We start from the raw sequence: 57,671 nt of genomic DNA on the forward strand, positions 1-57,671 counted from the left end.
TTCTTGCGAGCGGCTTTATTTTTTATTAATTTACTTATTGAAATTTAATTAATACTTCATTCCCATAGCATCTCGCACTTGGGAAAGCGTTTCTTCTGCAATAGCATTTGCACGCTTATTGCCATCATGCAAAATGTCTCGAACAGTATCCATATCTTTTGCAAGTTCTGCACGACGCTCACGGTGAGGTGCCAAGAAATTATTTACATTTTCAATTACGTAAGCTTTCAATGCGCCAGCACCAGCGTTACCAATTTCTTCAGCAATCTCTTTAGGATCCCTACCTGTAACTAAACCTGCAGTAGTAAGAAGTGCAGAAACTTGCGGACGAGTTACTGGATCAAAAGTAATCATCCTCTCAGAATCAGTTGGACTCTTCTTAATTAATTTGGCAGTTTCTTCGGCAGTAGCCCCGAGCATAATCGAGTTACCGTAAGATTTGCTCATCTTTCGTCCGTCCAATCCTGGAATTTCAGGAGCATCAGACAAAATTGCTGCTGGCTCTGGGAACACTGGATTCTTTTTTGCGTATCTCTCATTAAAACGACGCGCAATTGTACGAGTGATTTCAACGTGCGGCAAATTATCTTTACCAATCGGCACAACATTAGCTTTGCAGAACAAAATATCGCAAGCTTGGTGCACTGGGTACGTAAGAAGCAATCCGGTTAAAGCATGTCCAGATGATTCCATTTCCGACTTTACAGTAGGATTCCTGTGTAATTCTGCTTCTGTAACAAGCGAAAGGAAAGGCAACATAAGCTGATTTGCTGCAGGAACTGCGGAATGAGTAAATATCATTGTTTTTTCAGGATCAATTCCGGCAGCCATATAATCCAGCACTAAATTCAAAACATTATCTTCAATATGCTCAGTGGTGTCACGATCAGTAATTACTTGATAATCTGCAATAATAATATTGGTTTTTACTCCGCGCTGCTGCATTGCAACACGCTCACGAATAGATCCAAAATAATGTCCTAAATGCAAACGACCAGTTGGGCGATCTCCAGTAAGCATAGTAAAAGACGAAGGGCTAGCTTGTAACTTTTCAAGCGTTGCATCTGAACGTTTACGCGCTGCAAGGAAGCTTGCGCTCATCTCATTACCAGCAGCTGTAACCTGTGCTTCTTCCGGCATTTTAGGCTCCTTAATTGTGCGTATTTTTACGCTGAAAATATGGCTTTTATGGTAAAAGTTTACACAGACAATATACTCGGTTGCGGTTAAGTGGTACGCTCTTGTGTGATGAACTGATTGTTACTTAATTTTTAGAGGGGGTCAGATGGGCCGCGGACGACAGAAGGCAAAGCAACAGAAAATTGCCCGTAAGCTCAAATACCTGACGACCGATACGGATTATGACGAGCTTGCTAAGGAACTTAATTCCAGCGAACCCGGACAAGGATCCTTCGATCCATTTGCGTCGAGCGAAAGCTATGAGGAAGATACATATCTTCCAGAAGAGAATGACACAGATCAAGAAAATGATGTCGTTGATGCTTCAAACGAAGATGATTTAGACGAGTATGCCAAGTGGGCTGCGGAAGCAGCTGCAAAAGCCGTTAGCAGCGAAAACTCTTCTACAAACTCGGGAGCGCACACGCCAGCGCATCATCATATCCCTATGCCAATTCCAAACTTCATACACAAACACGACAATTAAAAATTAAATTTATTAAAATTATTTTATTTACGTATCCTGGGCATTCGAAATACTGTTTGCCCAGGATATTTGTAAATACACGCTGTAAATACGCAATTAAGCTACAATAAAGTCAACTTACAGCGGCAAAATATCGCTTAAATCATCACGCTCGCCAATTGCACTTATGTTGCCAAAGTCCTGTTCCTGATGCCATTTAGTAACACCACTCGCTAATCTAAGCCATACTTTAGGCTCAAGTTCAATAACATCTGGCGGTGTGAGATTATGCGGATCCGAAGCTGGTCCTTCCAAAATTTTTACTGCACCAAAAGGCGCAACCCTTACTTCTACTGCGCACCCAGGCACTTTATTCTCAAGAAGATATAGCGAATATCTAACCGCTAAAGCTTCGTCGTTTAAAGAGATATTTAAAATATTACTATTTATTTGCATGGCTTCTATGCCATTGCCAAGTGCTTTAATAGCAGATTCACGCCAGAATTGCCAAGCACATTGTCCTCGTTTTATATCTCGTTCAAGTATTACTGACATATTTTTATTATCTTCTAAACAACCTACTTTCAGCAATATATTTGTATTAAGACGTTATATACAAATATTTAAAGGGATTAGGTTGTGGTATTCTTGGGGCTATCGTGTGCATTCACATGCCTCTTGTAGTTATCTTCAAAAGTTATCTGCAAAATGGTGATGGTTTAATTGCCTAAACACAAAGTTTTAGGCTGCACACTTTTAGGAAATATATCAAACGGCACAAGGAGTCAAATATGACTAAACACGTCGCGCCGAAAGCCAAAACTACTGCGACGGCATTTGCCAAAGAACTTCAAGAGCACCTCAAGTACACCCAGGGTGTAACGCCAGAGCAGGCCACTACGGCAGATGTGTATGTTGCCGCTGCTACCGCAGTTCGTCGTCACTTGATGGACTCTTGGATGCAGACTCAGCATGACATGGTTAATGGCAACACCAAGGCTGTGGGCTATTTGAGCGCAGAGTTCTTGATGGGTAAGCAGCTTGAGAACGCTTTGTTGAACGCTGGTCTTACTGACCAATTCAATAAGGCTGTTACTAAGCTTGGCTTCGATCCAAAAGCTGTTATCGATGCCGAGTATGAACCAGGTTTAGGTAACGGCGGTTTGGGTCGTCTCGCAGCCTGCTTCATCGATTCACTCGCCTCTATTGGCGTTCCAGCATTTGGCTACGGCATCCAGTATCGTTACGGCATCTTCAAGCAGCGCTTTGATGAAGAAGGTAAGCAGGTTGAAACCCCTGATTACTGGCTTAGCAACGAAGAGCCATGGGGTCACATTGATTATGGTCGTGACCAGCGCGTCAACTTCGGTGGTGAAGTTGTAGAGGAAAACGGCAAGCGCGTTTGGAAGCCAGCTTGGTCTGTTCGCGCAGTACCAGTTGACTACATGGTTCCAGGTTATAATTCTGGTCGCGTAAATACTCTTCGTTTGTGGACCGCTAAGTCTTACGATGAGTTTGATTTGCTCACCTTCAACAAGTCCGAGTACTTGGATGCTGTAAAGCCACAGGTTGCAGCAGAAAACATTTCTAAGATTCTTTACCCAGAAGATTCCACTCCAGAAGGTAAGGCTTTGCGTCTTGAGCAGCAGTACTTCTTCGTAGCTGCTTCTATTCATGATGCAATCCGCGTATTCTACCCAGGTCAGGATAAGCCGGATCTCACTACCTTCCCAAGCAAGATTAACTTCCAGTTGAACGACACTCACCCAGTTATCGGCATTCCAGAGCTTATGCGCGTTCTTATGGACGAGTACGGCTACGATTGGAACACCGCTTGGGGTATCACCACCAAGACCTTCAACTACACTTGCCACACCTTGCTTCCAGAAGCTTTGGAAGTTTGGCCAGCCAAGCTTATTGGCGAACTGTTGCCACGCCACCTTGAAATCATTCAGGGCATTAGCGAGCAGTTCCGCAACGAGCTTCGCGGTAAGGGCGTTGCTGAGGATCAGGTTGAGCGCATGCGCATCGCTACCGACGCTGACGAAAATGGCGAAGGTGCTGTAGTTCGCATGGCTTACTTGGCTACCTACGGCGGTTCTTACGTTAACGGTGTTGCTGAACTTCACTCTGAGTTGTTGAAGGATGTCACTTTGAAGGACTTCTCCAGCGTTTACCCAGATAAGTTCAAGAACGTTACTAACGGCGTAACTCCTCGTCGTTTCGTGCGCTTGAGCAACCCACGCATGTCTGCTCTTATTACTGAGGGCTTGGGCACAGACGCATGGCAGGGTAATTTGGAGCTTCTCGAAGGCTTGAAGCCATTGGCTGACGACAAGGCGTTCGTTAAGAAGTTTGCTGAAGTTAAGAAGCAGAACAAGCTTGCCTTCGTTGATTTCGCAAAGCAGAAGTATGGCTTTGAGATCAACCCAGACACAATGTTCAACACCATTGTTAAGCGTTTGCACGAGTACAAGCGCCAGTCCATGAAGATCCTCCAGGTTATCTCCACATACGCTGGAATCAAGAATGGCACAATCGACGTAGACAAGATGCTTCCACGCACCGTGTTCTTCGGCGCTAAGTCTGCTCCAGGCTATGCTATGGCAAAGCTTACGATTCAGCTCATCAACAATGTTGCTCGCGTTGTGAACAACGACCCAGCTTGCAAGGGCAAGCTCGCAGTGTTCTTCCCACCAAACTACAACATTGAACTTGCTATGAACTTGATTCCTGCAACCGATTTGGATGAGCAGATTTCTCAAGCTGGTAAGGAAGCTTCTGGCACTGGTAACATGAAGTTCGCTTTGAACGGTGCTTTGACTGTTGGTACTCTCGATGGTGCAAATGTTGAGATTCGCGAGCGCGTTGGTGCTGAGAACTTCTTCCTCTTCGGCATGACCGTTGACGAGGTTGAGAAGCTCTACGCTGAAGGCTATGATCACGGCGGCTCCCGTAAGTACTATGAATCTGATCCTCGCTTGAAGACTGCTGTGGATATGGTTGCTGACGGCACCTTCTCCAACGGCGACAAGAGCGTGTATGAGCCACTCGTTAACGATTGGCTTACCCATGATTACTTCATGGCAATGGCTGACTTCAGCTCTTATATGGATATTCAGGCTCAGATTGAGGAAACTTACCGCGATCCAATGAAGTGGGCTCGCATGGCAGTCTTGAACGTAGCCAACTCTGGTTACTTCTCTTCTGACCGCTCTATCGAAGATTACCTCGATCGCATTTGGCACACTGGTGCTCTTCCAACACCTGTTGCTGAGTAATTGAGTATTCTCCAATAGCAATACATAGAAAATAAAAGGCGGAGGCTGTTAATCAGTTTCCGCCTTTTTGTGTAGATTTTAGTTAAATTGCATGTAAGACAAACGCTTTTGTTTGCAACAATTCTTTAGTAATTACAAATAAAGGCGACTACGAATATACGCAATCGCCTTTATTTTGGACTGTATAAAGCAAATGTCACTTATGCCTCAGCGGCAGGAGTATCGTTAGCTTCTTTCTCTTCTTTTTCTAACCCTAGGTCAATTGGCGAAGAACTGTTCTCCCATGGTTCCTCCCAAGGGTCATAATCAGGATTATGCTGCTTGTACACATACAACGCAGCAATACCTGCGAGCAGTGCTCCGAAGAGCAGTGCAAAGAACTTCCAACCGCCAGAGGATCTGTTCTCCATGATGGCTCCTTTCCGGTTAAGCTGACCTGCTCGTCCAAGTCAACAATCTATACCGCTTTTTGTCGCGTAATAACTATCATAGTTGCTTTTCTTCAGAGTTGCATCTTTTTTAAATAATGTTATTGATTAAATTTGTGAAGTAAAACCGATATCATAAGCATATGCACAACTTTGATATTAAAAATATTTTAAATAATATAAGACTTCGTTTTAACACAACCACAGCCATTTTAGTATATTCATGCATTTTTATTTGGATATTGGAAATGGTACTAAACTTTGCATATCCAAATTATTATTCGACTCTAATAAGCTATACTGCGTTTCTTCCAATTACTGCGTTACAAACACCTTGGACTTGGTTCACATCAATGTTTGTTCACGCACCAAATTTAACCCATATTTTCTTCAATATGCTATGTCTTTGGTCGCTCGGAGTTGAATTAGAACGATTCTTCGGTAAATGGAAGTTTTTTGGATTGTATTTAATATCCGGCTTTGGCGGAAGCGTAGCTGATATCGTATGGTGCAAACTCACTAATAATTGGTTCGTTGCTTCATACGGTGCTTCGGGAGCTATTATGGGGCTTATAGGTGCACTTCTCGTAGCACAATGGCGACTAGGAGAAAACATGCGAGGAACAATTATTTGGATTGCTATTACTCTCGCTATGCCAATTATTGTACCTAATATCGCTTGGCAATCACACGTTGGAGGCTTAATTTCAGGTACTGCAATTGCAGCATTGCTCGGAGTACAAAATCCGCTACTTAAAAAAGCTTCGTTTAATACGCGTTTCTTAGTATATTTTGTATCACTATTTGCTATTCTCACTGCTTGTGCAATGTTTTGTTTGAAGGCATAATTTGTTAAATTACACGTGTGTAGTTTTCCACCAATGTGCACAGGATTGTGTATAAGTTGTGCCTAAATTGGTGACAACTATATAAGTTATCCACATAGTTAATCACAAACGTTGATAACTTGCCTTTTTCAAACCTGTGCACAAGTGTATAAGAGTTATCCACAATTTAAGTTTTTTGTGGACTAAACTATCGACTACATAATTTTAACCTTTACTTGCTCTAAAATTTTCTACACCTCAACAAGGAATGAGATTCATGCCTACACTTCAAGTTCCAAAAACAATCGAACCAGCAAACGCTTCTACACTCACTTTTATTAAAGAAAACGCACAATTGTCACCAAGCAAAGCTGCTCTTAAAGCACCACGCAACGCAAATATCGACATACCTTTTGCAATTAACCAAATAGCAGGTAGACAGATTGCGCAACAAAAACTACCGAAATGGGCTTCCTGCAACGAAGTTATATACCCTGCGCATATTTCTATGGAACAGTGTTCTTCTCAATCAACAGCACAATACAAAGCAAATGTTGCAAAAGAATTACTCAACAAATTAAATTCAGAAAATTTTAGTAGCACACTTGTGGATCTTACTGGCGGCTTTGGCGTTGATTGCGCAATAATGTCTGAAGTTTTCGATTCTGCTATTTGTATTGAACAGCAAAACGAACTTTCTAGCATTGCACATCACAATATGAATGCACTTGGTATTACAAACGTAAAATGCTACAACAACAATAGCCTTGATGCACTCAAAAATATTCCTAAGTCAACGATAATATACGTCGATCCAGCTCGTCGTAACAAACAAGGATCTCGCACATACGCTATTGAAGATTGCACTCCAAACGTATTAGATCTTAAAAATCAATTGCTCACTAAAGCAGAAATAGTGATTATTAAACTTTCTCCAATGCTTGATTGGCACAAAACAGTTAGCGATTTTAGTGGCAATGTAGAAGCCGTACATATAGTCGCACATAGTAACGAGTGCAAGGAACTATTGATAATACTCAGCAACTCTCAGCACACAAAAGTACCAGTATATTGCGCAAACGATGATCAGATAACTGTTGTACAAGCAACTTACAATACTTCAACAAATCAGGTATCAATACAGCCTGAATCAAATGTTTTAAATAATAAAGAAGAAAATAATAAAAAATATGAAAATTTAGATATAAATAACTGGCAAGAATGGTCGCAATACGTTTATGAGCCAAATGCAGCAATCATGAAAGCTGGCTGTTTTTCATTGTTAGAAACTCAATACAATATACAACAAATCAGTGCGAATAGTCATGTTTACGTATCGGAAGAATACTACTCAGAATTTCCAGGAAAAATATGGAAAATTGAAAATATATGCAGCATGAATAAACGCGAAATAAAACAAACTTTTGATGATATCACTCATGCAAATATTGTTACTCGTAACTTTCCAATACCTGTAGAAGCATTACGCAAAAAATTAAACCTACAAGATGGCGGAAATACAAGAATTATTGCAACAACTGATAGCAATAAAAATCATATACTTATTCGAGCAGTAGCAGCACCAAAATAAAAAGTAGCTACGCAACATTTGCATAGCTACTTTTAAAACATATTAAGCAGTTTGTTTTACAGACTAACGCCACCACATTGTCATAATGAATCCAGTCATTACTATTACTAATGCAATAACTAAATTCCATGCACCAATTCCAGGAATTGGAAGCACAGGGTTCAAATAATAAACAACAGCCCAAATTAATCCAACGACCATTAATGTGCAGAACAGCGGCACAAACCATGCAGCATTAGCTTTTGTGCCTTTAATGCTTTCTTCGACACGTCGCCTATTTTCAGCTTGTCTCTGCATCATTTGCTGAATCTGTGGAGAAAGCGCTGCTTTATCCGCAGTAGCATTCAACACTGCTTCAACTTCGTCCATAGGAACGCCATAAGTATTCTCATTTGACGTATCGCTCTTCTTTGCAGCGTCGTCAGCTGCAGTCGTGTGCAATTCTTCATCAGCCATAACTGTAACTCTCCAATCAATCGGCTACACGCTATAATAGTGGTTACACTCGAACGCGTGAAGGATGAAGATAAAATATGGCTAAGAGAACTGGGAAACATCGTGCTCAACACTCGCTGTTAAGCAGTTTTGCTGTTGCCGTTGCAGTATTTCTTACCGGCTATTTATTCGTTCTTAACTTGCGCGTAAACCGCTCTGCTTTTGTGACTTCTAATACGAGTCAAATGGTTGAAAGAAATTCACAGCGCACAAAAAATTTACGAGAAGATATAAAATCTTTAGATTCTAAAATTAATTTACTTAATAAAACGCTTGGTAGCAGCACTAGTGAAGGAAAAGAATCTTCTGATACTGGAAGTAGTACCGTACTTCCAAAACTTGAAGGACCTGGAATTGTTGTAACTCTCAACGACTCTCCTCTATGGAAAGGCGCAGTTAATGGTTCCGGAACATCCGGAACCATTAATGATTACGTAATCCACCAGCAAGATATTGAAGCTGTAGTAAATGCTTTGTGGCGCGGCGGAGCAGAAGCAATAACTATTCAGGATCAGCGAGTATTATTTAACTCCGCAGTTGTTTGTATTGGTAACGTTCTTATGTTGCAAGGTCATCAGTACTCGCCACCGTATAAAATATCTGCTATTGGTCCAATGGATAGCATGGTTGATGCTCTAAACAATTCACCAGCCATACACACCTACAAGGAGTATGTAAGTTCGTTTGGATTAGGATGGAAAGTGGAGAAAAAGAATAATCTGCGATTCCCTGAAGCATCGGCTTTGTTGCAACCATTAAGGTACGCAACAGTTCCTAAAGTGCTAAACAAATAAAATATGTTGCAAAGTCTTCATACATCAATAAAGGAGTAGCACACTATGCAATCTGCTAATATGCAGGAAGGAAAAACGAAGCGTAGCAGCTCGAATTTCTGGTGGCAAGCCGCTGGAATTATTGGCGAACTGTTGATAGCTTTTGCAGTTATTTGCGCATTGTACATTGCATGGCAAATGTGGTGGACTGGAGAGCAGGCTGAGCACACTCAAGTAGAGGCACGTCAAGCAATATCTTGGCAAAACCCAAAAACTGGTGATAAAACGAAGATTGCTTTACCACAGAATACTGACCCACCTGCTTTAAGCAAACCAAAGTCTGAAGACCTTGTAGCTCGTTTATACATACCACGTTTTGGAAATCAGTGGGAACGAAATGTTGTAGAAGGCATTACGCCAGACATCTTAAGCAAGCGTGGTTTAGGTCATTATCCAACCACACAAATGCCTGGTGCAATAGGTAATTTTGCAGTAGCAGGTCACCGAAATGGTTATGGTCAGCCATTGGGAGATGTAGACTTACTGAAGCCTGGCGACGCAATAGTAGTTCGTACAAAGGATTATTGGTTCGTCTATAAGTACACTTCTTACAAGATTGTTACACCAGATCACGGTGAAGTTATTGATGCAAATCCTGATCATCCTGGTGAGAAACCAACAAAACGTATGCTTACTCTTACAACGTGCGAACCTAAGTATACTGCTGCAACTCATCGCTGGATTAGCTACGCAAAATTCGCTTATTGGGCAAAGATTAGCGATGGCATTCCAAAAGAACTTTCTACTATTGATGAGCAAGGAAAAGTGAAGTTTATTAACAATGAGCAACAATCTCTAGTTTCTCGTCTTTCTTCACTAGTGCCAGTTATGGTGGTTGTTTTATTAGTGTATATGATGATTTTCGTAGCAGGAGCAATTGCTTGGCAATGGCCAGAACTTCGCGCTATTCATTCTGGATTAAAGAAAAAGCCTGATGCAAGCATTTTTGGCGGTCTTTTGCGCATACAACCAGGTATTACAGCGATTCGTTGGATTCTTTCGATTCTGATTTATTTCTTCATTGTATTAGCATTATTCCAGTGGATTTTCCCTTGGGGCGCATCTACAATTCCATTCCTTCAGCAGATGTCTAATTACTCAACAACTGTATGATAACGGGTTAAGTAGTAAGTTTTAAATATTCTTACGATTGCTTTAAAACTTACAAAATAAAAACATTTAAGGCGATTGCGTATGAAGCGCAGTCGCCTTTTGTTTATATTAATAAAATAAAAGCCTATAGAAACACATAAAATAACGCATTGCTGTAAAACTATGTCTAAATAAACAAACATATCTTAAACAGCTATTTTTTCGTTTTATCACATACTTTGCAACCTAATATAAGTCTATTTATGCAGATCTATTTTCACGCATCAATTTTTATAAGTAATATACGAATTTTATTAGAGATACAAACATTAGAGATACAAAAATGCTGCTTGTTCTACTTTTCTTGTAGAACAAGCAGCATATACATTATTTTTTACAGACTTAATCTAATACAAATCTAAATCAGTCTGAATCAGATGAAGAACCAAGGCTTGGACGTGTAACTAATGTAATCGCTTTGCCCTTCTCAACCTTGCTTCCTGCTTCCTCAGACATGCTCATGACTATATCGTCATCTTTTGCCATTGAATCAGATACTACTCTCAAACCTTTTGCTTCAAGTATTTTCTTCGCCTGTTTGAAGGTAACAGTACCAAGATCTATACTAGGAACTTCAACTTTTGAAGCACCTTGAGAAACATACACAGTAATAGAGCTGTGTGGTTTAACAGAGGAACCAGACGACGGATTTAGTCGAGTTACAGAACCTTCAGGCACATTATCTGAATCTTCCTTAACTACATCCGTAGTAAAACCAAAATTCTCTAATTGGCTAACCACAATGTCTTTGCTTTGACCAACAAGACCGTCAGGAATTTTAGTTAAACCGGATGCAATATATAAAGTAATTAACGTACCCTTATCAGCAAACGAATCTGCGTCAGGATCTGTGCGAGTTACATGATCTTTCTTAATATCTGCACTATCTTCTACTCGAACATTAGCAATCTTAAACCCAGCACGCTCAAGCATTTTACGAGCAGCTTCTTGCGTTTTACCACTTACATCTGGCACGCGAGTTGATTGTGGTCCAACCGAGAACCATACAGTCACCTTGGATCCAGAAGCAACATGCTCACCTCCACGCGGTGATTGCTTAGTAAAAGTTCCCTCAGGTTGAGAAGAATGATCATCTTCACGAATATCTGGAACCAAACCAAGTGCACGCAACTTTTCACGAGCAGCATCCTGCGTTGTTGTCTCCATAAATGTTGGAACTACAACATCTCCAGTAGCACGACTTCGATTGAGCATAAACAGCACACCCAGAAGAACTAATACTGTTACTAATACTCCAACTATAGATCCGATTACTACTCGTTTACGACGTTGCGCTTGCATTGTTGCTCTTTGTGACGCGCGCGTGCTAGGAGAAAATGCAATATTTGCAGATTCAACTTGACCAGTAATAGGATTGAACGATTGAGTTGCAGCACCATCTGTCATGCCCATAGCCATAGTTGCAGCATCCTGTTCAGCCTGTTTACGCGCCTTCATATTAGCTAAATCAGTCAATGGGTTAAACGCTGCTGCAACAGGCACTCCACCGTTCATAAACGCTAGAATGTCATTCTTAAACTCTGATGCTGTGGCATATCTATTTTGTCTATCTTTTGCCATTGCTTTAGCACAAATCTTGTCCCACATAGCAGGCATGCCTGGAACAAGTGTGCTAAGAGGTGTCGCCACTTCTGAAACATGCTGATATGCGATGGCAACAGCTGAATCTCCAATAAAAGGAGGACGTCCAGTTAGCATTTCATACAGCACACATCCTGCAGAATACAAATCAGAGCGCATATCTACTTGTTCACCACGAGCCTGCTCTGGAGACAAATATTGTGCTGTTCCAACAACACCTTGAGACTGTGTCATAGTTGTTGCAGAATCGTCAAGAGCACGAGCAATGCCGAAGTCCATTACCTTCACCATGCCCTGCTCGGAAATCATAATATTTCCAGGCTTAATATCGCGGTGAATAATACCCATTCTGTGTGAGTACTCTAAAGCATTGAGCACGCCAAGCATAACTTGTTCAGCGTCTCTCTGACTTAAAGCTCCATTCATTTTTAGAATATCGCGTAATGTTTTACCTTTAATGTATTCCATTACAAGATACGGTAAACGCTCTTCTAAGCCATTTTCTGCTATAACAGATTCTTCTCCAGAATCATAAATATTCACAATATTAGGATTGTTCATCTGCGCAATGGCATGCGCTTCCCTGCGGAATCGCGAAAGGAAAATCTCATCGTTCGCTAAATCAGAACGCATGATTTTCACAGCAACTGTACGACCTAAGCGCTTATCAACAGCAACACGCACTTCCGCCATGCCGCCGCGGCCAATAAGCTCCCCTAATTCGTATCGACCATTCGCTAATAAGGTGGGCATTGTGGTATTCATTGCTGCTCCTTGCGATCATTGGTATTAAAAATATTAATAATATTTACTTGGTTTTGCGGCATACTTTTAATACATCTTCGTTGTCGCAAATTTGTAGAAAGTACTCCTGTTGTATTGTTGAAGGCTGTTTCTTGATCTAGCAGTCTGCGCTCAATACGAGATAATACTTTCGACACAACTAATGCATCTTTTGGACGATCTTTTGGATTCTTTGCAAGCATAGACATAATAAACTGTTGTAATTGCAAATCAACATTTTCTGGCAAAGGTGGTACAGGATCATTAACATGTGCAGCAGCAATATCTACCGGCGTTGCTCCAGTAAACGGACGATGTCCGCACAAACCTTCATATGCCACAACACCTAACGAATAAATATCAGATTGTGCAGTAGCTTGTTCACCTTGTGCTTGTTCTGGAGAAATATATTGAGCTGTTCCAACTACCATGCCATCTTGAGTGATCTGTTCTTGGTCACTGGAATATGACACACCAAAATCTGTGATTTTCACATTGCCAGTATCAGAAACCATAATATTTGCAGGTTTTACATCGCGATGAATTACGCCATGAGAATGAGCTACAAAAAGTCCTCGAGCTGTTTGAATAAGAATAGGAAGTAACTTGGTAGGATCAATTATTTTTTCTTTATGATACAAATCTGCCAATGATTTACTTGGCACATATTCCATAATTAGGAATCCAATACCATCGTGCTCATAATAGTCAAATAATGCTGCAATATTAGGATGCGCTAAATTTGCTGAATTATGCGCTTCAGCACGAAGACGACGTAATTTTGCTTCAACGTTTACGGTATCTGTACGTAACGCCTTAATGGCAACAATTCGCCCAAGTTGAATATCAAAGCCTTTCCAAACTTCTCCCATACCGCCTTGAGCAAGGCGGCGATCAAGTCTATAACGATGATGAACTAACTGTCCTTCAACGAGTTTCATTGTTTAAGCGCCTCCTCCATCACTTGTCGCATAATAGGTCCTGCCGCGTAACTACCAAATGTACTTGTGTTATGTACTATAACCGCTATAGCTATTCTAGGATTTTCAGCAGGAGCAAATCCAATAACCCAACCATTAGCAGCTTGATTATACATTCCAATCTGTGCAGTACCTGTTTTAGCCGCAACATGAATATTAGGTAAAGCAAGATTAGGATTTTCTTTTGTAACAACAGCCTGCATCATAGAAGTTAATTTAGATGCACTGTCACTACTCATTACTTGGTTCATAACGGTTGGTCTAGTTTGTGACAATACTGACAAATCGCTAGATCTTACACAATCAACAAGAGTAGGCTTCATCAATGTTCCATTATTTGCAATAGCTGCCGCAATCATAGCGTTTTGCAAAGGTGTAACCTTAGCATCACCTTGACCTATTGATTCCAGAGCTAGTCTATCTGGAGTTGGCTTAATAGAAAAAGTAGATTTCACGGATCGTATTGGGAATCCAGTAGAATCAGAACCATCAATAGGCAGCGAATCGAAGAATCCAAACTTTCTTGCCTGCTTTACAATTACGTCAGATCCTAAAGAATTACCCAATTGAGCAAAAGCAGTATTAGACGAATATGCTAAAGCATCCTCAAAAGATATTTTTCCATCAACGCCATTCGCTTGGTAAGTGACATTTGTAAGAGACGTCTTGGTTCCAGGCAAAACATAGCTCGCACCAGCAGGTATTTTCGTATCAGGCTTGTATTTTCCAGATTCTAATGCTGCTGCTGCAACAACAGTTTTGAACGTAGAGCCAGGAGCATAAAGCTCAGAAACAGCACGATTCAGCATAGGATTTGACACATCTGATGTTATTCTCTCATACGATTTATTTACTTCATTAATATTGTGAAGAGCAAGATCATTCGGATCATAACTTGGAGTGCTTACCATGGCGCGAATTCTTCCGGTTTTTGGCTCAATTGCAACTAAAGCTGCGTCTTTGCCTTTAAGAAGATTGTAAGCAAGATTTTGCAAACGTGAATCAATTGATGTTTCTATAGAAGCTCCGCGATTAGTTGCTCCAGTAAATAATGAACGGAATCTTTGCCAGAACAGAGCATCTGATTCTCCACTTAATAAACTATTACGAGAAGCTTCAATTCCTCTATCTGCACGCTGGCTAATAGAAAAATATCCAGTAACTGGAGCATATACTAATCCGTTAGAATACTGACGTTGATACACAAAAGCATCTTTAGATGGTTCAGATTTCACTATAACTGTGCCATCTGATGTAAGTATTGCTCCACGTGGAGCGCCAAACTCATGGTATAAAGCTCTGCGATTTCGAGGATCAGAATTTAGAGCATTCGCTTTAATAGAAGTAATAATTGTACTTGAAATACCAAGTATTACAAAAAGTACCAATACTGCAGTAAAAAGTTCTCTAAGACTTTTATTCATTGTTATCACCTCTTTCTGAAGAGGAAATAACAGCAGAAGCATCTATATTATTTTCATAATCTGTATTGTTATATTCACTATTATTTGTATTCGTATTAGCTCGCTCTTGCAATTCACGCTCGCGCAACGCTGCTAAGGCAGCGTATTGGAAAGTATCGGAAACAGGAGCAGGTTCAGGTTTATTTGCAGCGTGAGAAATAACAATAAGCAAAGATGCAAGCAAATAATTTGCTACTAAAGAAGAACCTCCAGCTGCCATATACGGCAAAGTTAAACCGGTTAATGGAATAACCAAAGTAATTCCACCAACAACAGTAAACACTTGGAAAGCCATAGTAAAAACAAGCCCTGAAGCTAATAATTTTCCAAAGCCATCTTTAATTTTCATTGCAGTAATCATTCCGGATGCAATAATAATTAAATACAAAACCAATACGGCTAGAAGCCCAGTAAGACCAAGCTCTTCACCAACAGAAGCATAAATAAAATCAGAATTAGCTAGCGGTGTTATAGAAGGATGACCTTGTCCTAAACCTGTTCCGGTTGTTCCTCCAGCAGCCAAACCAAACAATCCAGATACAATTTGCGCTGAGCCACCAGGGAAACGATTATAAACCGCATTATCAAATGGATGAAGCCACGAATCCACACGATATTGCACATGTGCGAATAACTTTACTGCCATCAAGCATCCAGCTACAAAAGCAATACCCCCAACAGCAATCCATCCTCTGCGACCTGTTGCCACATACAACATTGACACAAACATTGCGAAAAACATCAATGACGTTCCAAGATCATGCTGGATAACAAGCACACCCATTGATGCTGCCCATACTAAAGCAATAGGTCCCATGTCTTGTAAGCGAGGAAGGTGAACTCCCAAAACCTTATTTCCACCTACAGCAAGTCGATCACGATGATTAAACAGGTACGCAGCAAAGAAGAATGACAGGAAAAGCTTAGCAAACTCTCCTGGTTGCACTGTGTGATCTCCAAAACCTATCCAAATTCTCGCTCCACCAATTTCTTTACCTAATCCAGGAACCATAGGTGAAAGCAAAAGAATCAAGCCTATAACCATATTCACATAAGAAAAACGCCTTAAAATGCGATAATCTTTCAAAAGAATAACGAAAATAATTGATAATACTAATGCTGCACAAATCCACACCATTTGTTTTATTGCAACATTTGTATTATTTTGCCTATCGATTCTAGCTATAAGAACTGTTCCAATTGCAGTTAAAAGCATAATACAAGGTAAAATAGCTTGACTTGCATATGGCTGTTTAACAAGAAGAACACCCCAAAATACGAAAAACAGTGCCATAACGAGAATCAACATTGCTGCATAATTAGCAGAAATATAACCGTCAATACGGAAAAACATCTGTAAAAATGCCATGCCAGAAAGCAATGTTGCAAAAAGCAACAATGCTATCTGTCTGATACGCGTAGCAATCATATTCATGAGGTTTTACCCCCTTGCTTCGCGTTATCTTTATTTTTATTTATTTTATTTTCTAATTTCTTTTGATTCTGTTCATTAAGTTTTTCTTGTTCTCGCGCACGCATTTCTCGACGAATTAACGAAGCATGACCACGAGCCTCAACTAAGCTGCCAAAACTAATACCTTCTTTTAATTGATCCTGCCAAGATTTATCTAGTTTATTAACAGAGATGTCAGTAGATTCCACTTTGTGAGATAATGCAATACCAAAAATATTTGTTGGCACTCCTTGATAAATAACAACTTTGTTACTGTCTTTTCCAATATAATATTGCGTTTGAGTCCACGCATATACTCCGTAGCCTACTCCAGAAATAACAAATAATACTAGTAATATTCCCAAAGATATGCCTATGCGAGTCCATCTACGCCTCAATGAATGAGCACGATGTGCCTCATCCTGCTCATGTTTAACAGCACGAGCAACATCTGGATCATGAGGATCTGTTGAAACTTTACCATTCTTTTTTTTGACTATAGGGATCTCATTAGTGTCAGGTGTATGTAATTCTCCAACTTCTTCACGAATGTGTGAAGGTTGCACAATTCTTGTAATAGATATTGTTCCTTCATCTGGATTTTTAGAATTATCATCATCTTGAGCTAGCGCAGCTGCTCTTTGAGCTGGTGAATTCTTATCTTCGCGCAATGCCGGTGCTGAAGCTACTGCTTTATTTACGATATCTGCAATTGACTCGAGATCCTTACTTGCAGCTCCTCCAATAAGTGGAGTTTGATGCGGAAGATCAAATGCATCAGCATCAAGTGCAAGCGTTGCATCTGCAATAACGGCTGTAACATTATCTGTACTACCAGCACGAAGTGCCATAGATACTAATTTTTGAGCGCATTCTTCTTGATTAGAAATACTACTCATCACATCTTGAATAGTTGAATCTTCAAGAACTCCACACAATCCATCAGAGCAAAGAAGCCAACGATCAGAAGGATGAGCTGAACGCAAAGCAATATCAGGACGAGGATCTATATCAAAATCACCTAGTACTCGCATAACAACATTTCGTTGAGGATGATTTCGCGCTTCTTCAGGCGTAATATGACCTGTATCAATCAAATGCTGAACATAACTATGATCAGTAGTCATGCGCATAAGATGATTATCTCTTAGTAGATACGCTCTAGAATCACCTAAATGAGCCAGAACCCAGTATCCTCTTACAAGAGTTACTGCAGTAACTGTCGTTCCCATTCCAGCAAGACGGCGCTCACGCTTAGCTTTACCAACAATCGCATCATGAGCAGCCATAATCGATGTTTCCATCATTGAAGAAACAGTTTTAACATCATGCGGTCTTGAATCTTGTTCAATATGTGCAAGAGAACGAATCGCTATAGTAGAAGCTGTATCTCCTCCAGCATGACCACCCATTCCGTCGCAAATTGCAGCTAAATGTTCACCAGCAAATGCAGAATCTTGATTATTACTACGAACAGTTCCAACATCACTGACAGCCGTAGCATACATAAAAAGTATTTTTTCTACAGAATTTGCGCGATTTTCTTTAATATCATTTTTATCTGTTATAGATGATATTTTTTCTATTTGCCCAGTAACTGCGGTCTGAATTTCTTCTTCGTTATTTGAATTGATTTGTTTCATTTGTTACCTCAATTCAAACATTGTTGCGCCGATTCGCACAGAAGTACGCGGAGCTAATATAACAGGCTCAGTAACACGATTATGACCAATCATGGTTCCATTTGTGCTACCTAAATCTTCAAGAACCCAAGAATTAACTGATTGATTAAAATAAACACGAGCATGGTGTGAAGATACAAATTCATCATTTAATACGACTGTATTAGAAGCAGCACGACCAAGAGTCACACCAGCAGCGTTCAATGGGAATGAAGATCCTGCCAAAGGTCCATCAATAACAACTAACAAAGTTGGAGAACCGGATGTATTTTCTTGATTTTCTGCTTTGGCAAATACTGGCGTCTCACGCACTTGCATAACTTGTGAAAACTTTGCTTCACGAGAATTACGACGAGAACTTTTCTTCCAAAAACGAGATTTTTTAGGACTAAATACTTCAATATCGCAGCGAAGCGAACGGATAGCGCACCATACAAAAATCCAAAGTAAGACTAAAAAGCCATACTTAAGTATTGCAAACGTTAATTCAGTAAACATCATGCGCGTTATCGTCTCCTAGCTCGGAAATACTTATTACTCCTGGTCTTGAGACGATGCCCAATAAAGAATACGCGTACGACCAATAGTAATAGTGTTGCCATCAACCAATGTTGCTGCAGGAACCTGATGACCTTCTACATATGTACCATTCGTAGATCCAAGATCACGAGCAATAACACCGTCAGGAGTTATATCAATACCAAGATGATGACGAGAAATACCTGGATCATCTATTACAATATCGCAACCAGACCCACGTCCTAAAATAGTACGATCCTTTGTAAGCAAGTACTGGTTACCATTAATTTCAAGCATCGGGTGATTCTGCGATTGATCCTCAGTAGTAACAGGAACAGCATTACCCTGAACAGATTCAGATGTCAAATGGAAATTACCTTTAGTTAATTCCAAATCCTCTTCAAAAATAACAACTACAGGTCCTACGAAAGCATAATGCTGACTCTTAGCATATTGAGTAAGATTATCTGCAAGCTCATTAGCTAATGCTTCACTACCCCATTGTTCAATATGATCAAAATCAGGCGTACTCAGCTTAAAACGGTACTCATTTGGAGCAACTGTGTGATCTCTGCCAATAGGCATGGCTTCAGCGTCAATTTCACGTTCCAAAGCACTCGAAAAATCGACTGGCTGCAAATCTTTGGAGCCGAATTTTGCGAAGACGCTGTTCATTGCACCTTCCACGCTCTTCTCAAATCGGTCAAACACGCTCATGGTAAACCCTTTCTATCTGTTCATCATAGTACTCGTCACCGGGTACGGTGTTCAACTACCACACGCTTTTCTTCTAATATATTTTCTTTTTTATACATATTATTTCGTACTCTCCAACGTGCATTTACATCATTGTGCGTGTAATCTTAACAAGTATGATGCAGAAAAATAACAATAATCACAGCGGATTATCGGTTTTCACTAGAAATTCCGCTACTATTTTTACACTATTACTCGCAGTTGTTATTCCGTGCTTAGGAAAAGCACTACTAGTTACTAGTAAAGAGCGCACTTATGAATCATCCATAGTTTCTTGGTTCCACAAGAGTGTTCCCTCTGTAATTCTCAGTATTTCAAAAATATTAGCTTTAGTTTTTTCAACTAAGGGTTGCATAGCAATACTTGTTTTATTAGCAGCGCTTTCATTATTTATAAATAAAAATTGGAAGATGACAATAATTCAACTTTTAATTTCGCTTCTTCCTATGATTTACATTTTTGCAGTTAAATTTGCTGTAAATCGTCCGCGTCCGTACATTGGTTTGAATATTAAATTACCAACTGATCCAAGTTTCCCAAGTGGACACACTTCAGCAGCTGTAGCAGTTTGCGTTATGGCAATGTTGATTCTTTACATCAATAAACCATCATCAATTCAATTTGGATTACTTTTTAGCGCAATTCTTGTTGTTATAGTTGCTGTTTCACGTATTATTGTCGCTGCTCATTTCCCTACGGATGTATTAGCTGCAGCAATTATATATCCACTACTTTCTGTTACAATTTTGCGCTCGTTCCAGCGACATAATTTATATATTGACAACAGAAATAATGACAAATCTACTTACGAAGAACAAATATTAGATTCTAACTCACAATCTAATATTCAATAATATATAAAAGGAAGAAAATACTAATGATAAAAGGATTTAAAAAATTTATTTTACGAGGCAGCGTAATCGACATGGCTGTCGGTGTTGTTATGGGTAGTGCAGTAACTTCAGTAGTAACAACGATAGTTAATTATATTATTAATCCTCTTATTGCAATGATTTTTGGAAAGCCAGAACTTAATGGTGTTCTAACTATTAGTATGAATGGTGCAACAATTTCTTTTGGCGCAGTAATTGGAGCATTATTGAATTTCCTTATTGTTGCTACAGCAGTTTATTTCTGCATTGTTTTACCTATTAATAAATTGCGTGAAATTGGTGCAGATTTGTTGCAAATTGAACATGAAAAAACTGAAGAAGAAAAAAGAAAAGAGCGTGAAGAAAAAACTATTCAACTGTTACAAGATATTCGTGACGAACTAGTAAAACGTTAATTTCTTATTTTTCTTATAAAAAATTCCCACTGCTTCGTAGTAAACAGTGGGAATTTTATTATCCAAAGCTAAATTATTCACACTATCAGTCGTCACCTAAAGTAATGTGAATTCCTCCAACTAATGAACCAACAACGTTATATAGAAGAGCAATTATTGCAGATAATACGGTTATTATAATTATTTCTACAATTGAAAAAATAGTCACAGTACTTAATACTGTTGGGAGTGAGAACACATCTGCAAGATTAAAACCGTTACTATCCAAACCAGTAGAAGAAACAATCTGCGTTACTTGATCAAATACACCAATCATATTCAAGAACAACCACACTAAACCTGCAGCAATAACTTGAATAATTCCTCCTGCAACGCTTAAAAGGAATGTTACTTTTGCTACAGACCATGCATCTACTCTTACTAAAGAAAGACTCATACGACGAGCACGCGGAACACGTCCCGATTTTGTTGCATTTGATTTATTGGAAATAGATGAAGCAGCACCACCAATTGTACGACGATACGTATTGGAACTACCACTAACACGTCCAGAAGATGATGAATTTTTAACAATATTTCCTAAAGAAGAATTACCAGATATTTCATCAAAATTATTTTCTTCACTTGAATAATTAACTTCCTTAGAAGGAACCATTTTTTCTGCAGATAATTCTGTGTCATTAGACAAAAATCTTGCAGATTCCTCATTCATATTCATCGGATTTTGCGATGGCTCAAAATTTTCGCTCATCTCAGTGTTCCTTCTCTTATTAATTTGCCTATAATCAGTGTCATTATACCAATGAGAGTACCAATAAAAACAGACTAGAACAGTTTTTATTAGTACTCTCAAATTTTTGTGGAATAATATTATTAATATTATTCCACATAAGAAGTTTCTTAAGCTTCCTCATTTTCTGAAGTAGCTTCTTTTTCTTCTAATTGATTTTCTTCGTCATCCGTTTCTTCATTACGGGCAATAGAAATAATTTCATCGCCTTTATCCGGCTTAGCTAAGGTTACGCCTTGAGTTGTTCTACCAGTGCGCTTCACTTCATTAACGTCAGAACGAATTACCTTACCGGACTTCATAATTGCCATTACTTGATCTGTTTCTTCAACAATCAAAGCTCCAACTAATGAACCACGACCCTCTGCAAGTTGAACAGCTTTAACACCGTAGCCGTTTCTTCCTTGCAAACGATACTCTTCAATAGCAGTTCGCTTAGCAAAACCTTCATTAGTAACAACAAGAAGATCTTTACTAGTTTCTGCCGCAACAACGTCCATATCGAGTAATTCGTCACCTTCACGGAATCTCATACCCTGAACGCCGGCAGTCTGACGACCCATTGGTCGAAGTTGTTCATCATCTGCTCTAAACTTCAAACTCATTCCAAGCTTAGAAACAAGAATAATGTCATCTTCTGAATTGCACAAAGCTGCACCAATAAGCTCGTCGACAGGTTCACCTGTTTCTTCATTTGCCATCAAACGTACAGCAATCAAACCGCCTTGACGTGGAGAATCATACTCTTGCAATGCAGTTTTCTTAACTTTCCCGGAACGAGTTGCCAATACCAAATATTTAGCAACATCATAATTTGGAATTGATAACACTGCTTGAATTGTTTCTCCAGGAGTAAATTGCAACAAATTAGCAACATGCTGACCTTTAGAATCGCGAGATCCTTCTGGAAGTTCGTAGGCTTTCAGACGATAAACTCGACCACGATTAGTAAAGAAGAGCAACCAATTGTGTGTAGAAGTTAAGAAGAAGTGATCAACTACATCATCTTCACGAAGCTTTGCACCCTTAATGCCTTTACCACCGCGGTGTTGAGCACGATACTCGTCTGCCTTAGTACGCTTAATATAACCTGCGCGAGTTACTGTTACAACAACGTTTTCTTCAGCAATAAGATCTTCAACATTCATTTCACCAGAGAATGGAAGAATCTTAGTTCTGCGATCATCACCATATTTTGCAACAATTTCATCAAGTTCATCGCCAACAATTTTGCGCTGACGTTCTGGGCTTGCCAAAATATCGTTGTAATCAGCAATTTTAATCATCAAATCTTCATGCTCGTCGAGAATCTTCTGACGTTCCAAAGCTGCAAGTCTACGAAGTTGCATTGCAAGAATGGCATCCGCTTGAACTTCATCAACATCAAGCAAATTCATTAAACCAGTACGAGCAGTTTCAACATCTTTAGATGAACGAATTAAAGCCACAACTTCATCAATCATATCCAAAGCTTTCAAATAGCCTTGCAAAATATGATCTCGCTCTTCAGCTTCACGCTTTAAGTAACGTGTACGCCTATCAATTACTTCAAGCTGATGAGTTACCCAATGACGAATAAACGCATCCAAACTCAAAGTTCTAGGAACGCCATCAACCAAAGCAAGCATATTTGCGCCGAAAGTTTGCTGCAATTGCGAATGCTTATACAAATTATTTAAAACAACTTTTGGAACAGCATCACGCTTAAGAACAAGAACCAAACGCTGACCTGTACGACCAGACGTCTCATCGCGCATATCTGCAATGCCTTGAATCTTGCCGTCGCGCACAGCCTCCCTAATAGAAGCAGCTAAGCGATCAGGATTAACTTGGTATGGAAGCTCAGTTACAACCAAGCACATACGTCCCTTAATTTCCTCAGTATTAACTACTGCGCGCATTGTAATTAAGCCGCGGCCTGTACGGTACGCTTGCTCAATTCCCTTGTGACCTAAGATTGTTGCTCCAGTAGGGAAATCAGGTCCTTTAATTCGCTGAATTAAAGCTTCAAGAAGTTCTTCCTTGCTTGCATCAGGATGATCCAACGCCCAGTGCACACCATCAGCCACTTCACGCATATTATGAGGTGGAATATTGGTTGCCATACCAACAGCAATACCAGCAGAACCATTAACTAAAAGATTCGGGAAACGAGCTGGCAAAACCGTAGGCTCTTGAGTTTTACCATCATAATTTGGCAGGAAATCAACGGTATCTTTATCGATATCTCGTACCATTTCCATAGCCAACGGTGCCATACGGCATTCCGTATAACGCATTGCTGCTGCAGGATCATCACCAGGAGAACCAAAGTTTCCTTGACCATCAACAAGCATATAGCGCATTGACCAAGACTGAGCCATACGCACTAAAGTGTCATAGATAGCAGAATCACCATGAGGGTGATACTTACCCATAACATCACCGACAACGCGAGAACACTTGTTATATCCGCGATCAGGCCTGTATCCTCCATCATACATTGCATAAATAACACGACGGTGAACAGGTTTTAAACCATCACGAACATCTGGTAAAGCACGCTCAACAATAACAGATAATGCGTAAGCTAAATAAGATTCGCGCATTTCCTGCTGCAAATCCATGTTCTTTACGCGAGCACCCTTCATTAAGCCATAATCAGTATTATCTGCTTCCTGAGGGCTCTGTGGTTCCATAGAACCATCTGGAAGCTGATCTCGCTCAGCATCATCACGAGCGGAGTTTATTTCGTCTACCACTTCAATTCCTTCTTAATCTTATAAAAATTAAAGTTTTTTCTTTTTATCTTTTCGAATAAATTAATACTTTTAAGCGTCAATAAACCTTGCATCATGAGCATTTCTTTGAATAAAGAGTCTACGAGGCTCTACTTCATCGCCCATAAGCATGGAGAATGTTTCATCAGCTCGAGCAGCATCTTCAATATGAATTTGCTTCAAAATACGATGCTCAGGATCCATTGTTGTTTCCCACAACTCCTGATAACTCATCTCACCCAAGCCCTTGTATCGCTGAATACCTTCACCTTTAGGAAGTTGACGACCAGCAGCTTTACCTTCTGCCAAAACTCTGTCTCGCTCAGCATCCGTATAAACAAAATCATGTGCTCCCTTGCTCCACTTCAAACGGTACAAAGGTGGCATAGCAACATAAACGTATCCTGCAGTAATCATAGGACGCATATAGCGGAAGAATAATGTCAAATTCAAAGTAGCAATATGAGCACCGTCGACATCAGCATCAGCCATAATAATGACTTTGTGATATCGAACCTTGCTTAAATCGAAGTCTTCTCCATAACCACCACCAACAGCAGTAATTAAGGATTCAATAGTTTCAGACTTCATCATTCTGTCGATTGAAGCGCGTTCAGTATTCAAAATCTTACCACGCAAAGGCAAAATTGCTTGCGTAATAGGATCGCGACCTTGAATTGCTGAGCCACCTGCAGAATCACCCTCGACTATGAATAATTCACATTCTTCAGGATTACTTGACTGGCAATCCTTCAACTTATCTGGCATTCCAGCAGTTTCAAAAATAGACTTGCGACGAGTATTTTCGCGAGCTTTTTTAGCAGCAAGTCGAGCACGAGAAGCTTCTATAGCTTTTTGAATAATATTTTTTGCTTCATTTGGATGAGCATCAAACCAATCTCCAAGCTTTTCAGTCATGACTCTTTGCACAAAAGTCTTAGCTTCAGAATTGCCAAGCTTTGTTTTAGTCTGACCTTCAAACTGTGGAGTTGTAAGCTTTACTGAAACAACTGCTGTTAAGCCTTCGCGAACGTCATCACCAGAAAGATTAGTATCTTTCTCTTTCAAAATATTCTTTTCGCGAGCATAACGATTAACTAAAGTAGTAAGCGCTGCACGGAATCCTTCTTCGTGAGTACCGCCTTCAGTAGTCGAAATAGTATTAGCAAAAGTGTGAACTGCTTCAGAATAAGCAACAGTCCATTGCATAGCAATTTCCGCAGAAATACCAATTTCAAGATCTTCAGCCTCAAAGTCAATAACATCTGGCTCTACTGGAACAGCTTTTCGAGATTTAACTAAGTAATCAACATAGTCTTTAATACCATGCTCATACTGGTAGCTTACGCTTCTATGCTTTTCTTCACTAGAAGATTCGGAATCACCTGCAACTTCATCTCCAGCTTCATCTGGCTTACGTAAATCAGTTAAAGAAATCTTCAAACCCTTATTTAAGAAAGCCATCTGCTGGAAGCGAGAACGCAAGGTTTCAAAATCATAAACTGTTGTTTCAAAAATTGTTCCGTCTGGCCAGAAAGTCACAGAAGTTCCAGTAGATTCTCCTTCTGTCATTGGCTCACCTTTTGCCAAAGGAGCAGTTGGATGCTGATCAACATAAGTTTGAGTCCAGTGGAATCCTTGACGACGAACTTCAATTTCTACACGAGTAGAAAGTGCATTAACAACAGAAATACCTACACCATGTAAACCACCAGAAACAGCATAACCGCCGCCACCAAACTTACCGCCAGCGTGAAGCTTAGTCATAACTGTTTCAACACCAGAAACACCTTCGCCTGGCACTTCATCTACTGGAATACCTCGACCATCATCGACAACACGAATAGCATTATCAGGCAAAATTGTTACTTCAATATGCGAAGCATATCCTGCCAAAGCTTCATCAACAGAATTATCAACAATCTCATAAACCAAATGATGCAATCCACGAGGACCAGTAGAACCAATATACATGCCTGGTCTAATACGAACTGCCTCTAATCCTTCTAGAACACGAAGGTCACTCGCATCATAATGTTCAGGAGCAAGTGAATCATCGAGTTGAGCATCATCGAGTTTATGCTCTTCGACGGCATTATCCATCGAATTATCTTCCGTGTTTGCCACTTTAGGTCCCTTCACAAATTGCCTCATATTAAAAGGCATTTATAGAGCCAACATATGCCAGAAAGCACATAAAAGGGGATTCTAGCGTTTTAGCCATAATACATGACATTCTACACACATACTATGACCTCTCTTCAGAAATAGGCATTTTTACTATTTTTAAAAAATATAATAATATTATTAAAATTTATTTCTTAAAAATCCTAATCCACTCGTTGTTGGACCAATAACTTTAATTTCTTTTATTTCAATATTTTCAAGGTTATTATTAATTTTTTCTTTTAATTGTGGAATTAAATAAGAAAGTTGAGTTGCCCAAACTGTTGATTGAGCACGAACAATAAGCACGCCATTTACAACTTGACTTATTTCACAATGTTTTGCAATACTTTCCCCTACTACTTTATGCCAAGAAGAACGTAATTTTGCTATAGAAAGTTGACTATTCCAATTACTTTCAGAAGCAAAATTTTTTAAAATACCACAGAATGATTTAGGATCTCTACCAGGTTTTCCAAAATTTTCCCAAGCTTGTTCTGCATTTTTTTCACGATTATTTTCGCGTTCAGCTTTTCTATTAATAGGATCAAAAATAATTGCAGGTAATTTTCGAGTATCAATTTTTAAAAGAATATTAACAGGAATCATTATTTTTCCTCCTGCTTATTTTTTCTTTGTTCTATTACATCAAGCAAAATATTATTATGCTCTTCACTGAAATTATTAATTTCATTATTTTTTTCTAATAGTTTTCCAATATTTATAAGATTTGTTTTTTTAATATATTCTTTATTAGGAATGTCGCTAAGAGAAGAAGTAGTAATAAAAACTTGACCTTGATTAAGTGCAAAATTTAATATTCTTATACGCCTGTTTTCATCAAGTTGTGCAAATACATCATCGAGAATAACAATAGGTTTATCATTATTTTTTTCTTCTAATGCCTTGCATAATGCCATTTTTGAAGCTATTGCAATTGTCCAAGATTCACCATTCGAAGCAAAATCTTTAGCAGAAATATTATTAATAGCAAAGTCAATATCATCACGATGAGGGCCAATAAGATTGCATCCTCTAGCTAGCTCTCCATCATAAATACGTTGAAAATGCTCACTTATTTTAGAAAAAAGCTCGTTTTTATTTTCAACATTTTCATCACTCTTTTTTTCAAATAGTACTTCTTCAAAAGAAGGAACATATATTATTTCCGTATTTTCTTCATTAGTAAAAGATTTAATTATATTTTTGAAATATTTATTAATAATTTGCACAGTTTCTTGGCGTGCTTTTGTTAAGTTAATACCACTTTCAATAAATTTACCAGTCCAAATTTCTAATCCGGATAATGAAACTGTCTGATTTTTGTATGAAAAATCTCTAATATTTTTTAGTAATGCAGCACGCTGTTTAGAAATATGTTTAAATTCTTGCAATAATTGCACATAATTTGGTACTAACAAAGATCCAGCTTGATCGATAAAAGTACGTCTAACATTAGGATCACCAATTATAAGAAATTGGTCTCTTGGAGTAAAAGAAACTATTGGCAATAATCCAACAATGTCTTTAACATATAATGCTTTACCAGAATTTATATGTGCTCTATTAGAACCTTTTACGTAAAGATCTATTTCATAAGTTGTTTGATTTAAATTACTTTCTAAAGATGCAATATTACTTAAGCCAGTATTTGTTTCATCTTTTTTATAATTTATATCATTATTAATGGTATTTATTCTTATTATTGATTTTTCATAGCCTTTTTTAATAAGAGGCAATGTTGAAGATGTTCTGTGACTTATTCCAGTACCAGTAACTTCTAATGCTTCTACAATATTGGTTTTTCCTAAACCATTATTGCCATATATAACATTTATTCCAGGGTTGAAATCACAAATTATATGGTTCCAAGAACGAAATGCATCAAGGGCAATTCGCGAAATATACATTGCTTAATTACCCTTTCTTAATAGTTTTAAAAGAAAAATGCGATATTACATTGTACATCAAAAAATAATCTAAAATACAATGCAATATCGCAACAATATTAATTATTAAAACGCATAGGAACAAGCAAATAGCGATAATCTGTTGATTCATCACCATCTGATTCCTGCTGACCATTAAATTCAACAGGTTTTACAGCTGTTGTCATTTTCATGTGAACGAATGGCTCTGGAATAGCTCCTAACCCTTCAAGTAAGTAGTTCGGATTAAAGGCAACAGTTATGTCTTCTCCATCCATATCGATATCAAGTACTTCTTTTGCTTGTGATTCGTCAGCAGTACCAGCACTCAAAGTTAACTCCTGATTTGAAAAAATCATTCGAATAGGAGCATTTCTTTCGGCGACTAAAGATACTCGCTTAATTGCATTTATCAATAATTGTTTATTAATAATTGCGTGAATAGGATATTCATCTACGAATAGTCGATCTACAGAAGGGAATTCTCCATCAATTATTTGTGAAGTACTTGTACGACCGGAATTTTCAAAACCTAAAAGTGACTTATCTTCCTCATTAAAATGGATAATAACATTTTGATGATCGTCGAGAGAATGAGCAATATCTCTTAGTAATGACCCACGAGTAAGAGTGGTCGAATGAATGTCATTATGTTCTGGTGTCCACTTAAAAGTAGATCTAGATAGACGGAATCTATCAGTAGAAGTCATAGTAACGGTGTCATCTTCAAATTGGATCCTAATTCCAGTTAGAACCGGTCTATTTTCTTCTCTAGATGTAGAAACAGATGCTTGATTTACAGCTTGAATAAATGTTGGTGCATCAACCTGACCTAATTTATGAGGCAGTTCAGGCAAGTCAGGATACTCTCCAAGAGGCATAAGTTGTAGAGTAAATGTTGATTTTCCGGAAGTAATAGTCAAAGTATTATTTTCAGATTTTAGATAAGTTTTTTCTGCAGGAAGAGACTTAGTAATATCTGCCATCAATTTGCCTAGAATAAGTATGCTTCCCTCTTCGTCAACACCAGCTTCGATGTGATGGCAGCTAGAAATTTGATAGTTGAATGCAGAAAGCTGCAATGTGCCATTTGCTGCTTCAATTTTTAAGCCTGCAAGAATAGGGTTTGCAGGGCGTGAGTCAATTACGCGTGTAGTCCAAGCTACAGCATCAGCAAATGATGCAGAGTTGACTTCTACTTTCATGCTTCCTCTTTTCTGTAAAGTCTGCATTTATTCTACAGTATGAGGGTGTCTACAAAAAAATATTTTTCAATGTTTGCATTGCTTTTGCAATTGTTATTTTTCTTATTAACTAAGTAGTAAATAAAAGTAGTAATAAAGACTGTGTATATGTGGAAAAGTGCTTAAAAACCGCTTTTAAAAAGACTTATTAACAATTAAAAGATGTGGATAACACAAGAACAACAATGTGTATAAGTGGGGAACTTATCCACAACTTTTTCTATTTTTTAGAGTTTCCACATTTTTAAATGCCTTATAAACAACTTAATAACATTTTTAAGCGGCGTTTTCCACGAGTTATGCTCAGCTTTTACCCACATTTGTTATTAAGTATGTGGATAACTTTTTATAAACTTTTAAACATTTATTCATGAATATGTGGAAAATAAGTTTAATTTCTACGCTCAACAGGATTTTGTTTTAAACGAACAGTTAATTCCATAACGTAGTTATAAATTTCTTGCTTTTCTTGCATCTCGCCACTTACTCGAGTATAAGCATGCATAACTGTAGTATGATCCCTACCGCCAAAAACTTCGCCAATATCAACCAAACTCATGCTTGTCATTTCTCTTGCAAGATACATTGCAATTTGACGAGCGAGTGCAACATTCTTTGTGCGCTGACGACCAACAAGTTCATCAAAAGTCATGTGGAAATACTGAGCTACTTGACTAATGATGTCAGTTGGCCTTACTTCAATATCTGTAGCAAAGAAATCTTGTAATGCTTGTTCAGCTAAAGCTTTACTAACAGGCTGATTACTTAAAGATGCTACAGCAGTAACGCGTGTCAATGCACCTTCAAGTTCACGAATATTTTCTGTAAAACGTTCAGCAATTAAATCAAGTACGTCACTTGGAACATTACAGTGATTCATTGATGCCATCATTCTCAGAATTGCAATACGCGTCTCCAAATCTGGCGGTTTAATATCAACCGTAAGACCTGATTCAAATCTGGAAATTAAGCGTGCTTCAAATCCCTTAAGATTTTTTGGCGCAACATCTGAAGCTATAACTATTCGCTTATTTGCTTGATATAAAGAATTAAAAGTATGGAAGAATTGTTCAAGTGTTGCTTCTTTTCCACCAAGGAACTGAATATCGTCAATAAGAAGAACATCTACTTCACGATATCGCCTATTAAAATCAGCGATTTGACCTTGACTTTGATTTGGTGTTTGAAGAGCTTCAATAAATTCATTAGTGAATTCCTCACTTGTTACATAACGAACTTTAAGTGAAGAATCTTTTACTAAAGCATAATTGCCAATTGCATTAAGCAAGTGAGTTTTGCCAAGACCGGAGCCACCATAAATACATAAAGGATTAAAATCTCTGCCGGAACCCTCTGCGACTGCCAAAGCTACAGTTCTTGCAAAACGATTTGAATCGCCAGGCACAAAAGTATCAAAAGTTGCGCACGTATTTAAATGTGTAATTGCATCGCGTTGAACAGAGACAGGCATTTTTTGCTGTGCAGCCTGTTCAGTAGAAATATCAGTTTGTTGAAGAGTAGATATTCCAGTTGCATGATCAAAATCTGGTTGTACAGGAGATGAATTATTTGCTGTAACCGATGACAAATTATTAGATGATGAAACTGAAATATTATCAACAGGCAAAACTGTATTATCAGTTACTATTTTATTTTTATTTAAATTCGCATTGTTCTGTGCTTGATGAGATAAAGAATTTGAAGAATTTTGTGCAGCTTTTTCCTGATATTCAGATTGAGGGACGATCCTAAAAGCAGGAAACATATCTTTACCAGTGCAAATTTTTAATGCTGTAAGTAGAGGAGAATTTAATTCATTTTGCAAAGCTTGTTGCGTTTCAGCATTAGATACGCACAAAACAATGGTCGTTCCAAAGATTGCTTCTGGTTTAACACCTTCAAACCAACCTTTATCGCGCGCAGTTAAAAGGGCATTATGCTGTAAAACAGTAAGCGTATTAGACCATACCAAAGCAGCTTGCGATGTAGAATCGCCTAATGTATCAGCCATTTCACCCCCAAACTTGCATTTAGCACATGTAATAATGCTGATTCTGTTTACGCGCGCACGTGTGTAATAAGTATCAGTAAGATATGTTTACTCTGACCCTACGAAGTTATCCACAGTCTAGCGTGTTGAAATTGTTTAATTGTGAATAACATGTGTGTAATTTGTGGATAAGTTTAAAGCTGAGATTTGGCTATTTTTCAACGATTTTGCGTGTACAATAAATTGTAGTAGAAATGTGAATAAATCATTTTTATTTATATCTGACAATGTTGATTCTTTAATAAGAAAATGTGGAGTTTTGAGCATTGGTGAGGGGTAATAGTATTTTGGTATAGCTTGACTCATACGGGGCCATGCTTTTGCGTGGCTGAATACAGGAGCATTAGTTATGAAGAGGACATTTCAGCCGAATAATCGTCGTCGTCACATGAAGCACGGCTTCCGCGTTCGCATGCGTACGCGTGCAGGTCGCGCAGTAATTAATCGTCGTCGTGCCAAGGGCCGCAAGTCACTGTCTGCCTGAGTTAAGGTAGCGTCGTAAGGCATGGAAAGGCTGAAAAGCCACCGTGATTTTGTTGCGGTGCTAAAAAAACGGCGCAAGGTGAGTTCTCGGGATATCGTCGCGCATTACATTATGCGTGACGATATAGCCGTGCAGAGCACACTTAACGAAGATAGAAGTGCAAGTTTAGATTATATTGCCACGGGTTTTGAAAGTGATACTCCCGCGGCATTTTCTGGTACCTTCTTACATGATCAAAAATTTGAACATGTAAAGAGGTTAGGTCTTGCTGTATCTAAATCAGTGGGGAAAGCTGTAGTTCGCAATAAGGTAAAAAGACGTCTACGAGTAATCGCAAAAAATTATGAATCTTTATTACCTGCAGGTTGTGATGTGGTGCTAAGAGCAAAACCTTCTGCAGCTCAATCTTCATTTGATTCGTTACAATGCCAGATACAAAAGCTTTTTGGCAAAATTAGTGCAGATCTGTGTTCTACACAAAATTGCAAAATGCATGAGAATAATCAGAATCAAGGATAATTGAAATATATTATTTTGAGTAAATGGTGGTTATTGTTATGCGTAGTAAAAAAAGTTTAAGTTCTAAGTTTGTAATTAGTGCAATTAGATGGTATCAGCGCACGATTTCTGCAAATAGACCAGCTTGCTGTAGATACTATCCTACGTGTTCGCGTTATGCTATTGAAGCAATTGCTAGATATGGCACGTTTAGAGGTGGTATTCTTGCATTATTACGCCTTCTACGCTGTAGACCTTGGACAAGCTGCAGTATTGATGATGTACCCCGCAAATATTCGATTTTTTACAGATGTGCTTGGTCTAAAGCACATGAAGAGCCACGGCTAACTCCCTTGGCTGAAGAAGACAAGGAAAACTAATGTTTAATCAAGATAACTTCATACTTGATAATGGATTCTTGGGATGGTTTTATAAAATCTTGACGCCAGTTGAGTGGCTCATGACTCAAATTATGTCATTATTCCATAAGTTATTAACTCTTCTGGGAATGAATGAAGTTGGCTTCTCTTGGGTTTTTTCCATCGTATTCTTGGTATTAGTTGTGCATGCGTGCATTTTCCCTGCATTTATTAAAAGCATTAAAGGCATGCGCAAAATGCAAGCTATTGCGCCTAAGATTAAGAAAATACAGCAAAAATATAAAGGCAAAAATGATCCTGCAAGTAAAGAAGCTATGCAGCGTGAAATGATGAAGCTTTATCAAGATAACAAAGCCAATCCTGCTGGTTCGTGCCTACCTATGATGATTCAGGGTCCTGCATTTATGAGTATTTGGTATACGCTTTCCGTTATTCCTTTTATTGCTCGTGGTAAGCATGCAGCTCTTGGTGCCTTTGATATTGCAACAGCACAGCAATTCGTTAAAACTCGCGTATTTGGGGTTGGTGTTGCAGATACTTTTATGACAACTGCTGGCGCAGGTAAAATTGTCATAGTTATATTTGTTGTACTTATGTGTGCTGCAATGTGGTACATGCAATTCAATAATATTCGTAAGAATCTTCCGCCTGAGTCTAAGCAGGGTAGCCAATATACTGTACAAAAGCTCATGATGTGGGGATTCCCGTTGATTTACGTTTTCTCTGCGTTTGCTATGCCATTTGCAATGTTGGTTTACTGGTTAGTAAACAATGTTATAAATATGTTGCGTTCAATTTGGCAAGTTTACGCATTCCCAACTCCTGGATCTCCTGCAGCTGAAGAAAAAGAAAAGCGTGACTATCAAAAAGAAACTGCTCGTCGTGAGCGCGAAGGGTTGCCTTCTATTGAAGAAGAGAATCTTCAAAAAGCTCGTGAAGAAGCTGAGCGTAGAGAGATTGAGGGATTCCAGCGCAAACAGCCACAACGTAAACGTAAGGTGGCAAAGCGCTAATATTTAGATACATTTTGCGGATATATAAAGTCATTTTTATGACTTGAAAATAAGTTAGTAACTTGGCTTTATTATCCGCTAAACTAGACTTCAGGAATTTGTAAAACGTGAATTTTCTCACGATAAGGAGTAATTAATGGTACAAGATGAGAAGAGGACGGTTGATCAACTCAATGAAGAAGCTGATATTGCCGCAGATTATTTAGAAGGCTTACTCGATATTGCTGATTATGAGGGTGATATTGAGATGGGTGTGCGCAATAATCGCCCAATGATTCAGATTGTTGCAGATGATGACACTGATATTAAGAATTTAATTGGTCGCAATGGTGAGGTTGTCGATGCCTTGCAGCAATTGAGTCGTCTTGCTGTTCAACAAAAAACTGGTGATCGTTCGCATCTTATAGTTGATGTAGATGGATTCTTAAAGCGTAAGCGCCAGCATTTGCGCGATATTGCGTTAGATGCTGTTGATGAGGTGCGTGAAACTGGTGAACCTGTGAATTTGAAGCCAATGAATTCTTTTGAGCGTAAAGTTGTGCATGATACTGTACGTGATGAAGGTTTGCGCTCCCGTTCACATGGGGAAGAACCACGCCGCTATGTAACTGTTTACATGCCTTCAGTTGCTTCTGAAGATGAGAATATTGATGAAATTGACGATGTAGAAGGCGAATATTCTGAAGAATAATTAATTTTTATTTAATTGTTTCTTTTCGAAGGAAAAGAGAAATAAAATGAAAAGTAACACAATGGAACAAAAAATGTTTTGTTGTGTTACTTTTTATTTATTTTTTATATTGCTTTTATTTGTTTTGGGGAAAATATGGAAGCTAATTTAGATAAAAAATACGAGGAAAATACACAAAAAATAGCGGACGAATTGGAAGGATCCCCGTTGCTGAACGAGGTTTTAGGTGAAGCATTAGAAAAGTGTAAGCTGTTTCACGTGAAACTTCAGCAAGAAGGATTAATAAGAGGTCTTATCGGTCCTAGAGATATGAATATTCTCTGGGAAAGGCATATATTAAATTCTGCAGCAGTTGTTCCTTTTATTAAAGAAGCAATAGTTGGTAGAAAAAATAAAAGAGTTGCAGATGTAGGTAGCGGCGGAGGTTTTCCTGGTCTAGTTTTAGCTGCGTGCTTACCTGATTATGACGTTACTTTGATTGAACCTATGGAGCGTCGTGTTGATTGGTTGCGTGAGTGCGTTGCTCTTATGAAATTAAAAAATGTTACTATATTTCACGGCAGATCAGATGAAGTTATTGACAAAGTTAAGTCACATGAAATTCCAGCGTTTGATGTAGTAACATGCAGGGCTGTAGCTCCTATGACGAAATTAGCTGGATGGACTATTCCTCTATTGAATAAGCACGGGAAATTAATAGCATTAAAGGGTAAATCTGCTCAAGCAGAAGTAGAAAAAGCTGTAAAAATGATTCGAAAAGCCGGTGGAATAGATACTCATGTTTTTGAGGCACCTGTTGCATCTGGCTTACAACCAACTACAGTTGTAATAGTAAATAAAGCCTAATTTTTTAATTAAAATTTGTGTTTTCTATGGCGCGAGTTTATTTTCGATGTTCTTGCGTATCGTCTATGAGTTTTGACTGGTGTTTTCTGAAAACGGTCTGATGAGCCTCGAAAGTTCTTGTTTGGCGTGGCGTGAGTTTTAGCTGGTGTTTGGCTGGCGGGTTTCTTTGTGTGGCTGTGTGAGATAGGAATTACTTGTCTCGCAGCGCTCCGCTCTTATACCTTATTTGGACTTAGCGGTTGTGTAGTTAAGTTTAGTTTTTTATTTACTTTTTCTGCAAAAATAGTATTCATCAACAAGATTATTACTATCGTTCCGCTTTTATATTGCTCGACCAAGCAATTCCTATCTCCCACTATTAGTAAAACCGCTAGTGTTTTTGGTGTGGTAGGAGTGCCTGGTGTGACGTGCGCAGCAGCACGGATGCTAGTGTTCTCTATGCGATAAATATTCAACGTCCGCAGAGCAATACTGTTAAAGTTTGCTAATCAATAAATAATCGCCGTTTGCAAAGCATTACTGCAAAGCTACATAATCGCCGTTTGCAAAGCATTACTGCAAAGCTTCATGTGCAACGTTTGCAAAGCATTGGTGCAAAGCTACAGAAACATACAAGCATCCAATCAATGCGAAAAATCGAAGAATCTCACCACATGAATATAAATTGTTCAATTAGGTTTTGGGGAGAGCGAGGCATTGATTGTTTCTATTTTGTAGTGTGCAGCAGCATTAACATTAGTGTTCTATGATTAGAAAAATATGTAGTTAGTTATGGAATAAGGTGTTGATGTTTCATGTGAAACATCAAAAAAATTTGTGCTTTTTATGTCCATGGAAACGACGAAACTTAAAACACGATATTTTTGTTTTAAGAGTTTCGCATATTTAATTGGGGGTGATACGTCGTGGAATCAGCTGCTGAAACGATTCAACGAATTTTTGGAGATTCAAAATCCTCCCTAGGTATTGAATTGGCAGATTTGACATCTCGTTTTCATTCCATTGAACAAGCGAAATATCCTAAGCCTAAGCAAACGCGTTTTATTGCTGTTGCTAATCAAAAAGGTGGAGTAGGAAAAACAAGTTCTGCTGTAAATCTTGCTGCAGCTATGGCAGTAAGTGGATCAAAAGTACTTCTTATTGATATGGATCCACAAGGGAATGCGTCAACTGCATTAAATACTCCTCATGCTTCTGGTAATTTGTCGGTTTACGATGTTCTTGAAGGGCGAAAAAGTATCGCTGAAGTAAAACATGCTTGCCCAGATATTGAAGGACTTGATGTTGTGCCAGCATCCATTGATTTAAGTGGTGCTGAATTAGAGCTTGCAGATATGGATAATCGTAATAATCTGTTAAAGGATGCCTTGCAAGAATATCTTGATAATAGCAGCGAACATTACGATTATGTTTTTATTGATTGTCCTCCGTCGCTTGGCTTGTTAGTGATTAATGCCATGTGTGCAGCACGTGAAATGCTTATACCAATTCAAGCTGAGTATTATGCTCTTGAAGGTTTAGGACAGCTTATAAGAACTATTGGTTTAGTCCAGCAACATTACAATCCAATTTTAGTTGTTTCTACAATGCTTGTTACTATGTTTGACAAGCGAACTTTATTAGGCAGAGAAGTTTTCCAAGAAGTTAAAAAACATTATCCAAATATTGTGCTTGAGACTACGATTCCTCGTACTGTGAAAATACCTGAAGCGCCAAGTTTTAACCAAAGTGTTATTACTTATGATCCTCATGGATCAGGAGCGATTTCTTATCGCGAAGCTGCGTTAGAAATAGCGAAAAGGTCTAAGACAGTATTATCTGTTATCGCAGCAAAGCAAGATGCTAATCGACAAGAACAACAACAGGAGAATCAATAATGAGTGGAAATAAGTCTCGCCTGGGTAAAGGTTTAGGTGCTTTGTTCCCAGCTTTGCCTGGCGAGGATGCGCTTGCCGATGCATCTAATAATTTGCAATTTAATGTTTCACATGAAACAAAAAAATCCGAATCTGTGGATAGTCAATTAGAAGAACAAGCAAAAGTTTCACGTGAAACGTTACATAAAGATAATAATCAATCAAAAAATGTTTCACATGAAACAAAGGTCCCTAGTATGAGCAATTCAATTGCTCCTCACGCGGATAAGAATAATAACAAAATAAAGAATGTTTCACGTGAAACCGTGCCGTCAATTCATACTAACAAGCATTCTCATAAACGTTCAACTATGCCATCTCTTGGAGATGTCACTAGACCTATGGATTTCTTTTTTGGAGATTCAGCATCAACGACATTTATGTCGTCTAAGGCAAAAAATAATGAAGAAACCGTTATTGGTGAAAAAAATAACGCTGCTGAAAAATCGAATAAAACCGCAAAAAATGAGCCTTTGAAGCCAGTAAAAGGTGGATATTTAGCTTATCTTAAGCCGTTAGATATTGTTCCTAATGCGCATCAACCTCGAACAATTTTTGATGAAGATGAGCTGCGAGAACTTGCGTCATCTATTAAAGAAGTCGGCGTTTTACAGCCTATAGTTGTGCGACCTATTGTTGATGCAGATAAAAATGATGAACAAATTGCACATTATGAACTTATTATGGGCGAGAGAAGATGGCGTGCTTCTCAGCTAGCTGAACTTGATACAGTTCCAGCGATTGTGCGCACAACTGCTGATGAAAATATGTTAAGAGATGCATTGCTTGAAAATCTTCATCGCGTTGCTCTTAATCCTCTTGAAGAAGCGGCAGCATATTCTCAGATGATAGATGATTTTGGTTTAACACAGATTCAGCTTTCTCAGTCTGTATCAAAATCACGTCCACAAATTGCTAATACTTTAAGACTTCTCAATCTTCCTGCTAGCGTGCAAAAACATGTCGCCTCAGGTGTGCTTTCTGCAGGTCACGCACGAGCACTACTTGGCTTGGAAAATCCAGAAGATATGGAAAGTCTAGCCAATCGCATTATTGCAGAAGGATTGTCAGTTCGTAGTACTGAAGAGATTGTTTCGTTGAAGAATGAAGATACATCTCATGGAGCAGTACGTACGCGTGTGCGTCGCAATAATCAGTGGTCTTCTTCGCCTGTGCGCAAGCAGCTTGAGGAGCATTTTGCTACCAAAGTTTCTATTAAGGGCACAGAAAATCATGGAAGAATCGAGATTGTCTTTTCTTCTCCTGAAGAAATGCAACGAATTATTGGTTTACTTGTTTCTAAAAAAGAATAGTAGTTTTAATAAAATACGTGTGACATTTGTCTACAATATAATAGCTTAGACTGTAATGTCACACGTAAATTTAATTGTATTTATGCTTTTACTTTTAGTAAGCCTTTGTGTAATGAGTAAGATTTAAGCGTATTTTTCGTTAAGATAAGTTTGAGCATCAAGAGCTGCTCTGCATCCCATTCCTGCTGCAGAAATTGCTTGACGATACATGTTGTCGACAACATCTCCCGCAGCAAAAACGCCTTCAACAGAAGTGCGAGTAGTTGCACCATCAACAACAATTGTTCCATCTTCATTAAGTTTTAATTGGCCGTTTAAAAACTTTGTTGCAGGAGTGTGACCAATTGCCACAAACAATCCAGCTGACTCAACTTCTTGAGTTTCTCCTGTAATAACATTGCGAACAGTAAGTGAAGTAGCTTCTACATCGTTGCCGTGCACTTCATCTACAACGCTATTTGTAATAAATTTGATTTTTTCGTTTTCTTTTGCTCTGTCAACCATAATCTTTGAAGCGCGGAATTCATTTCTGCGGTGAATTAAAGTAACAGAAGAACCAAATCGTGTGAGGAACAATGCTTCTTCAAAAGCAGAATCTCCTCCACCAACTACAGTAATTGGTTTTCCTCGGAAGAAGAAGCCGTCACAAGTTGCGCAATAAGATACACCTCTGCCGGAGTACTCGAGTTCTCCCGGAATGCCCAATTTGCGCACTTGCGAGCCCGTAGAGACAATAACTGCGTCGGACTCATAAGTTATACCGTCATCGGTAGTAACGAGCTTTACAGCACTTTTAAAGTCTACAGAAGTGACATCGTTCAGCAATATTTCTGCACCAAATTTTTCAGCTTGTTTTTGCATAGATTCCATTAAGTCAGGGCCTAAAATACCTTCTGGGAATCCTGGATAATTCTCTACTTCCGTTGTGTTCATCAATTGACCGCCTGGAGTAAGAGCTCCAGCAATAACAAGTGGTTTGTACCCAGCGCGACCCAAATATATTGCAGCAGTGTATCCTGCAGGTCCGGATCCAATTATGATAACTTTTCGAAGTTTATTTTCCATTACTTATTTCCTTAAAAGCACTTATTATAAGAGATTCAATACAGTTTTACAGAATTGATGTACAAACTGTTCTTAGGCATGCTATCTTTTGGAACCCATAGCATGAAATCTTGAGATTTTACAATCTTCTTAAGTTTTACATCTGTTGTTCCGCTTTCATCGAATGTAAATTCTGCTACTTGAGTTCCCTTAGTTGGATCATCCTTAGTATCTGCCAACAAATATGCGTGACCTCCAGAGGAACGTATCGAAACAACGAAGCGATACACAGTTTGTGGTTCGGTTAAGTGAATATAGTATCCATATCCAGCTTGATTAGCCGGGAAGCTTAAGAATTGATAACGATCAGCTTCGTAAGCAACGTTATTAGTAGGAATTTTAGGCTTAGGCACAGGTTTTACTTGCTTACGACCCATATTTTTCTTAACAGGTTGTTTTTCTTGAGGAAGAATACCTTGGCTACCAAACGGAACATTTTCTAGACTAGTGCTATCCCATGAGCCGTTGTTTCCGAAGCTACCTGTGCTTTCATGATTGCCAAATAAACCATGTAATGCCAAAGCTAATCCAGCTACAAGGAGTAACGAAACAGCCCCGATAACAATAACTTTGGTTGAAAGACCCCACCAAATCTTAGCATCTGCAATAGTGTTGTTATTTTGTGTATTCTGCTTTTGTTTGTGCAAATTAGCAGTTTGTTCCAGAGGCTGGAAGCTTGGCGGCAAAGAAAGTGCTCCATTTTCTTGGATATCGTCGTTTTGGTCATTGTTTATTTCGTCTCTAAGTGCTCTTGCTGATTCCTCTCCAGGAGCTACAAATCTTCCGTGAGAATCAACAACAGGAACGCGACCAGTAGCTTCGCCTTCTGAAGTTAAGTTTTGTGGTCTTGAGATTAATTCTGTGTGTTGATTATTTTCAGTAAGAAGATGCCCAAAATCAAAACTACTAACTACGCCTGTTTCGCTAATAGTATTTTTGGAAGTTTGATTTCTTGTATTTTCAACGTGATCAAAAATATTTTTAGACGTAGCAGTATCGGGAAAATGTTTATATGAAGCAGACAATGTTGGGAAAAGAGCATCGTCTGTATCAAGTTCTGTAGGAGCGAGAATGCTAGCCATTTCTGCTGCTGCAATATCATGAAAATCTATATCTGTATTAGTGTTAGTTTCGTCACTAAAACTATTGTTACCAATGCCTTCAGAATCTGAGTTAGTATTGCTTCTTTTAAGAAGAGATCCCAATGTTCTTCCAGCATTTTTGAAGCTATCACTTAACTTAGCGGATCCATTTGTATTATTTGAAATAGTGTTGGCTGAATTAGTTGAAGAAAAATCGTTAGAATCCTGATTATTTCTTTGCATTAATTGTGCATCAAATTCTTCTTCACTTTGTGAAAGACCTTCAGGCAAAGGTAGTATACAATCATCTTTTGCTTCGCGAAGTCGAACATTGCTAATAGAAGCAACACTTGTTTTACCATCAAGCACAATATCTCTTGTTGTGAGCTTCGATAAAGGCGTGTATGAACCTAATAATGCTACTAATTCTGCAATAGACGCCATAGGTATTACGTTGTTATTTTTATTTGAAGCTAGGCTTCTTGTGCAAATCATCCTAAATTCTGAAGGAGTATTATCTGGCAAAAGAGACGCATCAAAACGAGCTTGTATTCGAGAAGAAGTTCTAGTAATCAAAGTGTATAACAATGATGCAAGTTGCTTAGTTGCAATATGTTCAACATTTTGCCTTGGAATTTGATCATCATCTTTTTGAGTCACATCTTCCAAAAGAGGACTTACTGGAGTATCTGCTAACTCAATTCCTGAAGAACTTATGCGAACAGTGTCACTAGAAACAGCGTGGTGAGTAATATTGCTAGCAAGTAATCTGCTTAAAGCTTGTGCAGTTTCTGCAACAATAGTTCTTATTGCTTCGTAGCTTAAAGGTGCTTTTTTAAGAGCCAAATAATCATTGATAGTAATACCGCGATCTAAAGCTGTAACAATAATTGCAACAGAATCATGATGCCGTAATTGAAGTACTTGCGTAAACTTGCGGCTATGCGATAAAGCCAAGGTTGATGCAATTGTATTTACTTGCGGCAAAAAACGTGAATCTCGTACAATAAAAAGCTGGCAATCCTGCGTAAGTATGCGGTCATTGGCTTGCCATACTTGCAAGCCTGCTTCGTTGCGCAAAAGCGATACTAGTACGTATCGATTTAGTACAATATCTCCTAACCGAGGTTCCATTTGTTCCTCATCTTCCTACGCATGTGCAATAAGTAACTTAACATTTTTTACTAACACATAATTGTACTGGTGAGCCGTCATGTTATGTACAGCATTTTGCTGTTATTGAAATAATTTCCCAAATAATCACATATTTTAAGGAAAAGCTCAATATGAAACTACGCTCTTAGAAGTTTTTGCTGTTAGAAGAATCATGATATTTTGCATCGGATTGTATTCTACGCGGAATTCTAAGATTTTTCTGTTCGTGCTGTGATTGACTTTTTGCAGTTTCTTCAAAAATTTTAGCAAGAGGAGCAAGAGCAGGAATCTTTTGGGCAAGCTTACTAATTATTGGGGCAGACAAATCTACAAGTTCTCTGGTCTTCAAAAGTAAGAGTGCTGACAGATAAACAACAGCAATAATAATTGTTGTTATTGCGCAAATAAGTATTGCGTATACCCACCTTAATATTCCATGCATATGTGGGGAATTGAAGTTTAAAACATGCAATAGCGGTTTACTCACTAAGAGACCAACAACAATAGATACTATTGAAGCAATAATAATTTTTATATGCGTAATTGCAAGATTTCGATCATCTAAGTCATTGTTGAAACGATTTCGAAGCATATGAACAAGTGATGGGAAAGTCAAGAAGTAGCTTATTGAAACTGATGAGCCTAAAGCTGTAATCCAATAAGTAGGTGGCAGTACATTAATGCAACATACAAAGGCAAAAAGCTCAGTAAGAAGTTGCGCTGCTGCGAAAATAAAAGGACTTTTACCGTCTTCAAAAGCAAAGAATGTGCGTTGAATAATCAAATAGCTACTAGTTAAAGGCAAGCCAAAAGCTAGCATCATTAGAGGTGCAGACATAAGGTTTGCTTCTTGAACACTTATTGATGGTATTAAAGCTAACGAAATAGGTGTTGGAATAACAATAAAAATGACTGTAAAGAAGCACATAATTATGCTTACGTGCCTGAGTGCTTCACTTAAATCATTGCGCGCGCTATGTAAATCGTGAGATGCAATAGAGCGTGAAATTTTAGGGAAAATTGCTGTTGCAACAGATACTGCAACTAAAGAGTAGGGCAATAGGAACATTGTGTAAGCGTTTTGATAAGTAGCATTACCTGCTACTTCAAACTGGTCTAAGCCTAAACGTTTTTCAGCAACAAATGGGACGCTTGTTGTTATATGCGTAGTAATCATTACAACTATTTGTGTAACAATAACAATGCCCATGCTCCATGCAGCAACAGGGCCCATTGATCTTAAACCGATATCTCGTATACCAAAACTTGGCTTGTAGTGTATTCCGCATTTTATAAGAGGTAGGAATAACACTAAAGCTTGTGCTGCTACGCCGATAGTCCAGAATCCTGCAGTGAGCAAAAGAGTATTGCCATTCCAAAAACTTAGTGGCATCCTATTTGCTTTACCAAAGATGATGATAAAAACGCCAAAGCCTAGGCAACTAATAATATTTGCTGCAACTGAACTCCACGCGTACATGGCAAAATGCTCTTTTGCTGCCAAAACTTGCCCAAGTACTGTATAAATACCGTAAAAGAAAATTTGAGGCATGCACCATAAAGTAAATGAACATGTTAATGTTTGCATTTCGGCGCTTCCGCCGGCGTATAGCATAGTGAGCACAGGCGTTGCTATAGACATAAGAACTGTTAGCGCGAGAAGCAGAAGAATTGCAAATGTAATAAGTTTATTTAAGCGTTCCTCGGCATTTTTCTTTTCGAGAGTGCGAACAATTTGCGGTACTAATACAGCGTTGAAAATTCCACCTGAAACAAGCGTATATATTAGCTGTGGAATCATAGATCCAGCTTGATATGCGTTTGCTGCTAAACCTGTTGTTCCAAGGGCTGCTGCTAATAAGATAGTACGTATTTGACCTGTAATGCGTGATGCGGCTGTTCCGCTAGCCATAATTACAGAATTTCGACCTACTGAACTCATTCGTCTGGATCCTTCTTACGGTGGAATTGCCTCCAAAGGCCAAGAAGACCAAGAATGAAAGCAAATACTATAATAATCGTACCGCTTTTATCACTAATTTGCAGTGTACTAGTAATAAGTGTGCTTTGTTCTTTTGCAAATACGCGATGCTGATTGTCTTCAAGCACAAAAGTAGCTTTTGTGTGAATTGATGTAGTGATTCTCAGTGGTAAAGTTACTTGAGTTTCGCTATTAGCTGGAATTTTTACTAAAGTTTTACGGCGTGTAACAATTTCCATAGCATGAGTATTTGCAGATAAATACACTTGCACAGGGTAAGAGTATGTGTTGCTTATCGTAATAGGCATGCTTGCTGTTTCGCTTACGGCAGTAATATCATGCGGTGGGATTATGCGAATGCCATTCATCAGTGTATTTGCAAAAGTCTTAGCAGTATTTTTACTTATACAAGACTTGTTATTTTTCTTGCTGTGTGCAGTAGTTTTGGCTGAATCTTGCTGCTCGATCGTATTATTGGTAAATTCGTGCAAAGAAATATCGTCGTATAAGCGTAATAAATACTTTTCTAAGTCTTTTATGTTAATAAGTTTTTTTGTTTTGGCTGTTTGTTTTGCAAGTGCTTGAGCGTCACCCTCAGTATTATGAGGATGCTTAGCGGAACTATAGTCGAGAATATTCTTAGTAAAACGTAAAACGTCTTTCCTTGAATGTGACAAATCGTTTAGGCAAGAGCGTCGTTTTTCAGTAATATTCTCGCTTATAGAGCTGTTGCGAGATATTTCACGCATTATGGAATTTTTCTTCCAGTCAGGCAAGGCATTTTGCTTCGTATTTGCCATTGTTTGCAAGTCGCTTAACGACAGCCAAGGAGATTGTTCTAATGCGTTCATAACAGCATCAATATTTGAATTAGATGCATTATTCGAAAAAGTAATGAGAATATGTCTATCAACATACGGCTGTTCCATTTGGTAGAACGCGCTTTGTGCCACTAAACGATTAATGCGCCCAGCCTGAGTTCGTTCGCTTGTTGCGTTATCGCTTGTAGGCTTTCCGTTTGCCAGAAGAGTAAGCACTGATTGAGGTGACAAAACTCGCACATTCCCTGCAGGCGTATCTATATCGTATATGCCATTTCTAACAGCAAACTGTGAAGCATTATTGTCAAATTCGTCTGTTGCAATAACAGTTTCATATCCATTACGTTTTGCTTGCTCTAGTGCATGAATAGTCCATTTGCCGTATGTTTGCCATGCATAAGCTTTATTTAAATTATGATTAGTTGAGTCTGTTTGTTTTGAATTATTTGCTTTAGTAATATTTTTCTGCGATTGCGAATTTTTTGCAGACCATTTTTCTTTAGTAATTCCTGCCGATTTATACAAATCGTCATTATTGTCATCTGCATAAGCACTGATATCAAAACCAGATTGTTGCATATAAGCGCTTGGTTTGAGTGTTAAATGCGATGCTTGTATTGTGCTTAAATCTGCGATTGTTTGTAATTTTGAGTGTTTATTTGCTAAATCAGCTTTCCCAATAATGTTGTGAATACTATCTTTGTCTGCTCTAAGTAACATTTCTAAATGATCGCTAGGTTGAATGTTATTAGCTTTAAAATTGCGTAAATCGTTTTGTGTACGAATTAATATTGGCATGAGCGCAGTAAGTTTCATCGCTGGTAAGTTAGCTGAGTGCATGCCAATATTTGCTCTTGTCAAAAAGAATGTATCGATTTGTATTTTGAATAATCTTGTGAGAAATACGTAATTTTTAATGGTTTGGGACCCCAATTCAGGATGGAACGTAATTCTTGTTTATCTGCAGGTATGTTAAAGCTAAGAGTGCACGTGTGACCGGAAGCTAAACTTGGAGTTTTTACGGAATCTAAAATTTGAGGAGTTGGTATAAGAGATTCCTCTTGCGACCAATTTTGCACGTCCGTGCGCGAAACAAAAGTGTAATTGGAATTTATAGAAAGTTGTAAAGTGCCTTCTGGAAGTGCCGTTTTTACGGCTTTTAGTGTTGCAGTAAGGTGGTATCCGCTTTTATCTGTTACTACAGGCGTTGCTTGAGTTATATCTATTTCAATGCCCTTGCTATGCGGGTTCTCATACGTAGATTGTTTTTTATTTTGTCTTGTAGAAGTTTTGTCAGATAAATCTGCTTTTTTCGTGTTTGCATATGCGTAATTTGCTAATCCTGCATATTTTGCTGTTGGAAAAGCAAAAATTGTTGCAAATACTACGAATAATATAAAAATAAAACGTGCAGAAATTAAGCAAGTATGTAACGTAACTCGTAATAAAGAAAATACGTATGAAAGTGCCTTCTGCTTTAGAACAGTAGACGCATTTGTGGTCTGATGTTTACGCGTGAGTTTCTTCACTGTTAGACCGCCTATGTGCTTTTTTGGCATAAAGCCATGCAATTTTACGTTCATTTGGATAGCTTAGTATTGCATTAAGTTCTTTAAAATTCACCCATATTGCGTCTTCTGCTTCGTGATCAGGATCTCCTAATACAGATAAGTCGCCACTTACGTAACGTAACGCAAAATGGTGTACTAGCTTGTGTACTCTATGCGTTGTGCCTGTAAACCAATAGTCGATTGTGGCAATCGAATCTACTACTTCGCCAACTATACCCGTTTCCTCATGAATTTCGCGAACTGCTGTTTCTTGAGGTGTTTCACCTTTTTCTATATGTCCTTTTGGTAGACACCATTCAAGGTGTCCGCTTCTTGAATGACGAGCAATAATTGCGACACGCCCGAGAGAGTCAAATACTAAACCGCCTGCGGAATATTCTCGAATAATTGGCAAGTCTTGCGCATCTAAAGAAGCAAAAGTTGTAGGAGTATCTGCCTGTCTGCGTGGTGGCATAAGTGCTGGAGATACGCCTGAGAAAGAAGATGTTTTTTGAAGATTATCTTCCGGCGATCCTGAGTCTTGCGCAGTGCTGTCATCCTTAGAAAACAGCGGAATATCAACAACATTTTGTTCTTCACAACTGTCTTGCTGGCAAGACTTTTTTCTATGCATTTTAGCTAAATCAAGTGGCGTAATAACAGGAGCAGCTTGATTTTGGGCATGATTATCCGCAAGCTTGGCGAGCGTACGTCGTAAGTCTGCAGGAGTGATCATATAGTCAACATTACTCAATCCGCTGTGCATTGGGGTAACGGTATGCTGGAATATAGATTGATTTTTGCTGAAAGGGTGTCGGTAAGGGTGACTGAGAACTTCGAAGTTTGGCCTGAAGCTATAGAGTTGGGGCGACTTTTTGCTGAGCGTCATTATGAACTTGCATTAGTTGGTGGTCCTGTGAGAGATATGCTACTGCATCGCGTGTCGCATGATCTTGATTTTTGTACATCAGCTCGACCCGAAGAGTTTGAACCTATTTTGCGTCGTTGGGGACATGATGGTTTTTGGGATATGGGTCGCAAATTTGGCACGTTGGGAGCTATGCGTCGACGTGCTGATGGTACAGAAGTAAAAGTTGAAATTACTACATACCGTTCTGATGTGTACGATCCAGATTCTCGTAAACCTGAAGTGCAATACGGTGATACTTTAGAAGGTGATCTTTCTAGGCGTGATTTTACTGTCAACGCAATGGCGTTGCGCGTGCCAGATTTACAGTTTGTAGATCCTTTTGGCGGTGCTAGTGATTTAGCTAAAGGCGTGTTGCGAACCCCGGTTGATCCTCGTCAATCTTTTGATGACGATCCTTTGCGTATGATGCGTGCAGTTCGTTTTGTTGCGCAACTTGGGTTTAGTATCGAAGCAAATACTGCTGAAGCGATTGTGGACATGGCAGATAGGTTAGATATTGTTTCTGCTGAAAGAATTCGCGACGAAATTACTAAAATGTTACTTTCGGACAGACCTCGTAAAGGATTAGAAGCTCTTGTTGAATCTGGTATAGCTCAGCGTGTTCTTCCGGAGATTCCAGCTTTACAGCTTGAAATTGACGAGCATCATCGTCATAAGGACGTTTTTGAACACACAATGATGGTTCTTGAGCGCGCTATAGCTTTGGAAACAGATCAGGAAGGTCCAGTGCCGTCTCCAGATTTAACGTTGCGTCTAGCTGCTTTATTGCATGATATTGGGAAGCCAAAAACTCGAAAATTTGAAGATGGAGGGAAAGTTAGTTTCCACCACCATGATGTTGTTGGCGCAAAAATGACTCGTAAACGTTTGAAAGCACTGCATTTTGATCATCATCTTATCGAAGATGTTACTGAATTAGTGAATTTGCATTTGCGTTTTCATGGGTATGTTGATGAACCGTGGACTGATTCTGCAGTTCGTCGTTACGTAAAAGATTCAGGACATCTGTATGAGCGGTTGAACCGACTTACTAGAGCAGATGCAACCACTCAGAATCGTCGCAAATCGTTAATGTTTGAGCATGCGATGGACGAGATGGAAGAGCGCGTAAAGGAGCTTAAAAAGCAGGAAGATTTTAACGCTATTAGACCTGATGTAGACGGTAATGAAATAATGCAATTATTGCATTTGCAACCAGGTCCAACAGTTGGTGAGGCTTATAAGCATATGCTTGATTACCGTCTCGATAATGGTCCGGTAGACCATGATATTGCTGTAGAAGAATTACAGCGATGGTATGAGGAAACGTACAAAAAGTAAAAGTTTCTTCACTTAAATAAAGAGTAGCAGTATAAAATATTTTACTGCTACTCTTTTTTATTTAACTTCCTTATGCTGATCTGCCTTAGGAATGTTTTTCATAAGATCAGCTCTTATACATCCTTGCACTTCATGTATTGTTGCGCCTGCTGCTGGAACATCTACTTTAGGGCGAAGATTATTAAAAGTAGAGCCAAGCACAATATCGACGAGCTTATCTTTTCTATCATCCATTCGCATAATTGCATCGGTAAAATTAGCGTTTACTGTATAAGCTTCATTAATAGCGTTTTTTCCAAAGTAAATGATTGTTCGTTTAATGTTACTGGATTTGTTATTGTTAACTTCTGTTAAGTTAAATCCGCGAGCGTTTAAAGCTTCGCCAACCGCGCGAGCAAGACCGCGGAACTTTGTGCCGTTGAGAACTCTGATTGCTACAGCTCTATTATCTACGTAAGGGGCTTTGGCTCCTTCTTTTCCTATTATTGCGCATGGAGCTGGAACGCCGTAATTTGGGTTATCTTTTGGAGCACGCACAGAATTTATGCCAAAAGCGTGGAATTGCACAAGTAAAGCAAATATAAAAGTGACGCCCAAGCCTACGCCCACTGTAGTGAGTACAGATCTTTTTCTTTGATACATGAAAGCTTTACGAGCAATACGTTCGTCGTATTCTTGCGTCATGTTCACTTCCGATCTGTGGTTTGTAACTTTGTTAGCAGCAAGTTTACACAAGCTGCAGAATATACGTAATATTTCATTGCGTAATATTTTATTTTGCATATTTATTCAACGAATAAATATGCGTTTTATTTATAATTTACAATCTTTGCATGCGCGATATAAAGCAATAAATTCATCGCAAGTAAGCGTCTCGCCGCGTCTAGTTGGGTCAATTCCAGAATTTTTATATGCTTCTTCTGGAACTTGATTTTTAAGAGCTGCGTGCAATGTCTTACGTCGTTGCTGGAAGGCGGCATCAATGAAAGCGAATACTCCCTCACGTTCATTATTGTCACCTTTGCCTGTGCAATTGCGAGTAAAAGAAACTAATGCTGAATCAACGTTTGGCGATGGCCAAAATACATTACGACCGATAAGCCCTGCGCGTTGGGCTTTGCCGTACCACGCCAACTTAACACTTGGTGTGCCATATACTTTATTCCCAGGTTGTGCGCATAAACGATCTGCTACCTCTTTTTGAACCATAACTAGAAAATTCTGTAAGTTACTAAATTTTTCTAGCAAAGTAAGAATAATAGGCGTCGCAACATTGTATGGCAGGTTTGCAACAAGAGTAAATTGTTTAGCCTGCGTAATCTGTGGAACATCATCGGCATTTACTGCCAAAGCGTCTTTTAGAATGACGTTAAATTTTTGCATTGATTGAGGCATAAATTCTTCTACAGTATGCGGCAATCGTCGAGCTAGCGGAGGGTCTATTTCTACTGCAGTAAGCTGTGCTCCTGTTTGCAATATTGCAAGAGTAAGAGAACCAAGACCAGGCCCTACTTCCATAACGATATCGCCAGATTTAACTTCAGCTGCCGCTACTATTTTTCGCACTGTACCAGGATCAATAACGAAATTTTGACCAAACTTTTTGGTAGGAGTAATGCCTTCCTCGGCAGCAATACGTCTAATATCTGCTGCACCTAAAAGCTGACCTTCATTTTCAATGCTGATTTCTGTCAAAGTTTTACCGTCCAAATTTCGTAACAATTAATCCGTTGCGCCAAAGTGCGTTAAAACACGCTGCTGCCTTTTAATACCAGCCAATTTCGCGCGAATGCTTTACTGCTCCACTAGGTGTTTTATATTTGCTCTTAATGTAACTTAGACCCCAGCTAATTTGTATTGCGGCATCTTCATGCCAATTAGCTCCTGCACTGCTCATTTTATTTCCAGGAAGAGCTTGAGGAATGCCATAAGCGTGTGAGCTAGGATTTTCTGCGTTCCATCTCCATCCAGATTCCCTATTCCATAACCATAAAAGATCTTCCCATTCTTTACCGGTCCAACCCATTTGCGCAGCTGCGCCCTGAGCGAATAGTTTAGCTTGTTCTGGAGTAGCATGTACAAGGCTATCGGGATTAGAGCTTGGAGCGGGTGCAGGTGGATTAGCTGCAGGTGCGGGAGCTGCAGATGCGGTTTGTTGTTGAGTTGGCTGTTGGCTGTTTTTCTTCTCCTGTTTTGCAGGTTGCTCAGTATTCTGCTTTTTGGGTTGAGAGTTTGTTTGTTGTTTGGATTGTTTTGACTTTTGCGTATTTGTATTATTTTTGTGAATTGGTGCAGGAGCAGCCTTACCTACAGCAATAACTTGATTAACTGCAGGCTTTACCAAATTTTGCGAAACTAAAGTTGCGCTTTCTGCTTTGCCATCTACGTATGTAACGTTATAAATATCTTCGCGCTCACCATTCACGCCAACTTGTTGTACAACGCGAGAATTCGCTGGAAGTTTAGGATCTACTACAGTTTGTGTGGCAAAAGGTAATGAAACTGTACGAGTTTCTTTGCCATGAGTAACTCGAGAAACACGTAAAACAGTATTTCCATCATCTTCTTCTACGCTTACGCGATCTTCCTTGCCGAGCACTATACCTTGAGAATCAAGAATTGCGCTCGCAGGTAAGTCTCCATTTTGCACAATGCGTGTTTTCCTGTCAGCGATAACGCTAATTGGACCTTTTTTATTAATTGATAAGCCGCAAGTGAGTTTATCGTAAATATTTTGCAAATTTACTGTAATTCGTGAAGCGTTCTTAGCATTAGCTTTAAAAAAGCCGATTAATTGATCGACACTAGTTGCAACAGTCCAGAACGGTATAGTTACTCCATCTACAGTGATAGAAGTTTGATAAGCACTGCGAACTGTTACAGTAGAATGATTTGTGAGAATATCTCCAGAAGAAGAAATAATTTGATCGTGAGTTTTTATTGGCACGTGTTGTTCTTCCAATAAACGTATTGGATTTGTTGAATAAGTGCTTACAATATGCGTTTTTCCATTTATGATCATTGCAACAGATTTTTTAGCTGTAAATATAAACAAGCTTGTTGCTGTGAGTGATATAGATAAAACGCAGGCGATTATTCTTGCACGACGCATCACTATTAATCGTCTAGGCGTCCATCGACGTGCCATACAATCACTCCCTTTGCAATAATGCTAACTTCTCTATTATACCTTCAGTATTGCATTCAAAATTGAGTGCAAAACAAAATAAAAGTGGGGGCGGGAGAGAAGGGGATATTCCCGCCCCCTATGAGGTGGAGCTGGTTGGGGGACGCTCCACTCTCACCTCGGAAACCCTGAGTTGGGGGAAGGTTCCCGAGTTCTTACTCGCGAAAAGTTTTGTTATAAAGATGATCATGTGCACAGATATAGATTTGTTATTTTCATAATACGCCATAATTTGGCACTGTATATGAAAAATAAAAATCTTTTCTATTTTTGAATAGTTAATTAGCCACTATCCCCTCTGCTTTAATCATTTCACGTCATTATATGTGATACGAAAGATAACAAAACTATAGTTCTGGAATATGTGAATGGAAAATAAGAAATACTCGCGAAACGAGTGGAATAAAAATGGAGCCTCCTGCCGGGATCGAACCGGCGACCTGCCGCTTACAAGGCGGCCGCTCTGGCCATCTGAGCTAAGGAGGCGAAGTTTCTCGTTAGCATGACGAATCATGCTAAGTAGAACAATTGATTAGTGTACCATATGCCACGTCATTACAAAATTACGGCGATGTTGAATATAGAAACGGCGTGTTTTTTGTTGTTTATATTTGCGTATTTGGCAATATAAGGCATTAACATAATGCAGTATGGAAGATACAAGCATGTTCGATTTGCAACCAGGGACTAATGTAGGCGGATACACGCTTATTTCTAGGCTTGGCGGCGGCGCAATGGGGTCAGTTTGGCGCGTTAATGACGATGGCGGCAATCAATATGCTATGAAAATATTACGTGCTTCTGTTCATGCAAAACAGAGTGAAGATGAAGATTCTGAGCAGGAACGTGCTCGAATACGTTTAAAACGTGAAGCTTTGGCTTTGCAGAGGATTCATCATCCAGGTGTTTGCGCGATAGTGGATATGGAATTAGATGCTTCAATCGCTTTTATTGTGACAGAGTTGATTGAAGGACATAATTTGCGCGAAGACGTGGATGAGAATGGACCTTATATTGCAGATGATTTGGAGCGTCTTGCGCATAAGCTTATTGAAGCTGTTAAAGCAGTTCATGAAGCCGGTATTGTTCATCGCGATATTAAACCAACTAATGTAATGATTTCTGCTACTGGACCTGTATTGGTAGATTTTGGGATTGCGATGGGCGAAGGTGAAAGCCATGTTACTCGCACGGGATTAGTGATGGGCACTCCTGGTTTTATTGCTCCAGAAATTATTGAAGGCGGAGATTCAGATGAACTTACAGATTGGTGGTCTGTTGCTGCTGTGCTTGCATTTGCGGCTACCGGTAAGCCTGTTTTTGGGACAAAGCCTATGATGGCGGTTTTGGAGCGTGCTGCCTCAGGCAATGCAGATTTAACTGGGTTATCTCCTAGAACAATGGCTGCTTTTCGTAAGGCTTTGAATCCGATTCGAGAGCAGCGTTGCATGCCATCTGATTTAGAAAATGCAATTAGTCAAGATGCTATGGATCCTTTAGCCTGGCCGGAGGCGAACCGCCCTTTTGACCGTAATGCCACTAACATAACTATGCGTAAAATGTGGTGTGAAACAAGTCGTGAAACAAAAGAAAAAACTGCTATACTAACAAATTCTCGTACCTGCGATGCAGCTGGTACAGCTGGCATAACAAATCTTAATTCTGATGGAGAAATGCCAACCGTAACTGTTCGTTCTACTACTGTTATGCCACATTCATTAGATAATAGTGAAGACGATAAAACATTTTGTGTGGATGAAAAAACACGAATTAATACGTTAAACGATGTAGATTTTCAGAATATACAGGACGACAATTCAAACAATTCACGCATTGCACAATCTTCAAAACTTATTCGTTCTTCTGATAACACTTTTGATAATGGCAATATTGAAAATGAAGCAGGTGATTCTCTACACGTTAAAAGTGATGAAGTGTCTTCTGTTGATCCTGCTCTTAATAAACATGATTATGCGCGTAGAGGAACATGGATACTGCTGATTTGTATAATTCTTCATTTAGCCATTGCTTGCTTAAGCATTCTCGATTCTATTGGTTTTGCGATGGTTTTTATGTGGATTAGTGCAACATCCGGCTACAGTATTTCATCAAGCTTGCGAAGATGGCAACTTAACGATGGAATAATTCCTCGCCATGATTCTGTAGTGCTTATTGCAACTTTACCGTGGCATATTATTCGAGGATTTGTTTACATGCTTCCACGAGTTATAGCTATTGTTGTTTCTGGAGGTATTGGAGCTGTTATATATCCATTTTTCTGCGGTAATAATCCTGAATTACTTTCTATAGATGTTGGATCCTTGCGTATTCTTTTACCAACTTACTCACCTAATATTTTTTCAAGTACTGCAGTTGGATATGCTCTAGGATTTATTGTTGCATGGGTTATTTTTGCTGCAGTTAAGTGGACTACAAAATTCCGTTTAGGATTAGGTGCGTTATTTTATTCTGGAAAATCATTTGAAAAATAAAAATAGTATGATACGTAATGTGTATTTTCCGTTGATGCCATCTACTAAACTGTGATGAAGTTATTATTTCATTAGCAAGAATGCTGCTAGGAACGAGTCTTAGTGTGCGAAATAAATGGTTGAAGGATAACAATGCCTAAAATTCAGATGCGTGATAATAAGCAGGGAGATTCATCTGCTACTCGCCTACAAAGAACTATAGAAAATCGCGAACGTGCAGCGCGTGAGGCGCGTGAGCGTCGTCAGCAAGCAATTATCGGCGCTATTGTAGTAATTATTGTTGCGGCTATGTTGGCTGCTGTAGGCATTACTGCGTATCAGGCAGCTTACGTTCAGCCTCAGAAAAAAATAGAGCAATCTGCAAAATCTAATCATAATTTGGATAATATTGATCCAAGTATTCGTCCAAGCGGTGTTAATTCTAAGAATGGCATTCTTTTTAGCAAGGATGGGTACGGCAAGCAAGCTGTTGGTGCTCCTACAGTTGCCACTTATTTTGATCCTTTGTGCCCTGGTTGCGGATCCTTTAATCGTACTGTTGATGAAACTTTAATTAAAATGGTTGAAGCAGGTCAAATTAACCTAGAACTTCACCCAATGTCATTCTTGGATGGACTTTCTACTGACCATTACTCGACTCGTGTTTCTAGTGCTATTGCTTATATCGCTTCATATGATAACAATCCAAAGCATTTGCTTCAGTTTATCAATGGCATTTTTAACGAAAAATTCCAGCCGGAAGAAAGCGAGGGATATAAGCCTGTAAGCAATAAAGAGTTGATTAAACTGGCTAAGAAATCTGGAATTCCAAACGAAATTGCAAGTAAAGCTTTTAACCGCCAATATTTGAAGTGGCAGCTGCTAGTTAATAAATACACTCCTGATCGTAAGGAATTGTGGAATGTCAGCGGTCCAAATAAAGGATCTATGACAACGCCGACTGTAACTATTAACGATAAATTGCTTGATATGAATGCCATTAATGAGAAAAAAATGAAGGTGCTTGATGCTCTGCTTCATTGCATCGGCCTGGATAAAAAACAAGTTGGAGTTGCAGGTCAGATGCCTAAAGTGTCTGACACTAGTTCCCCTATTGCATTGTAAATAAGCTAAATTATAGAAATCTAAATTATTAAATAAAAACGGACGTTAAGTGTATTCTTAACGTCCGTTTTAGTGTAGAGATTACTTAATTTTATTTATAATTCAAGCGGCTTACTCTTATACGTAACTTTCGGCATATGACCAGATTTGCCAACATATTTTTTATCGATTCCCAAAGACTTTAATATAGCTTCCAAAGGATCCATTTGCTTTTCAGAAGCTGCATTGAGATCTACTAGCTTACCGTTAATTGTTACTGTTGGAGTTGTCATAGCGCCTTTATTAGAGCCAGAAACATTCCATAAAGCTTTTTCTTCTGGAGTATTCTCATTAATAACTTCTTGCCACTTAACATAGTGTAAGTTAAATGCTTCATTCGCAATCTTATCTGCAACTCCAGCATCTTCAGCTAAATCAATAAGAGCTTTATTTGGTGTTGCTTGGTATCCGTCGCCTTCTTCCGGCTGGAATCTTTCGCTAAAAATACTATTGATGAACTGAAGCAAATGCTTTGGATCGTTGTCGTGCGAAGCGATATAGGCAATACCGCCTGAGACGCGATAAGAATATTGATCTGAGCTAAAACGATTTAAGAATGACATTGGGTGAAGTTCTAGGTTAATTTGACCTGCTTCAACCATTTTAATTAAAGTTTCATCAACAGTACGATTAAAGGATCCGCAACCAGGGCACAAAGGATCAAAATAAGTAGCAACTGTAGGAGCACCAGCAGCTTGCTTGCCGTACCCATCCTTGCTAAGAAGAATTCCGCCTTGTAAATTAGATGCTGGTGGGATGTCAGAAGAAGGCAATTTTTTAATCTCTTTGGTTATTTGGGAGTCTGCTGTATCCTCAGTTTGTGTATCTGGCTTATTGGTTGTTGGATTTTCAATTTTTACTTGTGGTTTATTGATTGAATTGTAATAAGTCATAAACCCAGCTCCTGCAGCGAATGCAAGAATAATTAGTGCTATTACGATGCCAATTAAGCTTTTACTATAAGGGGTATTTGATTTTTGCATTTCATTATTTGTTGTTTCTTGTTGTTGATCCATAGTTATTCTCCTTTTGTGCGCCTTACTCGACACGCCGAGTTTATGCAAAATACTGATTTTTTGCTGTTTTTCTAAGATAAACATGATATATTAAGGCATGGCTCAACGAAGAGAACCTTCAATGGACCAGGTAAGTAAACTGTGGACGATTGATACCCGCCGATGTAGGAATTGGGGTCATGAGTGCACACCCTTCACTACGGATCGTTCGGCACGTACCTGCCGATGAAAGGACATATCATGGCAGAAGTTGTATTTGATCATGTGACTCGTATATACCCGGGCAACGATAAGCCTTCGGTTGATGACTTGAACATGACTATTAAAGATGGTGAGTTCCTCGTACTCGTTGGTCCATCTGGTTGCGGTAAGTCAACTACTTTGCGTATGTTGGCAGGTCTTGAAGAGGTTAACAAAGGACGTATCCTCATCGGTGGTCAGGATGTTACTACAATGCAGCCAAAGGATCGCGATATTGCAATGGTCTTCCAGAATTATGCACTGTATCCGCATATGACAGTTGCTGATAACATGGGCTTTGCTTTGAAGATTGCTGGTGTTCCTAAGGAAGAAATCCGCAAGCGTGTTGAAAAAGCTGCAGAAGTGTTGGATTTGACAGAGTATTTGGATCGTAAGCCGAAGGCTTTGTCTGGTGGTCAGCGTCAGCGTGTTGCTATGGGTCGCGCAATTGTTCGTGAACCAAAAGTCTTCCTCATGGATGAGCCTCTTTCCAACCTCGACGCTAAGCTCCGCGTTCAGACTCGTACTCAGATTGCTGCTTTGCAGCGTCAGCTTGGTGTTACTACTCTGTACGTTACCCACGATCAGACCGAAGCTTTGACCATGGGCGATCGCATTGCAGTGATTAAGCTTGGCGTATTGCAGCAGGTTGGAGCTCCTACTGAGCTTTATGACCGCCCTGCAAACGTATTCGTTGCAGGCTTCATTGGTTCACCATCTATGAATATCAATCAGCATCCAGTTGTAAACGGTCGAGCTCAGATTGGTGAGGATTCTATACTTCTTCCAGCTG

46 protein-coding genes, 1 tRNA gene and 1 pseudogene (1 of these 48 only partly in view) are annotated in these 57,671 nt (G+C 39.0%); 20 read left to right on the top strand and 28 right to left on the bottom strand.

From position 1 onward, the window contains the following. Positions 1–48 precede the first annotated feature (48 nt). Positions 49–1,140 (bottom strand): tryptophan--tRNA ligase, encoded by a 1,092-nt coding sequence (gene trpS / locus HXT37_RS00225; RefSeq protein WP_004109506.1) that lies wholly within the window; start codon positions 1,138–1,140, stop codon positions 49–51. Between the two features lie 145 nt (positions 1,141–1,285). Here trpS and HXT37_RS00230 point away from each other — a divergent pair, with 145 nt between their 5' ends. Continuing rightward, the gene (locus HXT37_RS00230; RefSeq protein WP_004109509.1) at positions 1,286–1,666 is read left to right on the top strand and encodes a DUF3073 domain-containing protein; all 381 of its coding nucleotides are present in this window, start codon (positions 1,286–1,288) and stop codon (positions 1,664–1,666) included. A gap of 117 nt (positions 1,667–1,783) precedes the next feature. On the opposite strand, the gene HXT37_RS00235 is transcribed toward HXT37_RS00230, so the two are convergent. Continuing rightward, positions 1,784–2,200, bottom strand: coding sequence for a sterol carrier family protein (locus tag HXT37_RS00235; RefSeq protein WP_004109512.1), 417 nt, complete (start codon positions 2,198–2,200; stop codon positions 1,784–1,786). A 236-nt stretch (positions 2,201–2,436) separates the two neighbouring features. Between HXT37_RS00235 and HXT37_RS00240 the strand changes: the two genes are divergently transcribed. Next, the gene (locus tag HXT37_RS00240) at positions 2,437–4,926 is read left to right on the top strand and encodes a glycogen/starch/alpha-glucan phosphorylase (RefSeq protein WP_012913689.1); all 2,490 of its coding nucleotides are present in this window, start codon (positions 2,437–2,439) and stop codon (positions 4,924–4,926) included. A gap of 200 nt (positions 4,927–5,126) precedes the next feature. Here the strand turns inward: HXT37_RS00240 and HXT37_RS00245 are convergent, their stop codons facing one another. After that, on the bottom strand, positions 5,127–5,336 hold the full coding sequence (locus HXT37_RS00245; RefSeq protein WP_004106126.1) for a hypothetical protein: 210 nt from the start codon (positions 5,334–5,336) through the stop codon (positions 5,127–5,129). A gap of 161 nt (positions 5,337–5,497) precedes the next feature. On the opposite strand from HXT37_RS00245, the gene HXT37_RS00250 reads away from it, so the two are divergent. Then, entirely contained in the window at positions 5,498–6,202 is a 705-nt protein-coding gene (locus HXT37_RS00250) for a rhomboid family intramembrane serine protease (protein ID WP_004106124.1), read from the top strand. A gap of 256 nt (positions 6,203–6,458) precedes the next feature. After that, positions 6,459–7,772, top strand: coding sequence for a THUMP-like domain-containing protein (locus HXT37_RS00255; protein WP_421779528.1), 1,314 nt, complete (start codon positions 6,459–6,461; stop codon positions 7,770–7,772). Between the two features lie 63 nt (positions 7,773–7,835). Here the strand turns inward: HXT37_RS00255 and crgA are convergent, their stop codons facing one another. Continuing rightward, positions 7,836–8,228: a cell division protein CrgA gene (crgA, locus tag HXT37_RS00260; RefSeq protein ID WP_004109527.1), complete on the bottom strand. Its 393-nt coding sequence runs from the start codon at positions 8,226–8,228 to the stop codon at positions 7,836–7,838. Positions 8,229–8,305: 77 nt separating this feature from the next. Between crgA and HXT37_RS00265 the strand changes: the two genes are divergently transcribed. Continuing rightward, positions 8,306–9,061 carry a DUF881 domain-containing protein gene (locus HXT37_RS00265; RefSeq protein WP_004109529.1) on the top strand — a complete coding sequence of 252 codons (756 nt, stop codon included), beginning with the start codon at positions 8,306–8,308 and terminating at the stop codon, positions 9,059–9,061. A gap of 45 nt (positions 9,062–9,106) precedes the next feature. After that, a complete protein-coding gene (locus HXT37_RS00270) occupies positions 9,107–10,213 on the top strand; it encodes a class E sortase (protein ID WP_004109532.1) in 1,107 nt (368 codons plus the stop codon). A 402-nt stretch (positions 10,214–10,615) separates the two neighbouring features. Here HXT37_RS00270 and pknB read toward each other — a convergent pair whose 3' ends face one another. The 7 genes from pknB to HXT37_RS00305 are packed head-to-tail and all read right to left on the bottom strand — an operon-like array spanning position 10,616 to position 19,451. After that, positions 10,616–12,619 carry a Stk1 family PASTA domain-containing Ser/Thr kinase gene (gene pknB, locus HXT37_RS00275; protein WP_012913692.1) on the bottom strand — a complete coding sequence of 668 codons (2,004 nt, stop codon included), beginning with the start codon at positions 12,617–12,619 and terminating at the stop codon, positions 10,616–10,618. Then, entirely contained in the window at positions 12,616–13,578 is a 963-nt protein-coding gene (locus HXT37_RS00280) for a serine/threonine-protein kinase (protein ID WP_004109538.1), read from the bottom strand. The genes pknB and HXT37_RS00280 overlap by 4 nt, the downstream gene beginning before the upstream one ends. Continuing rightward, positions 13,575–15,041, bottom strand: coding sequence for a peptidoglycan D,D-transpeptidase FtsI family protein (locus tag HXT37_RS00285; protein WP_004109541.1), 1,467 nt, complete (start codon positions 15,039–15,041; stop codon positions 13,575–13,577). The genes HXT37_RS00280 and HXT37_RS00285 overlap by 4 nt, the downstream gene beginning before the upstream one ends. Further along, complete coding sequence (locus tag HXT37_RS00290) at positions 15,034–16,515, bottom strand: FtsW/RodA/SpoVE family cell cycle protein (protein ID WP_004109544.1); 1,482 nt, start codon at positions 16,513–16,515, stop codon at positions 15,034–15,036. Before HXT37_RS00290 ends, HXT37_RS00285 begins: the two co-directional genes overlap by 8 nt. Next, positions 16,512–18,176, bottom strand: coding sequence for a protein phosphatase 2C domain-containing protein (locus tag HXT37_RS00295; RefSeq protein ID WP_116431997.1), 1,665 nt, complete (start codon positions 18,174–18,176; stop codon positions 16,512–16,514). Before HXT37_RS00295 ends, HXT37_RS00290 begins: the two co-directional genes overlap by 4 nt. Positions 18,177–18,179: 3 nt before the next feature. Continuing rightward, entirely contained in the window at positions 18,180–18,716 is a 537-nt protein-coding gene (locus HXT37_RS00300) for an FHA domain-containing protein FhaB/FipA (protein ID WP_004109549.1), read from the bottom strand. 33 nt (positions 18,717–18,749) lie between these two features. Further along, positions 18,750–19,451: an FhaA domain-containing protein gene (locus HXT37_RS00305; RefSeq protein ID WP_012913694.1), complete on the bottom strand. Its 702-nt coding sequence runs from the start codon at positions 19,449–19,451 to the stop codon at positions 18,750–18,752. Between the two features lie 155 nt (positions 19,452–19,606). Between HXT37_RS00305 and HXT37_RS00310 the strand changes: the two genes are divergently transcribed. Continuing rightward, positions 19,607–20,344, top strand: a complete 738-nt coding sequence (locus HXT37_RS00310) for a phosphatase PAP2 family protein (RefSeq protein ID WP_103013748.1) — start codon at positions 19,607–19,609, stop codon at positions 20,342–20,344. A gap of 23 nt (positions 20,345–20,367) precedes the next feature. Beyond that, positions 20,368–20,778: a large conductance mechanosensitive channel protein MscL gene (gene mscL / locus HXT37_RS00315; RefSeq protein ID WP_012913695.1), complete on the top strand. Its 411-nt coding sequence runs from the start codon at positions 20,368–20,370 to the stop codon at positions 20,776–20,778. Positions 20,779–20,863: 85 nt separating this feature from the next. On the opposite strand, the gene HXT37_RS00320 is transcribed toward mscL, so the two are convergent. The 7 genes from HXT37_RS00320 to dnaA all read right to left on the bottom strand — a co-directional run bounded on the left by HXT37_RS00320 (position 20,864) and on the right by dnaA (position 31,676). Beyond that, a complete protein-coding gene (locus HXT37_RS00320; RefSeq protein WP_369827461.1) occupies positions 20,864–21,433 on the bottom strand; it encodes a DUF3566 domain-containing protein in 570 nt (189 codons plus the stop codon). Positions 21,434–21,678: 245 nt separating this feature from the next. After that, positions 21,679–24,309 (bottom strand): DNA gyrase subunit A, encoded by a 2,631-nt coding sequence (gyrA, locus tag HXT37_RS00325; protein WP_103013749.1) that lies wholly within the window; start codon positions 24,307–24,309, stop codon positions 21,679–21,681. A gap of 69 nt (positions 24,310–24,378) precedes the next feature. Beyond that, positions 24,379–26,454: a DNA topoisomerase (ATP-hydrolyzing) subunit B gene (gene gyrB / locus HXT37_RS00330; protein ID WP_102703288.1), complete on the bottom strand. Its 2,076-nt coding sequence runs from the start codon at positions 26,452–26,454 to the stop codon at positions 24,379–24,381. A gap of 180 nt (positions 26,455–26,634) precedes the next feature. Further along, positions 26,635–27,102, bottom strand: coding sequence for a DUF721 domain-containing protein (locus HXT37_RS00335; RefSeq protein WP_004109579.1), 468 nt, complete (start codon positions 27,100–27,102; stop codon positions 26,635–26,637). Next, the gene (gene recF, locus HXT37_RS00340; RefSeq protein WP_421779533.1) at positions 27,102–28,403 is read right to left on the bottom strand and encodes a DNA replication/repair protein RecF; all 1,302 of its coding nucleotides are present in this window, start codon (positions 28,401–28,403) and stop codon (positions 27,102–27,104) included. Before recF ends, HXT37_RS00335 begins: the two co-directional genes overlap by 1 nt. A gap of 98 nt (positions 28,404–28,501) precedes the next feature. Continuing rightward, positions 28,502–29,626 carry a DNA polymerase III subunit beta gene (gene dnaN, locus HXT37_RS00345; RefSeq protein WP_421779535.1) on the bottom strand — a complete coding sequence of 375 codons (1,125 nt, stop codon included), beginning with the start codon at positions 29,624–29,626 and terminating at the stop codon, positions 28,502–28,504. 430 nt (positions 29,627–30,056) lie between these two features. Further along, positions 30,057–31,676 carry a chromosomal replication initiator protein DnaA gene (gene dnaA, locus HXT37_RS00350; RefSeq protein ID WP_004109588.1) on the bottom strand — a complete coding sequence of 540 codons (1,620 nt, stop codon included), beginning with the start codon at positions 31,674–31,676 and terminating at the stop codon, positions 30,057–30,059. A gap of 388 nt (positions 31,677–32,064) precedes the next feature. Here dnaA and rpmH point away from each other — a divergent pair, with 388 nt between their 5' ends. The 8 genes from rpmH (at position 32,065) to HXT37_RS00390 (ending at position 38,856) form a co-directional block, all read left to right on the top strand. After that, on the top strand, positions 32,065–32,199 hold the full coding sequence (gene rpmH / locus HXT37_RS00355) for a 50S ribosomal protein L34 (protein WP_004106067.1): 135 nt from the start codon (positions 32,065–32,067) through the stop codon (positions 32,197–32,199). Positions 32,200–32,220: 21 nt separating this feature from the next. Further along, positions 32,221–32,718, top strand: a complete 498-nt coding sequence (rnpA, locus tag HXT37_RS00360) for a ribonuclease P protein component (protein WP_004119708.1) — start codon at positions 32,221–32,223, stop codon at positions 32,716–32,718. Between the two features lie 38 nt (positions 32,719–32,756). Then, entirely contained in the window at positions 32,757–33,077 is a 321-nt protein-coding gene (gene yidD / locus HXT37_RS00365) for a membrane protein insertion efficiency factor YidD (protein WP_004119706.1), read from the top strand. After that, a complete protein-coding gene (yidC, locus tag HXT37_RS00370) occupies positions 33,077–34,090 on the top strand; it encodes a membrane protein insertase YidC (protein ID WP_012913701.1) in 1,014 nt (337 codons plus the stop codon). The genes yidD and yidC overlap by 1 nt, the downstream gene beginning before the upstream one ends. 136 nt (positions 34,091–34,226) lie before the next feature. Further along, a complete protein-coding gene (locus HXT37_RS00375) occupies positions 34,227–34,781 on the top strand; it encodes a protein jag (RefSeq protein WP_004109601.1) in 555 nt (184 codons plus the stop codon). A gap of 135 nt (positions 34,782–34,916) precedes the next feature. Continuing rightward, positions 34,917–35,627, top strand: a complete 711-nt coding sequence (rsmG, locus tag HXT37_RS00380; protein WP_004109604.1) for a 16S rRNA (guanine(527)-N(7))-methyltransferase RsmG — start codon at positions 34,917–34,919, stop codon at positions 35,625–35,627. A gap of 905 nt (positions 35,628–36,532) precedes the next feature. After that, on the top strand, positions 36,533–37,504 hold the full coding sequence (locus HXT37_RS00385) for a ParA family protein (protein WP_004110194.1): 972 nt from the start codon (positions 36,533–36,535) through the stop codon (positions 37,502–37,504). Next, positions 37,504–38,856: a ParB/RepB/Spo0J family partition protein gene (locus HXT37_RS00390; RefSeq protein WP_103013751.1), complete on the top strand. Its 1,353-nt coding sequence runs from the start codon at positions 37,504–37,506 to the stop codon at positions 38,854–38,856. Before HXT37_RS00385 ends, HXT37_RS00390 begins: the two co-directional genes overlap by 1 nt. A gap of 123 nt (positions 38,857–38,979) precedes the next feature. Here the strand turns inward: HXT37_RS00390 and trxB are convergent, their stop codons facing one another. The 5 genes and pseudogenes from trxB to HXT37_RS00415 all read right to left on the bottom strand — a co-directional run bounded on the left by trxB (position 38,980) and on the right by HXT37_RS00415 (position 47,285). Beyond that, positions 38,980–39,921: a thioredoxin-disulfide reductase gene (gene trxB / locus HXT37_RS00395; protein ID WP_102703290.1), complete on the bottom strand. Its 942-nt coding sequence runs from the start codon at positions 39,919–39,921 to the stop codon at positions 38,980–38,982. A 35-nt stretch (positions 39,922–39,956) separates the two neighbouring features. After that, positions 39,957–42,176, bottom strand: a complete 2,220-nt coding sequence (locus HXT37_RS00400; protein ID WP_033888539.1) for a kinase — start codon at positions 42,174–42,176, stop codon at positions 39,957–39,959. Positions 42,177–42,342: 166 nt separating this feature from the next. Further along, on the bottom strand, positions 42,343–44,139 hold the full coding sequence (murJ, locus tag HXT37_RS00405; protein ID WP_421779537.1) for a murein biosynthesis integral membrane protein MurJ: 1,797 nt from the start codon (positions 44,137–44,139) through the stop codon (positions 42,343–42,345). Further along, a pseudogene (locus HXT37_RS00410) lies at positions 44,136–46,558 on the bottom strand (DUF6049 family protein). Before HXT37_RS00410 ends, murJ begins: the two are co-directional and overlap by 4 nt. Further along, on the bottom strand, positions 46,509–47,285 hold the full coding sequence (locus HXT37_RS00415; protein WP_004110180.1) for an NUDIX hydrolase: 777 nt from the start codon (positions 47,283–47,285) through the stop codon (positions 46,509–46,511). Before HXT37_RS00415 ends, HXT37_RS00410 begins: the two are co-directional and overlap by 50 nt. A gap of 42 nt (positions 47,286–47,327) precedes the next feature. Here HXT37_RS00415 and HXT37_RS00420 point away from each other — a divergent pair, with 42 nt between their 5' ends. Next, complete coding sequence (locus tag HXT37_RS00420; protein WP_049762339.1) at positions 47,328–48,800, top strand: CCA tRNA nucleotidyltransferase; 1,473 nt, start codon at positions 47,328–47,330, stop codon at positions 48,798–48,800. Positions 48,801–48,857: 57 nt separating this feature from the next. Here HXT37_RS00420 and HXT37_RS00425 read toward each other — a convergent pair whose 3' ends face one another. The 4 genes from HXT37_RS00425 to HXT37_RS00440 all read right to left on the bottom strand — a co-directional run bounded on the left by HXT37_RS00425 (position 48,858) and on the right by HXT37_RS00440 (position 52,473). Further along, entirely contained in the window at positions 48,858–49,484 is a 627-nt protein-coding gene (locus tag HXT37_RS00425) for a LytR C-terminal domain-containing protein (RefSeq protein ID WP_004110176.1), read from the bottom strand. Between the two features lie 129 nt (positions 49,485–49,613). Then, on the bottom strand, positions 49,614–50,510 hold the full coding sequence (gene rsmA, locus HXT37_RS00430; RefSeq protein ID WP_102155561.1) for a 16S rRNA (adenine(1518)-N(6)/adenine(1519)-N(6))-dimethyltransferase RsmA: 897 nt from the start codon (positions 50,508–50,510) through the stop codon (positions 49,614–49,616). Between the two features lie 55 nt (positions 50,511–50,565). Next, complete coding sequence (locus tag HXT37_RS00435; RefSeq protein ID WP_421779540.1) at positions 50,566–51,948, bottom strand: G5 domain-containing protein; 1,383 nt, start codon at positions 51,946–51,948, stop codon at positions 50,566–50,568. A 448-nt stretch (positions 51,949–52,396) separates the two neighbouring features. Then, positions 52,397–52,473 (bottom strand) — tRNA-Thr (locus tag HXT37_RS00440). Positions 52,474–52,637: 164 nt separating this feature from the next. Between HXT37_RS00440 and HXT37_RS00445 the strand changes: the two genes are divergently transcribed. Both HXT37_RS00445 and HXT37_RS00450 read left to right on the top strand, forming a co-directional pair. Beyond that, a complete protein-coding gene (locus HXT37_RS00445; protein WP_421779542.1) occupies positions 52,638–54,479 on the top strand; it encodes a serine/threonine-protein kinase in 1,842 nt (613 codons plus the stop codon). 132 nt (positions 54,480–54,611) lie between these two features. Beyond that, positions 54,612–55,583, top strand: coding sequence for a DsbA family protein (locus HXT37_RS00450; RefSeq protein WP_421777246.1), 972 nt, complete (start codon positions 54,612–54,614; stop codon positions 55,581–55,583). A gap of 95 nt (positions 55,584–55,678) precedes the next feature. Here the strand turns inward: HXT37_RS00450 and HXT37_RS00455 are convergent, their stop codons facing one another. Continuing rightward, complete coding sequence (locus HXT37_RS00455) at positions 55,679–56,638, bottom strand: DsbA family protein (RefSeq protein ID WP_004110158.1); 960 nt, start codon at positions 56,636–56,638, stop codon at positions 55,679–55,681. A 240-nt stretch (positions 56,639–56,878) separates the two neighbouring features. Between HXT37_RS00455 and HXT37_RS00460 the strand changes: the two genes are divergently transcribed. Continuing rightward, positions 56,879–57,671 carry the 5' portion of an ABC transporter ATP-binding protein gene (locus HXT37_RS00460; protein ID WP_004110155.1) on the top strand. It continues 335 nt past the right edge of the window, so 793 of the gene's 1,128 nt are visible here — the first part of the coding sequence; the start codon lies at positions 56,879–56,881; its stop codon lies beyond the right edge, outside the window.

This window comes from Gardnerella sp. DNF01151, assembly GCF_049244235.1.
In the GTDB taxonomy this organism is placed as follows: Bacteria; Actinomycetota; Actinomycetes; order Actinomycetales; family Bifidobacteriaceae; genus Bifidobacterium; species Bifidobacterium swidsinskii.

Coding starts and splice junctions, on each gene's coding strand:
- HXT37_RS00450 (WP_421777246.1), top strand. CDS start 54,612: ATGCCTAAAATTCAGATGCGTGATAATAAGCAGGGAGATTCATCTGCT.
- pknB (WP_012913692.1), bottom strand. CDS start 12,619: ATGAATACCACAATGCCCACCTTATTAGCGAATGGTCGATACGAATTA.
- HXT37_RS00250 (WP_004106124.1), top strand. CDS start 5,498: ATGCACAACTTTGATATTAAAAATATTTTAAATAATATAAGACTTCGT.
- trpS (WP_004109506.1), bottom strand. CDS start 1,140: ATGCCGGAAGAAGCACAGGTTACAGCTGCTGGTAATGAGATGAGCGCA.
- rsmG (WP_004109604.1), top strand. CDS start 34,917: ATGGAAGCTAATTTAGATAAAAAATACGAGGAAAATACACAAAAAATA.
- HXT37_RS00290 (WP_004109544.1), bottom strand. CDS start 16,515: ATGAATATGATTGCTACGCGTATCAGACAGATAGCATTGTTGCTTTTT.
- crgA (WP_004109527.1), bottom strand. CDS start 8,228: ATGGCTGATGAAGAATTGCACACGACTGCAGCTGACGACGCTGCAAAG.
- HXT37_RS00310 (WP_103013748.1), top strand. CDS start 19,607: ATGATGCAGAAAAATAACAATAATCACAGCGGATTATCGGTTTTCACT.
- trxB (WP_102703290.1), bottom strand. CDS start 39,921: ATGGAAAATAAACTTCGAAAAGTTATCATAATTGGATCCGGACCTGCA.
- HXT37_RS00390 (WP_103013751.1), top strand. CDS start 37,504: ATGAGTGGAAATAAGTCTCGCCTGGGTAAAGGTTTAGGTGCTTTGTTC.
- HXT37_RS00400 (WP_033888539.1), bottom strand. CDS start 42,176: ATGGAACCTCGGTTAGGAGATATTGTACTAAATCGATACGTACTAGTA.
- HXT37_RS00455 (WP_004110158.1), bottom strand. CDS start 56,638: ATGGATCAACAACAAGAAACAACAAATAATGAAATGCAAAAATCAAAT.
- mscL (WP_012913695.1), top strand. CDS start 20,368: ATGATAAAAGGATTTAAAAAATTTATTTTACGAGGCAGCGTAATCGAC.
- HXT37_RS00425 (WP_004110176.1), bottom strand. CDS start 49,484: ATGACGCAAGAATACGACGAACGTATTGCTCGTAAAGCTTTCATGTAT.
- rnpA (WP_004119708.1), top strand. CDS start 32,221: ATGGAAAGGCTGAAAAGCCACCGTGATTTTGTTGCGGTGCTAAAAAAA.
- HXT37_RS00265 (WP_004109529.1), top strand. CDS start 8,306: ATGGCTAAGAGAACTGGGAAACATCGTGCTCAACACTCGCTGTTAAGC.
- HXT37_RS00375 (WP_004109601.1), top strand. CDS start 34,227: ATGGTACAAGATGAGAAGAGGACGGTTGATCAACTCAATGAAGAAGCT.
- HXT37_RS00255 (WP_421779528.1), top strand. CDS start 6,459: ATGCCTACACTTCAAGTTCCAAAAACAATCGAACCAGCAAACGCTTCT.
- yidD (WP_004119706.1), top strand. CDS start 32,757: ATGCGTAGTAAAAAAAGTTTAAGTTCTAAGTTTGTAATTAGTGCAATT.
- HXT37_RS00285 (WP_004109541.1), bottom strand. CDS start 15,041: ATGAATAAAAGTCTTAGAGAACTTTTTACTGCAGTATTGGTACTTTTT.
- recF (WP_421779533.1), bottom strand. CDS start 28,403: ATGTATATTTCGCGAATTGCCCTTGATGCATTTCGTTCTTGGAACCAT.
- HXT37_RS00335 (WP_004109579.1), bottom strand. CDS start 27,102: ATGATTCCTGTTAATATTCTTTTAAAAATTGATACTCGAAAATTACCT.
- HXT37_RS00295 (WP_116431997.1), bottom strand. CDS start 18,176: ATGAAACAAATCAATTCAAATAACGAAGAAGAAATTCAGACCGCAGTT.
- HXT37_RS00305 (WP_012913694.1), bottom strand. CDS start 19,451: ATGAGCGTGTTTGACCGATTTGAGAAGAGCGTGGAAGGTGCAATGAAC.
- HXT37_RS00240 (WP_012913689.1), top strand. CDS start 2,437: ATGACTAAACACGTCGCGCCGAAAGCCAAAACTACTGCGACGGCATTT.
- HXT37_RS00415 (WP_004110180.1), bottom strand. CDS start 47,285: ATGATCACTCCTGCAGACTTACGACGTACGCTCGCCAAGCTTGCGGAT.
- dnaA (WP_004109588.1), bottom strand. CDS start 31,676: ATGGCTGATACATTAGGCGATTCTACATCGCAAGCTGCTTTGGTATGG.
- HXT37_RS00420 (WP_049762339.1), top strand. CDS start 47,328: ATGCTGGAATATAGATTGATTTTTGCTGAAAGGGTGTCGGTAAGGGTG.
- HXT37_RS00435 (WP_421779540.1), bottom strand. CDS start 51,948: ATGGCACGTCGATGGACGCCTAGACGATTAATAGTGATGCGTCGTGCA.
- HXT37_RS00245 (WP_004106126.1), bottom strand. CDS start 5,336: ATGGAGAACAGATCCTCTGGCGGTTGGAAGTTCTTTGCACTGCTCTTC.
- murJ (WP_421779537.1), bottom strand. CDS start 44,139: ATGAGTTCAGTAGGTCGAAATTCTGTAATTATGGCTAGCGGAACAGCC.
- yidC (WP_012913701.1), top strand. CDS start 33,077: ATGTTTAATCAAGATAACTTCATACTTGATAATGGATTCTTGGGATGG.
- HXT37_RS00280 (WP_004109538.1), bottom strand. CDS start 13,578: ATGAAACTCGTTGAAGGACAGTTAGTTCATCATCGTTATAGACTTGAT.
- HXT37_RS00300 (WP_004109549.1), bottom strand. CDS start 18,716: ATGATGTTTACTGAATTAACGTTTGCAATACTTAAGTATGGCTTTTTA.
- HXT37_RS00445 (WP_421779542.1), top strand. CDS start 52,638: ATGGAAGATACAAGCATGTTCGATTTGCAACCAGGGACTAATGTAGGC.
- rpmH (WP_004106067.1), top strand. CDS start 32,065: ATGAAGAGGACATTTCAGCCGAATAATCGTCGTCGTCACATGAAGCAC.
- dnaN (WP_421779535.1), bottom strand. CDS start 29,626: ATGAAAGTAGAAGTCAACTCTGCATCATTTGCTGATGCTGTAGCTTGG.
- HXT37_RS00230 (WP_004109509.1), top strand. CDS start 1,286: ATGGGCCGCGGACGACAGAAGGCAAAGCAACAGAAAATTGCCCGTAAG.
- HXT37_RS00320 (WP_369827461.1), bottom strand. CDS start 21,433: ATGGTTCCTTCTAAGGAAGTTAATTATTCAAGTGAAGAAAATAATTTT.
- HXT37_RS00235 (WP_004109512.1), bottom strand. CDS start 2,200: ATGTCAGTAATACTTGAACGAGATATAAAACGAGGACAATGTGCTTGG.
- HXT37_RS00270 (WP_004109532.1), top strand. CDS start 9,107: ATGCAATCTGCTAATATGCAGGAAGGAAAAACGAAGCGTAGCAGCTCG.